A 57127-nucleotide genomic window follows, 5' to 3' on the forward strand; every position below is an offset into this window, starting at 1 on the left:
TGGCAGCTGAGCAAGGGGTGCGCTGCACAGGGTCACTACAATTGAATCAATCATCATTGGTTACTATGACACCTAGCGTGCTGGCTCGGCAACGTGCGGTGTTATCACAAAACACTACGATTGAATTTGATCTTAACGTAACCGATATCGTGGCAATGGGAGCTTATCCTTTTATGAATTTAGCTCCCTCGCGCTACAAAGTCCTTTTTGATGAGGCGATACAATTAGCCGGCATAGAGGCTTTTACGAAAAAAAACTATCGTCAGCTATCAGGAGGGGAACAGCAGCGGGTACAGTTTGCTCGGGTTATATTGCAGACCCTTGCCGCATTGCAGTATTCAGAGCAAACGGTGTATTTGTTTTTGGATGAGCCCACCTCTAGCTTAGATCCACATTACCAGCATCAGCTTTTAGCTAGAGTAAAGCAGCTAACCGATTCTTACCCAGTGGCAGCAGTTGCTGTATTGCACGATGTGAATTTGGCGGCTATGTGGGGGCATAAGCTACTTTTATTAGCCCCGAAAAAAGCAGTAAGTTATGGGGTCCCAACCGAGGTGCTGACGACTGAACATCTATTTGAAGCATTTGGGGTCCAGACTTTGGTGCAATCGCATCCTCAAAAAGCAGCGGTTCCTTTGATTGTTTACTTATAACTATATTTCCATAGGTAATTTAATTTAATGGCTCTACTGGTTAGAGCCATTTTGTTACTGTGCTAAATTAGTTGAGGTTTTAACTAATTTGCATGGGAATAGTAACAGGGCCATCGTTTACTAAATGTACAAGCATGTCAGCGCCAAATATACCTGTTGCAACGTTATGATACGTATTTTTCGCTTTGCTTACAAAGTGGTCGTATAGTTGTTTTGCCAACTCAGGAGCCGCAGATTTAGCGAAGCTTGGACGATTTCCACGTTGAGTATCGGCAGCTAAGGTGAATTGGCTGACAATTAAAAGACCCCCATTTTGTTGTTGAACATTTAAGTTCATTTTTCCGTCTTGATCAGCAAAAATTCGCAAGCCCAATATTTTTTTCAAGGCTTTTTCTACGGTTTCAGTAGTATCGGTGGGCTCGGCACAAACGAAGACCAGTAGACCTTTACCTATAGAGCCAACCGTTTTTTCATCAATTTCTACTTTAGCTTTTTTTACTCGTTGAATTAAAATTAACATCGTTATATACAAAGGTTAATATGGAAAGCAGCGTATTTTGAGTACAATGGAATTATGAGATAAGTCTCGTAACAACGCATGACATTTATGTCCCTGAAGCATAATTGATTATTCAAAATGGAGAGCGTCCATGAATAACATGAGTCGGCGCCAGTTTTTTAAGGTAACAGGGGGCACATTAGCGGGGTCAAGTATGGCTCTGTTAGGCGTAACGCCTACACCCGCGGTTGCTGCGGCAAGACAATACAAGCTTGAACGCATGACCGAAACCCGTAGCACCTGTCCTTATTGTTCTGTAGCCTGTGGAATTTTACTTTATAGCTTAGGCGATGGCGCAAAAAATGCCAAAGCTAGTGTCCTTCATATCGAAGGTGACCACGACCACCCGGTAAACCGCGGTACTCTTTGTCCCAAAGGGGCAGGTCTGGTTGACTTTATCCACAGCCCAAATCGTCTGAAATACCCCGAATACCGAGCCCCTGGGTCCGATAAATGGGAACGTATTTCTTGGGATGATGCTTACACACGCATTGCTAAACTCATGAAAGAGGATCGCGATGCTAACTTTATCCAAAGATCCGACGACGGAAAAATTGTAAACCGTTGGACAACAACCGGTATGCTAGCGGCCTCGGCCAGTAGTAACGAAGTGGGCTACATTACCCACAAGGTTGTTCGTACAATGGGTATGCTCGTATTCGATAACCAAGCGCGTGTTTGACACGGTCCGACGGTGGCAGGTCTTGCCCCGACGTTTGGCCGCGGCGCGATGACGAACCATTGGGTCGACATCAAAAACGCTGACGTGGTATTGATTATGGGCGGGAACGCAGCCGAAGCTCACCCCTGTGGTTTTAAATGGGTAACTGAAGCCAAGGCAAATCGTGGAGCAAAACTAATTGTTGTTGACCCACGCTTTAACCGTTCTGCATCCGTAGCCGATTTGTATGCACCTATCCGTACAGGCACAGATATTGTGTTCTTGGGTGGTGTCATCAAATATTTGCTCGACAACAACTTAATCCAGCACGAATATGTCAAAAATTACACTGACATGTCTTTTGTCGTGCGCGACGACTTTGACTTTGAAGACGGTCTTTTCTCTGGCTACAACCCAGAGACACGTACCTATGACAAAGCCAGTTGGGATTACGAGCTAGATGAAAACGGCGAGGTGGTCTCTGATCCCTCTTTGTCACACCCCCGTTGTGTTTACAATTTATTGCGTAAGCACTACGAGCGCTATACACCTGAAATGGTGAATCGCGTGTGTGGTACACCTGTAGATAAATTCCAGCAGGTATGCGAACTTTTAGCTACCACGCATACGCCAGATCGTGCTGGTACTATTTTGTACGCTCTAGGCTGGACTCAGCACTCAATTGGCTCTCAAATCATTCGCACAGGCGCAATGTTGCAGTTGCTCTTGGGTAATATCGGTATTGCAGGTGGTGGTATGAACGCATTGCGCGGTCACTCCAACATCCAAGGTCTAACCGATATTGGGCTTATGTCCAACTTGTTACCAGGGTATCTGACTCTACCTAACGAGGCCGAGCAAGATTTTGATGGCTATATTGCCGCGCGTGCACTGAAACCACTGCGTAACAATCAGCTTAGCTACTGGAGCAATTACAAAAAGTTCCATGTCAGTTTGGCTAAAGCATGGTGGGGCGATCAGGCTCATGAGTACAATAATTATGCTTTCGACTATCTACCAAAGCTAGACAAGCTTTACGATATGTTGCAAGCATACGAGCTCATGAATAAAGGCGAAATGAACGGTTATATCTGTCAAGGATTTAACCCGCTTGCTGCTGCGCCGAACAAAGCCAAGCTCATTAAAGGTTTCTCAAAGCTAAAATTCATGGTCATCATGGATCCATTAGCGACTGAGACTTCCGAGTTCTGGCGTAATGCAGGCGAGTCTAACGATGTAGACACAGCCTCCATTCAAACAGAAGTCTTCCGCTTACCTACCTCCTGTTTTGCCGAAGAGGACGGTGCATTGGTGAACTCCGGTCGCTGGTTGCAGTGGCACTGGAAAGCCGCCGAGCCGCCCGGAGAGGCTAAAACCGATATCGAAATCATGGGTACGTTGTATCACCATATTCGAGAGCTCTACAAAAAAGAGGGCGGTACGTTTGCTGAGCCTATTAATAATGTGTATTGGCCTTACAGCAATCCACTACACCCAACCGCTGAAGAGCTAGCTAAAGAACTAAACGGAAGCGCAATTACCGACTTGCGTGATGCGAATGGCAATATCATCCGCAAAGCAGGCGAGCAGTTATCAGGCTTTGGTGAAATGCGCGACGATGGTTCTACGCTAGGTGGGTGCTGGATTTATGCCGGCTCCTGGACCGAAGCAGGGAATATGATGGCACGTCGTGATAACAGCGACCCCACTGGTATTGGTCAAACCCTTAATTGGGCTTGGGCCTGGCCAGCAAACCGTCGTGTGTTATATAACCGTGCATCGTGTGACCTCCAAGGTAAACCTTTCGATCCAACACGCTCGCTCGTTCACTGGGATGGCACAAAGTGGACAGGGGCTGACGTACCTGACTTCAAGATCGACGAGCAACCTGGCAGTGGCATGGGGCCATTTATTATGAACCCCGAAGGCACAGCACGCTTCTTTGCACGCAAAGGTCTAGCCGAGGGGCCATTCCCAACTCACTACGAGCCGTTTGAAACACCACTGGGTTACAACCCCTTGTTTAAAGAAAACGACAAGGCCACCAGCAACCCTGCTGCACGTGTGTTTAAAGACGACTGGGCCGAGTTTGGAAAAGTGGATAAGTTCCCCTATGTCGGTACGACTTACCGTATTACCGAACACTTCCACTACTGGACTAAAAACGTGCGACTCAACGCCATTATTCAACCCGAGCAGTTTGTGGAAATCGGCGAAGAACTGGCAGAGAGCAAAGGCATTAAGCACGGCGACTTAGTCAAAGTGTCTTCAAATCGAGGCTACATTAAAGCTAAAGCAGTGGTTACTAAACGCATTGTGAGCTTAGATGTAGATGGCACACGAGTGCACCAAGTGGGTATTCCTATTCACTGGGGCTTTGTGGGGCTGACTAAACCCGGTTTCTTGGCGAACACTCTGACCCCCTTTGTGGGCGATGGAAACTCGCAAACCCCCGAGTTTAAGTCCTTCCTCGTAAACGTGGAAAAGGCATAAGGAGATCGTAATGGCATTAAAAGCAATGGACATTAAGCGTCGTTCAGCGACCACGACTCCTCCGCCTGGTGTACGTCATCCCATCGAGGGCACCGAGGGCGTAGCCAAACTTATCGATACCACCAAATGTATCGGTTGTAAGGCTTGTCAGGTGGCCTGTATGGAGTGGAACGATCTACGTGATGATATCGGTATTAACACAGGGGTGTATGACAACCCTGCAGATTTAACCGAAAATACGTGGACTCTGATGCGTTTTACAGAGTATGTAGACGACAAAGGAGACCTCGAATGGCTCATTCGTAAAGACGGATGTATGCACTGTGAAGACCCAGGCTGTTTAAAAGCCTGTCCATCTCCTGGTGCTATTGTTCAGCATACGAATGGTATCGTCGACTTTAACCAAGAGAACTGTATTGGTTGTGGGTACTGCATTACCGGATGTCCTTTTGACATTCCACGCATTTCCAAAACCGATCAAAAAGCCTACAAATGTACGCTTTGCTCTGACCGCGTAGCCGTAGGTCAAGAGCCTGCTTGTGTAAAAACATGTCCTACTGGCGCTATTGTATTTGGCACCAAAGAAGACATGAAGCTCCACGCAGAAGAGCGTATTGTGGACTTAAATTCTCGAGGTTACGAGCACGCCGGTTTGTACGATCCCCAAGGTGTGGGTGGCACACACGTTATGTATGTGCTGCATCATGCTGATAAGCCAGAGATTTACGCTGACTTACCCAAGGATCCACAGATCAGTCCTATGGTTTCATTCTGGAAAGGCATGGCCAAACCCTTTGGGGTTGCCGCTATGGCATTGACCGCATTTGCTGGATTTATCCATTACATGCGTCGTGGCCCAGTAGAAACCACCGAGGAAGACGAGCGTGCGGCCAAGGCGGAGGATGAAAACCATGTCTGACAAAAAGTACACCATCGTTAGGTATTCAGCGGGCGAGCGTATCAACCACTGGATTACCGCGATAAGCTTTATACTGTTGACAGCATCGGGTTTAGCTCTATTTCACCCAGCTTTCTTTTGGTTATCCAATTTACTAGGAAGCCCCACATGGACACGTATTCTGCACCCATTTATTGGTGTGGTTATGTTCCTTAGCTTCTTTATCTTGGCTTTCCGCTTGATGCGATTTAATCGTTTCACGAAAAAAGATAGCGAGTGGCTAGCAGCTATGCCCAAGGTACTCAGAAATGAAACAGAAGGTGTTCCGACCACAGGTCGTTACAATGCCGGTCAAAAGCTGCTGTTTTATGTATTGATTATCTTAATGCTTGGTTTGTTAGCATCGGGTATTGTCATTTGGCGCGAGTACTTCTCGTACTTGTTTGGCATTGACATGATCCGTCTAGCCTCTGTGGTGCATGCTCTCTTTGCCTTCTTACTAATTTGTGCCATTATTGTGCACATCTATGCAGCAATTTGGGTTAAAGGTTCAGTGCGTGCCATGACACGAGGTACCGTTAGCCGAGGCTGGGCTTGGAAAAATCACCGCGACTGGTTCCGTGAAGTAATTCGCAAACAAGACGCAAAGTAATTTTCCCCTAGCTTTATCGCTAAAAAGAGGCTGCTATCGTTACTACGGTAGCAGCCCTGTTTTTCTAGGAGTCCTGATGCAGCGCATCTTATCCCGTGGTGAAATCGAAGGTTTAGATCACACCCATATTCCTCGCTTAGCGCAGCCCCAAGAGCGCTCTGTGTTCCAAGAGCGTGCAAATCGCCTACGTCAATTGGCTGAAGACAGCCCTATTCGTGATTATTTGCTGGCTATGGCTCATGTGGCCCAAGCCCAGCAGGCGGCGCTATTGCATTACACTGCCATTCCTGGCCCATCTAAAGAACAAGTGGATCGTGCCCAAGCCCATGGCATGCCACCTTTGCAGGCAACAGGTTGGAAACGTGATGGGGTCTGGCTTGCCATTTTGGCAGATATCGTGCAGTACGTTCAAAGTCAGGCTGACATGCCTGATGCTGTTAAGACCATTTGCCAAAACTTGCTCGGTGAAATAGCAACTCAAACCGATAGCCTAGAGCATCTTGCTGATGCATTGCTCGCACGTTTCAACGAAGGCGTAGATGCCGCCCGTGCTCCTTTTGTTATGGCGGCTTTACAAGTCTATTGGACCCGTCTAGGCATTAATTTCTCTGAGGGCGATCTACCCATTATTACGCCGTTTGGTGTTTGTCCTTGTTGTGGTAGCTTGCCGGTATCCAGCATTGTTCGTATCGGTGGTTCACGAGATGGCATGCGTTATGCTATTTGTGGGTTGTGCTCTACCGAATGGCATGTGGTACGAGTCACGTGTACGCATTGCGAAGACACAGAAAAGATCACCTATCATTCCATCGAAGAGGGGTCCGAAGCCATCAAGGCCGAATCCTGCGGCAAGTGCAATACGTATCGAAAGATCTTTTACCAAACCAAAGACCAGATGGTCGAAGCCGTTGCTGATGACCTGGCTACAATTGAGCTAGATATGCTCATGGGCGAAGAGGGTTTTTATCGCGTTAATGATAATCCTTTTTTATGGCAACAGCATCAAACTGAAGACTAAGTTTAACCATGCCTCAACCTGATTTATTAGCTCAAGCAGCCCAGATACCTTCTATTGATCGTTTGCTGCAGTTACCTGCGATTCGAACTTTAACGCAGCAGCATGGGCATACCTTAGTGACTCAGCACTTGAGGCAGTTTCAAGCACAGCTGCGTCAGCGAGCTTTAGCGCAAAAGTTGTTGTGCTCAGACTTAAACCCTACGCAGTTAGCCCAGCAGTTTCAGCAGCAATTGCAGCGCGTTTTGCAGCCGAAACTGCGCCCAATGATCAACCTAACCGGAACGGTATTACATACTAACTTAGGGCGTGCCTTATTACCCGATGCTGCTATTGAAGCGGTGGTTACTGCTTTAAGCACCCCATCAAATTTAGAGTTTGATGTAGCAACAGGTAAACGTGGTGACCGAGACGATTTGGTTGAAGGCATATTATGCGAGTTAACTGGCGCAGAAGCCGCAACCATTGTAAATAATAACGCCGCAGCAGTTTTATTAATGCTTAGCACCTTTGCCCAAGACAAAGAGGTGGTGGTATCACGTGGCGAACTGGTAGAAATCGGCGGGGCCTTTCGTATTCCCGATATTATGAAGCGTGCCGGAGCACGTTTGGTCGAGGTCGGTACGACCAATCGCACCCATGCATTTGATTACGCAGATGCCATTACTGAACATACAGCAATGCTTATGAAAGTGCATTGCAGCAACTATGAAGTCATGGGGTTTACTAAAGAGGTCAGTCTCACCGAGCTGGTTCAAATAGGGCGTCAAAAAGGTGTACCTACTACGGTGGATTTAGGTAGCGGGACTTTAGTGGATTTAGCCCAGTGGGGTCTACCTTCCGAGCCCACTGTTAAACAAACGGTCGAGTCGGGAGCCGATCTTGTGACGTTTAGTGGTGACAAGCTTTTGGGGGGGCCTCAGGCAGGTATTATTGTTGGCAGCAAAGACTCCATTCACGCCTTAAAGAAAAACCCATTAAAACGCGCTTTACGGGTAGGGAAACTTACCCTAGCTGCTTTGGAGCCGGTATTAGCGCTATACCGTAGCCCAGAGTTCTTGGCAGAAAAATTGACCACTTTGGCTTTGTTTACACGGCCTCAAGCGGAAATGAAACAACAGGCTCAACTGTTACAGCCGCTACTACAAAAAGCCGTTGGTGCTGATTATCAAGTCACTATTGAGCCTATGTTTAGTCAAATAGGTAGTGGTGCAATGCCAGTAGACGTACTGCCTAGTTATGGGTTGGTCGTGCACTTTGTGGGGGCGGGTCGCGCTGGCAGCGCTATTATCAAAGTGGAAAACTGGTTACGCATGCAAAATCGGCCTGTAATTGGTCGAATCCAACGCGATACGCTATATTTAGACCTTCGTTGTTTGCGTGATGTAGACATCCCTTTATTGCAAGCTCAGTGGAGTCAGGCTCTAGCATGATTGTGGGTACAGCAGGTCATATTGACCATGGTAAAACAGCATTGATTCGTGCGCTTACGGGCGTCAATACCGATCGTCTTGAGGATGAAAAGCAAAGAGGCATAACTATTACTTTGGGTTATGCCTATACCCCTTTAGCCAATGGTGATGTGCTGGGCTTTGTAGATGTACCTGGTCATGAAAACCTAGTGCATACTATGGTGGCTGGTGCTACCGGTATTGATTATGCTTTGCTGGTGGTTGCTGCCGATGACGGCATCATGCCCCAGACCCACGAACACGTAGCCATTTTATCTTTGTTAGGCTTAAAGCGTGGTTGTGTGGTAATTAATAAAGCCGACCGGGTAGCGTCCGAAGCCATACAGCAGCTAAAACACGATTTACAGCAACTCTTGCAGGGCACATTTTTAGCGGATGCTTTGTTTTTTGAAACGGATAGCCTCTCTGGACAGGGTGTTGAAGCACTTAAAGGCCATTTGCAAACCGAAGCCATCGCAATGGCTCAACGTCAATCAGAGGGGTTTTTTCGTTTAGCGGTTGATCGTGTGTTTACGCTCGAAGGGCAGGGCACAGTACTAACTGGCACCGTTCATTCGGGGCAGTTGGCATTAAACGAAGATCAAACTCATCTGCGTTTAATGCCACAAAACAAAGCTGTGCGTATTCGCAGTATACATGCCCAAAATCAGCCCAGCTCAGAGGCTAAAGCAGGGCAGCGTTGTGCTTTAAACATCACTGGATTGGCTAAAGAGGACATTGAGCGTGGCAACTGGATTGCCGATAGCCGTTGTTTTAGTCCAAGCACACATATTGATGTGCGTCTACAGCTCTTGGCCCATGTAGATAGCTCAATTAAAACATGGACACCCGTGCATGTGCACGTGGGGGCGGCGCACTATGTGGCCCATGTGGTGCCACTTAGCCAAGATCTGGTCCATGCTAGCCAAACAGCATTTGCTCAATTAGTATTTGATGAGCCTGTTTGTGTCATGCCTGGCGATCGATTCATTATCCGTAATGCGCAGGCCAAATTAACCATCGGCGGCGGTCAGGTTCTGGATGCCAATGCGCCCGATCGTAAGCGTCGCTCTTTGGCCCGTTTGGCTTGGCTAGACGCGGTAGAAATGTATTTAGATAAAAAAGTCCTTGAGCCATTGTTGCGACAAGCACCTTATGGCTTAGAGCAGTCTTTTTTGCAAAAATTAATTGGAACCGAGCCTGATCTGCACGAATTGCCTGCTGAGTCGCTTTGGGTTCATTCTCCGCGTTCGGCTACGGTGCAAGTGTTAATCCATAACAATGCATGGGAGCAATTGCTGGCGCGTATTGAAACAGTACTAGCCGAAACGCATGAGCGGTATCCAGACGAACCCGGTGTTGAAGCGGCACGCTTACGTCGTATGGTTGCCCCACGAGCGCCTGACCCATTGTGGTTTGGTGCATTGCACGAGTTGATGCAGCGCCAGCGTTTAGCGTTGAATGGACCCTGGTATAGGCTTAGCGCTCATACGGTTAGCTTTACCCCCCAAGAAGAAGTCATCGCATTGCAACTTATTCGGCTATGTTATGAGGGGGGTTATAACCCTCCTTGGGTTCGTGATATTGCGCAGACTCTAGAGGTGCCCGAGGATCAATTACGAGCATTAGGGCGCAAGCTGGTACGCCAAGGTTTGGTGTACCAAGTCGTGCGAGATTTGTATTATCATCGCGAGCATGTTCTAGATTTAGCCACACGTTTTGCAAAACTAGCCGAGCCAAATGGGGTAAAAGCAGCTGAGTTTCGCGATGCTCTAAATTTAGGTCGTAAACGCACAATACAAATTTTAGAATTTTTCGAGAGAATTGGTTATACTCGTCGACTACGAGATAAACATCTAATCCGTCCGGATAACACGGTTTTTACTCAAACCGCCACCGAGCGCGGTCTGATCTCATAGGAAAGCATTCGTGTCTGGTGATGCGGCTGGGCTTCAAACCCAGTTGGGGGTGTTAGACACTCCTAGGTAGGTTCGACTCCTGCTGCTTTCCGCCATCTCATTATTTGACTTTACAAGTGCAACGTGTTTTGCCTTGCAATTCGAGTTTCGGAGTCTTTTATGTCAAATACGTCTTCTTCACAGGCCCCTCGTTTAACGTCGCTGGCCCATGGCGGTGGTTGTGGGTGCAAAATTGCGCCAGGGGTTTTGTCTGAATTACTGGCTTCCATGCCAGCCATGTCGGTTTATCCTAATTTACTTGTAGGCACTGATACGGCCGATGATGCCGCGGTATACCGGTTAAATGACGAGCAAGCCTTAATTGCAACCACTGATTTTTTCATGCCGGTAGTGGATGATCCCTATCAATTTGGGCGCATAGCGGCAACGAATGCTTTATCAGATGTCTATGCCATGGGTGGCACGCCTATTATGGCGCTTGCTATTGTGGGTATGCCCATTAATACCTTATCCAAAGAGGCTATTGCGCAAATTCTCAAAGGTGGCGCGGACGTATGTCAAGCTGCTGGCATTCCGGTGGCTGGTGGTCATACCATTGACTCGGTTGAGCCCATATATGGTTTGGCGGCTATGGGGCTAGTGCACCCGCAGCATGTGCGTAAAAATGCCGAGGCTCGCGCAGGCGATGTATTAATTCTGACCAAAGGTTTAGGGGTTGGGGTCATGTCGGCCGCATTTAAGAAAAATGCACTTCCAGAGACTGATTACAACGCCATGATACAAAGCACGACTCAGTTAAACACACCGGGCATTAAATTAGCTCAGTGGGACGGGGTGCACGCCATGACCGATGTCACTGGTTTTGGTTTATTAGGGCATGCATGGGAAATTGCACGTGGCTCTGCACTAACGATTGAATTAAACCTAGACCAACTTCCTTGGTTACCAAACGTACGTCACTTAGCGACTCAAGGCTATGTTACTGGTGCATCACAACGCAACTGGGAGGCCTATGGTTCACATATTGAGTTAGTTGATACGATTACCGATACAGATCGGGCATTGCTGACTGATCCGCAAACCTCAGGGGGACTGCTTATTTCTTGTGCCCCAGAGCAGGCTCCTCAGATTTTACGCTATCTGCATGACGAAGGTTTTGGTTATGCTGCTCAAATCGGCCAGGTGCTAGCAGGCACACCTAAAGTTAAAGTGAAATAACCGCTTTTTTTATTAAACCCCAGAGCTTTTTATCTCTGGGGTTTTTTTTGTATTAAATTCCGTAAAATGGCTTGGTAGCTAGACTAATGTTATGGTTGAATAGGTCATTTAAAAAAGTACAACAACGAGGATAAAGAATGCGTTTTCTGTCGGTGCTTTTGCTTTGCATCTTGGTCGCTGCCTGTGGCTCTAATCCCAAAAAAACAGCAGGGGAAGGCTATTATCGCGTTGCGCGCGGTGATACGCTGACTAAAATCGCTAGACAGCATGGTCAATCCGTAAATGAAATCATGCGTGCTAATAAGATTCGTAACCCCAATCAAATCAAAGTGGGGCAGCTTTTGCGGGTAAAAGGAGGGACAGCGTCTTCTAACTCGAGTATGACAGCAGATGCCGGTAGCTCGACTGTTCAACCTACGCGTCAAACCACGGCTAAATCCGTACCTGCGCCACGACGTATTAGTCTAGTGTGGCCTACAGCGGGTAGCCATCGAAAAGGTACTGGGTCTCATTCGCAAGGGGTGTTTATCCAGGGTAGCGAAGGCCAGCCCATTAAGGCTGCCGCAGCAGGCAAGGTCATGTATGCAGGCAATGGTTTGCGTGGTTATGGCAATATGGTAATTATTAGCCACGATGCTAATTTTATTAGTGTGTATGCACATAATAAATCGCTTAACGTCAAAGAGGGCCAGTCAGTTAAACAAGGGCAAACTATTGCAACGATGGGTAGTACGGATACCACTGCAACACAGTTGTACTTTGAATTGCGCTTCAATGGTAAAGCGGTCGATGTTATCCCGCATTTGCCCTCTAAATAATTAGGTACGTAAACGTAAATCACCGGGTCGGATCCAACCGCGTTTTTGCATCCACCAACTAATGCTTAAACACACTATGGCTGGAAGTATAAAGTGCATCAAGCCTATGGCAAACCATACCGAGGGAGTTTGACCCATCGCTGCTAAGGTTCCTACTTGCCCAACAAAACCGCTGGTGCCCATGCCTGCACCAGTGGGTATGTTTTTTAGTGCAAAGACCAGTGTGCCAATCGGCGCAAGCAAGGCGGCCGTTAAAATAGGCGGAATCCAAATGAAGGGATTGCGAATAATATTTGGAAGCTGCAACATGCTTGTACCTAAACCCACACCTAATGTACCAGACGGGCCATTGTCTTTATAGCTCATAGCGGCAAAGCCTATCATTTGTGCACAACAACCTATGGTGGCAGCGCCTGCTGCTAAGCCCCCTAAATCCAAGGAAATCGCTACAGCAGCGCTCGATGTAGGGCCCGTTAGCACCATACCCATAATAACGGCAATTACAATACTCATAAAAAAGGGCTGCAACGTCATCGCCCATTCTATGGTTTGTCCTGTAGCGCGCATTAACTCTCCCAAATAAGGAGCGACCATTTGTGCTACAAATATACCGCTGATTAAAGCAGTGGCCGGCGTTACAATAATGTCGAGTGGGGTGGTTTTATGTACCAGCTTACTAAGCTCGCTGCTGATAGCAACGGCCACAAATACACCCACTGGACCACCACCTACACTGATAGCCAATGAGCCTACCATTGCACTACTAAAGATCACCATAGGTGGGGCTTGCAGACCATACGCAACCCCTACACCTATGGCGGCACCCAAGCCCGCTTGAGCTAACGTTCCCACCTCAATTAACCACGGCCAGTCCAGCCAGCCGCCTACGGTTTTTAAAATTAACCCAATGATTAATGAACTAAATAGCCCTAGGGTCATGTAGTTCATGGTTTCTATGCCATAACGCTGCAAAGAAAAAGAGATGTTTTTACGAGCTAAGAATTCGCGCATGTCTTTAAACTCATTTTGAGCATAATTAATGGAAGTGTCTTATTGTAGAGTTATAAAGAATGTTTAGGCAGCTTTAGTCGAAAGTGTAGTGAACGCGATACAATAGACCTATCAATTACTAAGGTGTTTTCATGACTGCTATGACTTCTTTTTCCCAGCTGCTTTTACAGCCGGCATTACTACAAACTGTTGATCAGCTAGGGTTTAAGCAAATGACCCCTATTCAAGCTCAAAGTCTTCCTTTAATCCTCGAAGGGGTTGATGTCATTGCGCAGGCCAAAACAGGTAGTGGCAAAACAGCGGCGTTTGGGTTGGGGGTTTTGCAGCATCTTGATCCCGATTTGTTGCAGCCTCAGGCTCTGGTTTTATGTCCTACGCGCGAACTAGCTACTCAGGTAGCCGAGGAAATGCGACGTTTGGCGCGTGGTATTCCCAATATCAAAGTGATAGTCATCACAGGTGGCACGCCCATGCAACGTCAAGTGGATTCTTTGGCTCATGGTGTTCACGTCATTGTAGGCACGCCGGGCCGAATTTTGGATCATATTGATCACCAAAGCATCGATTTGGCCACCATTAAAACCTTGGTATTGGATGAGGCTGATCGTATGATTGATATGGGCTTTTATGATGAAATGTCGCATATTGTCAGCCAGTGCCCCAGACAGCGCCAAACGCTTTTGTTCTCAGCCACCTATCCAGATAGCATAGGTAAAGACGCTACGCTTTTTGTGCAGGATGCGGTGCACGTCAAGGTGGAAAGCCAAGTCAGCGCCAACCAAATTGCGTCACATTTTTATGAAGTTGCTGAAAGCGATCGGTTTGATGCGGTTGTGAACTTGCTCAATCATTTCCAGTCTTCATCGGCCTTAGTGTTTTGCAATACCAAAGCCAATAGCGATGCGTTAACGTATTATTTGCGCAGTTTAGGTTTTAGTGCATTGGTTTTGCACGGCGACTTAGATCAACGTGATCGAGACGAGGTGTTAATTCAGTTTGCTAATCACAGTTGTACGGTATTGGTGGCTACAGATGTGGCTGCCCGTGGGTTAGATATTGCTCAGCTTCCTCTGGTGCTCAACGTAGAGCTACCCCATCAAGTGGATGTGTATGTGCATCGCATTGGGCGTACTGGCCGTATCGATCAAACTGGCATAGCACTAACGCTTTTTGATGCAGATGATAATGCTTTTATGCAAGCCTTAACCCAACGCTTTGGGCCTATTACACCCGAACCTTTACCCCGTTCTAACCAAGCAGTAACGGTGCAGTCTGCTCCAATGCGTACGCTGGTTATTGTCGGGGGCAAGCGAGATAAGTTACGTCCAGGCGATATTTTGGGTGCATTAACAGGTGACGCAGGTCTTAGCAAAGAGCAAGTCGGTAAAATCAATGTGGGGATGGTGGTCACGCATGTGGCATTAGCACAGGATGTGGCTGATCGAGCCGTTCAACGCTTGAAGCAGTCTGGAATCAAAGCGAAACGATTCAAAATGCATTTTGTGCGTAACAGCTAGATTGGGATTAAGCACAGCGAGCAAAAGGGTTTAGCTTAGCTCAGCATGTGCGTGCTATCTAACAATACTAGGCCCATGATGTTGTTTAGTCATGGGCTTTTTGGTTAAGTGGACTACGTTGTGGTTTTTTACGCGCGTACCGCAAGCTCAATACCTGCCGTGGCAATAGCGCTAAGTTGATCAATGTGGTGTGGTTCGATGCTGTAGGGCGGCATGAAATAAATCACATTACCTAAAGGGCGCAACAGAGCTCCTTGGCTTAGGGCATAATTAAACACATGCAAACCACGGCGTTCTTTCCAGTGGTAGGGGGTTTTAGTGGCTTTATCCTTAACCATTTCTATCGCCAGTATCATACCCGTTTGTCGCACCTCACCCACGTGGGGATGCTCATGCAGATGTGCTGTCGCCTTATGCATGTGTTGGGCTAGGGTTCGGTTATGAGCCAATACGTCTTGTTGTTCAAATAGGTCTAGTGTGGCAAGGGCAGCAGCGCAAGCCAAGGGGTTTCCGGTATAGGTATGTGAATGCAAAAATGCGTTCATTTTTTCGTAATCATCATAAAATGCTTGGTAGATTGTATTGGTGGTTAGCACGGCCGCTAAAGGTAAATAACCACCGGTTAAACCTTTAGACAGCACCATAAAATCAGGGCTGATATCAGCCTGCTCACAGGCAAACAGTGTTCCTGTGCGCCCCATTCCAACAGCAATTTCATCCACAATTAAATGCACGTCGTAGTGATTGCAAGCCTCGCGCAGCAACTTTAGGTAAATGGGGTCATACATACGCATGCCGGCTGCCCCCTGAACTAGCGGCTCCAGAATGACGGCGGCAATTTCATGGTGATGTTCTGCTAAAAGTGCTTCCATGGGTTGAAACATCTGCTGACTATAACTGGCCCAGTCTTGATCATCTTCTCTATGGTAGCAATCTGGGCTGGGCACTTTAAAACAATCAAAAAGCAAGGCCTTATAGGTATCTGTATATAAAGCAATATCGCCCACAGACATAGTGCCAATAGTTTCGCCATGATAGCCGTTGCTAATAGTCGCAAATCGGTTTTTTTGATGCTGACCTTTATTGCGCCAATAGTGCAAACTCATTTTAAGAGCCACTTCTATGCTAGAAGAACCATTGTCAGCATAAAAGACTCGTTCCAACCCAGAAGGGCTAAGTTGAACTAAGCGTTCTGATAGCTCAATCACAGGTTGATGGCTAAACCCTGCCAGCATAACGTGCTCAAGCGTATCCACTTGTTGTTTAATGCGTTCATTAATATACGGGTGACAGTGCCCAAACAAAGTGGTCCACCAAGAGCTAATGGCATCTAAATAGCGGTTCCCTTCAAAATCCTCCAAATAAAGCCCTTGGGCACGCCGAATAGGGATCACGGGTAAAGACTCATGGTCTTTCATTTGGGTGCAAGGGTGCCAAAGCACATTCAAATCTCTTTGCATCCATTGCGCATTGACTGACAGATAAGACATGGTAATTAGGTATTAAAAAGTAAGGAGGTATCTAAATAACTGATGACGGCAGCAGGATTGAGCTGTTCTAAATGCGGCACAATCCCTAAACACGGTGCAGTTAAACGCTGTTTTAAATAAGTGATGGTGTCATGCGCTATGGCGTCTTGATCTGGTACTAGATTAGCTACCCAGCTATGCAGAGTTAAGCCTTGCTGTTGAATAGCTTGGGCTGTAAGCAAGGCATGGTTAATGCAACCCAAGCGTATCCCCACCACTAAAATAACCGGTAGCTGTAGTGTTAGTGCTAAATCTGAAAGGCAGTGCTGGTCATTAATAGGCACATGCCAACCCCCAGCACCCTCAACCACTGTGAGTCCAGCGTGATGACTTAAAACGCGTTGCGTAGCAGTGGTAAGTGAAGACAGCTCAATTAACTGGCCGGCATATGCAGCCGCCAAATGAGGCGCAATTGCGGGCTCAAAAGTAAAAGGGTTTAGTACGTGGTAGTTAATGTTTAATGAGCACTGCTCCATTAGCTGCAACGCGTCGCTATTACGTAATCCCTCCAAGGTGGGAGCGCTTCCTGAGGCCACAGGTTTGCAGGCTAAGGTGCTTAGGCCGTGTTGTTTGGCACCATACAACAAGGCTGCCGCAATGGTGGTCTTTCCTATTTCTGTATCGGTACCGGTAATAAAATACGCTTTGGGTGTCATCATGGCTTTTGTAAGGTGATATAAAGAATGTCCCACGTTGCAGGCAGGCCATTAGGGGTGCGGTAAGACTCATAGGTTTCCAGCAGTTGTTGCCAGCGCTGACGCGCATTATGGTGATTTTTTCTACCACCATGCAGATGGTTAGCGCCTAGCTCACGTAATTCCTGACGTAGGTGCTTAACGTGCTCATAAAAGTAACGGTAGCGGTGCTGCTCTGCGGAGATAAGCTGCCAAGGGCTTTTTTGACAGAGTGAAATATAGTCGGCGTGGGTACGGAAGCGGTTGACATGTGGGTAGTCATCCACCGCCGCCCAGCTTTGTTTAAGCTCTTTTAAACTGCCTTCCAGAACGGTGCTAAAACGCATAATGCCGCCCGTACGTACACTGGCAAAACATTGCTCAAGACTCCGTGCAAAATCCAAAGACCATTGCACAGCAAGATTACTAACAATCAAATCAAAGTGATCCGAACCAAAGGGTAGTTGCTCCATATCGGCACAGATATAGGCATCGGTAGAAGTGTTTTGACGCATGAAACGCAGCATGCCTTCCGCTAAATCCACCGCCCAGTACTGGCTTTGCGGGAAGCGTTGCTGCAGTAGGGTTGTGCCATAACCCGTTCCTGCGCCTAAATCCATAATATGTGTAGCGTTTAAAAAAGAGGGCAGATTCGTAATTAAGTGCTTGCCCACTTGGCGCTGCAAGTGAGCAACGCGATCGTAGCTGGTGGCTGCAGCTGAAAAACGTTGGGCTACCGCATATTTGTATTGGCTAGACATGCTGTTCACCCAAAAAAGACTGAATGGCTAGGGCTACTTTTTCAGGGTATTGAACTGGAAAGGCATGGCTGCCAGGGATTAGCTCAGAGCGGACTTGAGGCCAACGCAGCTGAAGCTGGTGTTGAGCTTGACTCGGTACGAGCGCATCGTGCGCTGCAAATAGATGCAACTGGGGGATGCGTACTTGATCCATCGCACAATGGTTATTAAGTTGGGCTAAGGCGTCTAAGCCCCACATCAGGTGTTGGGATGTGTAGGTTGGGTCCACAAGAGAATGGGGCTGAACATCCGTACCATTAGCGCCTTGCCAGCACAGTTGTGCAAATCGTTGAAGATTGCGATCAGGTTGCGTAAATTGGCGCTTATAAAACCGCTCAAAATCTGCTTGGCTCATGCCCCAAGGCCATAAGGGGGTGGCAATAAAACTTAAATTGGCACCTAAGCATGTTACCGAGCCGTAATTGCTTTGCGCAGCTAATTGTAAAGCCAGCATGCCACCTAAAGACCAACCAATTAAATGAGTTTGTGGTGGAATGCTTTGCTCTAGGTGTGCAAGCGTATTTTCCACTGAGTCCTGTATATAGGCGGGAAGCGAAAGTACTGTGACAGTACCCAAAGGAGCTAACGCGTTGACTAGGGGTTGTACAGCAGCAGAGCTCATGGCCCAACCATTTAATAAATAAAAAGAACGCATTATTGGCTTTGTAACCGAGATAAGGTGTGTAGAAGAGCAGTAATGTGCTCTGGTTGATGCTCTGCGCATAAGCTAATTCGTAGTCTAGCGGTGTGCTCAGGAACAGTAGGGGGGCGAATTGCGCCTACTAAAAAACCTTGCGTACGCAATACGTGGGCAATACGCACTGTGGCTGCGTTATCACCTATTACAATAGGTTGAATGGGGGTTTGACTGGCTTGAGTCCTTAGGCCTAACTCAGCGGCTGTGGTTTGAAAGTGCTTGATTAAGTCTTTGAGACGAGTCCGACGCCACGCTTCTTTTTCCAGGAGCTCTACTGCAGTTAGGGTGGCGTAGGCCAAAGCGGGTGAGCTTGCTGTAGTATAAATATAGGGCCGAGCAAATTGAATTAAGTACTCAATAAGCTCTTCGGATCCAGCCACAAAGGCTCCCGCTGTACCAAGAGCTTTACCTAGTGTGCCCACCAAAATAGGCACATCGTCAACGTCAAGCTGCTCCTGTTCAATTAAACCGGCACCTTGTGCGCCTAGCACCCCTAAGCCATGCGCATCATCCACCATTAATACGGCATGATGAGCACGACTAATTTGTACTAACTCTGGAAGAGGGGCCGTGTCGCCATCCATGCTGAACACGCCATCGGTTACGATTAGGCGATGACCGTGGGCACGGCTTAAACCTTGTTTTAGATGTGTCATATCAAGGTGGTGGTAGCGCATGAAGCGACAACCCGCTAACCGTGTGCCATCTAAGAGCGATGCATGGTTTAAACGGTCGTGCAGTACGGTGTCGTTCTTTTCCATTAAGGTGCTGATAATAGCCAGATTGGCCATATAGCCATTACTGAATAGCAGTGCTTTAGGACGTTGGGTAAGCTTTGCTAAAGCCTGTTCAAGTTCTTCATGTATTTGGCTATGCCCCGAGACCAAATGTGAAGCTCCTGAGCCAGCCCCCCAACGTTTTGCTCCGATAGCCAGCGCTTGTGTGACGGCAGGGTGATGGGCAAAACCTAAATAGTCGTTTGAGCTGAAGTTAATTAGTTCTTGATGCGCGACGCGCGTTGTAATGGCTTGGGGCGAATTCAGTATAAGGCGCTGTCTACTACGTTGTTTTTGAGTTTGGGTTTGGAGTCGTTTCTGAATACGATCAAACATAATTTACATATAGAAAATAATGACACACGAGAAAAAATGGCCTGAGATCGTCCATAAATTGCTCACACAGCAACGCGTGGCTAGTCTGGCAACCGTAAACGCAAAGCATAGTCCTTTTTTATCTTTGGTTCCGTATGCAATCGATACAGAGCAAAAGTGCTTTTTGATGCATATAAGCGATTTAGCTGCACATAGCGCGAATTTAAGGCTAAATGACGAAGATGTGTCACTAATGGTAACTGAGGCTGAGCCTGAATTTGGCTCAGTTCATGACCTGGTGCGTTTAAGCATGCATGTTCATGCCCAGTTTATTGATAAAAAAACGACGCAGCAAACTTCGATCGTGCTAAAACTAGATATTGCGAGCGCTTTCCCGAGGCAGCTTTTATGTTTGATTTTGCTGATTTCCATCTGGTGCGCTTGCGTCCTCTTGAGTTGCGTTTAGTGGCTGGGTTTGGTGCAGCACGCTATTTAAATGTGACGCAGTTTGAGGAGTTGTTTGACTTGTTTTAGGGAATATTATGGCTAGTAAAGAAAAGTGCGTCGTGGGGGCGTGGTCAGATTTAAAGCAGGATGCGACAGCAGTTCGTTTTGAGGTGTTTGTCCAAGAGCAGAATGTGCCAGCAGAAATAGAGCTTGATGAGTTCGACCCGTTTTGTATTCATGCCGTAGTGTATGGGTCATTAGGCGAGCCCGTTGCTACCGGCCGTTTGTTACCTAATGCTCATATAGGGCGCATGGCTGTTAAAGCTAGCTATCGTGGTCAAGGACTAGGTGGTCAGGTGTTAATGACCTTAATGCAGGAGGCCAAAAAAAGAGGCGATAGTACGGTGTTTTTATCGGCACAGCTGCAGGCATTGGGCTTTTACAAAACCTTTGGTTTTCAGCCATTTGGTGAGATCTACCAAGACGCTAATATCGACCATCGCATGATGCGTTGTGATGTATAAGACCTTATGAAAAAACGGAGCGTTGGCTCCGTTTTTTGGTTGGGATGCTTAGTTTTGTTGATGGGTTTTCTCGTTTTCAAGGGCGAGAGTTGTCGCGCTCTGGATCAAAAATCAAATCAAAATCCACGGGTACAGTGTGTGAAATAAAAGCCAAACCAGCAATTTCTCTTAAACTAACTAGGCCTTCACTTAAATTGAACTCGTTGCCGTTGATGATAATCGGGTTAAGTGTACTGACCATAAAACGATCGTTATCGAGTGCGGTATAACGCAATGTGGTTTTTATGGGGTGAGTTTGATCTAAAATAGTCAGCTCTGCCTCTACCTCGATATCTTTAAATTGGCCTGCCTTGTGTGCGCTCAACTGTGAGGCATCTACGGCACCTTTAATGGCAATGGCTGCATACGTGGATTCCTTAAAAAGCATTTCCATCATCCGTTCATCACGTATTTCAATACCAGTAGCTAGGCCTTTAATGGGGATGGAGAGCTCAAAGGAACCGTCTTTTTTTAAGTTGCCTTGAATATGTTTAAAGCGATGAACCTCTGTAGCCGCATCGGGGCCGACCTTGGCTGCTTTAACAGAAAGAAAACTAAAATGAGATTGCTCATCATTTACTTTCCAGTCGGCCCAAGCAAATGGGCTAGTCAGTAGGCCACCTAGTAAGGCGAGTGTAGTTAGCTTTTTTTTCATGTGCTTGTCCTAGTTAGGCTATTACAACTACGTCTAAAGGGAATCAGTAGTATAAGGCATTTGCAAAAAGCGTTTGCTAGGGTCTACTTGCTGATACATTTTTCCATACTAAGTAAAAACCAATACCTTAGCAAACAGCCTCTTTAAAGCATGGAAGAGATCCTGCTTTAAAGAGGCTGTACATTTGAAGATCAGAAATTAAGACTTTTAGTCAGAAGAGCGATCTTTTTTAGGTCGTTGCAATGACTGAGTTAGTCGATCCAGAATCATAGCTAAGATCACCACGGCAATACCTGCAACAAAGCCTTCCCCAGGACGTAGGCGTTGAATAGCGCGCCATACTTCACTGCCTAGACCGTCTGCCCCAATCATGGCTGCAATAACCACCATAGACAAAGCCAACATAATCGTTTGATTAACCCCTGCCATAATAGTGGGCAAAGAGAGAGGGAGTTGGACTTTTATTAGTTTTTGCATTGGTGTGGCACCATATGCATCAGCTGCCTCGATTAAGTCTGTGGGCACCTGACGAATGCCTAATATGGTAAGACGAATAGCAGGTGGCATAGAGAAAATCACCGTGGCAAAAATTGCGGAAACGGAGCCAATGCCAAAAAACGGTATAGCAGGGATGAGATAAACAAAAGCAGGCATGGTCTGCATAAAATCCAACAAAGGCATCACTAGCCGATAAAGCCGGTTGGATAAGGCCGCAACTATACCTATAGGTAGGGCAATACAGACCGCCACCAACGTGGCAAATACAACTAAGGTTAAGGTTTGTATGGTGGGCATCCATAACCCTAAATTCCAGATCAACCCTAAACCTAATACCGAGCCTAAAGCTAAGCGCCAACCAGAGGCGCGCCAGCACAGTAGTGCTACCAATGCAATCAGCAACCACTCTGGCACAAAAAGTAAGCCATCATTTAAATGATCTAAGGCATTTTCTGTGAAGCGGGCAATGCTGCGTGTCACGCCAGCGAAGTGGGAAGTAAGAAAATTTAGTGCGGAATCAATCCATGCACTTAAAGGAAGCGATGGGATAGTAGACATCATAACGGCTCTCCGGCTTTAGCAAGTTCATCTAAGACGGCACCTTTGACAATAACGCCCAAGAGTTGGCGTTGATCATTGAGTACAGCCAGAGGAATGCTGCGGTCACCAAATAAACCAAAAATAGAACTTAAAGGCTCATCGGGGCTAACCGTAAGCACATCAGTAGAAATGTAGTTTTCAATGCTGCTAGCTCCATCGCGTAGAGCTGTTTTTAATGCCGCGCTATCAATTAGACCTACTAAGCGACGATCTCGTTGCAGTACAAAGAGCATTTCCACGTCGTTATCACGCATTTTGCGCGCCGTGGTATGGGGGCCATCCGATGGGCGTGCCGTGGCGCGCACTGGACGCATAGCACAACTGGCACTTAGGATGCGGGTTTTATCCACCCCTTCAATAAAGCGGGCTACGTATTCATCAGCCGGTTGCGTTAGAATTTCTTCCGGTGTGCCTTGCTGCACAATCTCACCGTCTTTTAGCAAAATAATACGGTCGCCTATATTTAGCGCTTCATCTAAATCGTGGGTAATAAAAATAGTGGTTTTTTTCGTTCGGTACTGAAGCTCTTGCAGCTCTTGCTGCATGTCTTTACGAATTAAGGGGTCCAAAGCGGAAAAAGCTTCATCCATCAGTAGTACGCCGCCATCGTTGGCGATAGCGCGTGCAATACCTACGCGCTGTTGCATGCCACCTGAAAGTTGATTGGGATAAGCGTTAGCCCAATTTTCTAAGCCCACTTGTTGGAGGGTGTTTTGCGCAATTGCTGTGCGCTCGCTTTTGGCGATGCCACGGATTTCTAAACCGAACTCTACATTCTCTAAAACGGTACGGTGCGGAAATAAGGCAAAATTTTGGAACACCATAGAAAAAAAACGTCTACGCATTTCAAGTAGTTTTTTCTCTGGGGCTTGCGTGATTTCTTCTTCATCGATAAAGATTTGGCCTGTAGATGGCTCAATTAATCGATTTAAGCAGCGAATTAAGGTGGATTTGCCCGAGCCAGAGAGGCCCATAATGACAAGTAGTTCACCTTCGTACACATCAAAGTTGATGTTATACAGACCTAAGGTTTGGCCTGTTTTTTCGAGAATTTCAGGTCGCTTTAGACCTTGTTGGCGTAATTCCAGTGCTCGTTTTGGGTGTGAGCCAAAAACTTTACTGAGGTTACGCACTTTAATTTTAATTTTTTGATCGTTCATCAGACACAAATAGGGTGCGTAAGTCTGAGGTTACGATACAGCCTATCTATACCGTAACCTCAGTCATAGAGGGACAGATTATTCAGAAGCCAACCATTTTTCTAGCTTCTCGGGGTGATCTTCAACCCATTTTTTGGCATTGGCATAAGGATCGCTATTAGGCTCTTCGTTCATGAGCATAATTTCACCCATATCGTCGGGAGTCCATTCGAACTGATCCAAAATAGCGTAAGCAGCCGGCTGATCTTCTTTTAGGCCTTTGCGTGCAATGGTATGAATTTGCTCAGCACCGCCGTAAACATTTTTTGGGTCTTCTAGGTATTTGAGATCCCAGCGAGCAAACATCCAGTGTGGAGTCCAACCTGTTACTACGATGTCCTCATTGTTTTTAATGGCATTCGCTAACGCCGCAGTCATGGTGGCGTCGCTACCATCACGTAGTCGTAGTTTGAGCTTGTAGTCTTTGACGACTTGTTCAGTGAGACTTTGCAGGCCTGCACCTGGGTCAATGCCGATAATTTCACGATTAAAGTCACTGGCTTTGGTGTTTAGGTCTTCGATAGTTGTGGCTTCCGTATAGGCAGGAACCACTAAGCCTAGCTTGGTGCCGTCTAAATTGGGCCCTAAGTCGTCAATTTGGTCTTTAAGCTGTTCATAATAGTCCGCATGCGTTGTGGGCAGCCAAGCGGCCAAGGTAGCATCAGCATCGCCGGTAGCAATAGCTTGCCAAACGGCAGCGGCAGATAATGAGCTCATCTTTACATCAAAGCCGGCTTTTTCTAAGAGCACACGCATGACATTCGTAGAAGCAACCTCGGAAGACCACTCGACATAAGCCAGATGGACACTGCCCTTGGCATCAGCCCCATGGGCTATACCAGAGCTTATTAGTCCAAGACCAAATAGGGTGGCAGCACTAACTTGACGTAAGCGTTGCGTAAAAATAGTTATGGGATACATGATTATTCCTGTAATAATTCGTGATCGAATGATTAGCGTTGTTAAACCTTAACATGCTGACCTAGATAAAAAAAGCCCTTTGCTCCTGAGAGCAAAGGGCTTCTGTCAGTCAGTTTTATGCTTTAGAGCGCTTTCTGAATGCTTTCTAGGGTAGCTTTGGCATCCCCAAAACACATGAAACTGTTCTCGTTAAAAAATAATGGGTTTTGTACGCCGGCGTAGCCAGAACTCATTGAGCGTTTAAATACAATCACGTTTTGAGCTTCCCAAACATGCAATACAGGCATGCCCGCAATGGGGCTGTTTGGGTCTGTGGCAGCCGCTGGGTTAACGGTATCATTGGCTCCAATAACTAAAACCAAATCGGTTTCGGCAAAATCATCATTGATTTCATCCATTTCAAGCACAATGTCATAGGGAACTTTGGCCTCAGCCAATAAAACGTTCATGTGCCCAGGCAAACGCCCCGCAACAGGATGAATTCCAAAACGAACCTGAATACCTTGGCGACGTAAACTGTCTGTGATTTCTGCCACGGTATTTTGCGCATGAGCTACTGCCATGCCGTAACCAGGAGTGATGATGACTGATTTGGCATTTTTAAGCATATCAGCGACATCTGCAGGCTGGATCTCACGGTGTTCGCCCTCGATGTCCGCGCTGGCGCTAGAACTACCATCGGAACCAAAACCGCCGGCAATCACAGAAATGAATGAGCGGTTCATGGCCTGACACATAATGTACGACAAAATGGCCCCGGATGAACCTACCAAAGCACCGGTTACGATCAGCAAGTCGTTTTCCAGCATAAAACCTGCCGCCGCAGCCGCCCAACCTGAATATGAGTTCAGCATGGACACCACGACGGGCATGTCAGCGCCACCGATTGCTGCGACCAAATGCCAGCCAAATGCAAAAGCAATCAGTGTCATCAGGAATAAAGCAACCACAGAGCCATCGGCTTTCATAAACCAACTAAGCAGTAGGGCGGCTAAAATCAACGCAGCCAAGTTCAAACCGTGTTTAAAAGGCAGCTGTAAAGGTTTGCTTGAGATTTTGCCATTGAGTTTGCCAAAAGCCACTAAGGAGCCAGTAAAAGTAATGGCACCAATAAACACACCCACAAATACTTCTACTAAATGGATGGTATGCATTTCCGGCAGGACGGTATGGGCATTAAAGTAGCTGTTGTAACCCACCAGTACGGCAGCCATACCGACAAAACTATGCAGTAAGGCAATCAGCTCTGGCATTTCGGTCATCTCGACACGTTTGGCTTTATAAATACCAATGACAGCACCGATCAGCATAGCAATAATGATCCAAGAGAAGCCGGATGCATTGTCACTAAAAATAGTAGCTATTAAAGCAATAGCCATTCCGGCAATACCAAATAAATTGCCGTTTTTAGCAGATTCTTGGCGTGATAAGCCTGCCAAGCTAAGAATAAATAACACCGCAGCAATAATATAAGCCGCTGTGACTAAACCATGAGACATAATAGGTAAACTCCAGTGCTTATTAGCTGTCTTTGCGGAACATTTTCAGCATACGTCGTGTAACATAGAAGCCGCCAAAAATATTAATACTAGCGATCAAAATAGCAATAAAAGCCAATACAGAGACAAAACCGTTGCCTTGGCCGATTTGCAAAAGGGCTCCCACGATAATAATGCCAGAGATAGCGTTTGTGACAGACATCAAAGGAGTGTGTAAAGAGTGCGTGACATTCCACACCACGTAATAACCAACCACACACGATAAAACAAACACAATCATGTGGTTTAAAAATGCGGCAGGCGCATTGGCTCCTAACCATAAGAACAGCAAAACCAGTATCCCAATAGGAATGCACTTTTTCCAAAGCGGCATGGGTTTGGCTGGTATTTTTTCTATTTTAGGTTGGGGAGTGGCTTTAGGTGCAGCGGAAACCTGTATGGCAGGAGGCGGGTACATAAGGTTGCCATCATGTGTCACCATCATGTTGCGTACAATGGTATCGTCTTGGTTAAGTTCTAAAACCCCATCCTTATTAGGAGTTAGCAACTTAGCTAGGTTCACTAAGTTAGTTGAATACAGCTGCGACGATTGCCCAGGTAAACGGTTTACCAAATCGGTATAACCAATGACTTTTACACCATTAGAAGTAGTGATCATTTGACCGGGTACGGTGTACTCACAGTTACCCCCCGTAGGAGCTGCCAAATCCACAATGACAGAACCGGGCTTCATGCTGTCGACCATTTCTTTAGTGATCAGCACAGGGGCTTTTTTGCCTGGAATGGCAGCAGTCGTAATGATGATATCGACTTGTTTGGCCTGCTGCGCAAACAGTTTCATCTCTGCCGCAATAAACTCATCGCTCATGGTCGTGGCATAGCCATCGCCAGCGCCTGTGGTTTGTACAGGAAAGTCTAGCTTTAGAAACTCACCGCCCATAGACTGGATTTGTTCAGCGACTTCTAAGCGAGTATCGAATGCTTTAACAATAGCACCCAGCTGCATTGCCGCGCCAATAGCAGATAAACCTGCTACACCCGCACCAATGACCAATACCTCAGCGGCAGGAACGCGACCGGCGGCCGTAATTTGTCCTGTGAAAAAACGACCAAACTCGCTAGCCGCTTCGACCACTGCTCGGTATCCACTGATATTAGCCATAGACGACAACGCATCCATCGCTTGGGCACGCGATAAGCGTGGCACCATATCCATGGCTAGTGTAGTCACATTTTTAGCTTGCAACGCAGTGATGAGTTCAGTTTGAGCCGCTGGCCATATAAAACTCACTAAGACAGTATTTGCTTGCAGTTGAGTCACTTCATCTAGTTGAGGTGGGTTAACTTTAAACACCATCTCACAAGACCACGCCGTAGCCGTGTCAACTACCGTTGCACCTGCATTGATATACGTCTGATCATCAAAATAAGCCAATTGACCTGCATGATGCTCAATGTAGACCTCATAACCTAGTTTAATGAGTTGTTCGACGGTTTTTGGGGTAGCCGCTACCCGTGTTTCACCGGGTAGTGTCTCCTTGGGAATACCAATCCTCATTTTTTGCCCTTTAATTTTAAAATAAACAAATGTAAAAAATTATTTTCGATGTATTGTGCGTTGCAGCAAGTTGTTCTTGTTGTCTTGTAGACTAAATCATATAAGTCTATAGATGTAATGTGGGTCTGATTTACGTATAAATACGAGCGTTTTCCCGCGCCAATTGGTGGCAAAGCACAACAAACAGACCATTGTGTCTGCATTAAGATAACAATTTATGGCCTGACGCTCTGTAAAGGGGGTAAACAGAAGTGACACGGTTAGCGCTGCTGGCTAAGTGTGTCAGCATGGAATGATGCGGCACAGAATTCAGGGTAAAAACTCTGTGAATCATTCTCAATGAACACACAGTACAGCAAAATAAAACCTGATAAGGGCTCAATTACGTTTGCCATACTGCAAAAAGCTAATAATTCTACCCATGAAAAAATGCTTTTGCAAAAACACGCGTTAAAGGCACTCATTTATCTTTGCAACTATAGCTCGACTTGTCGGCTTGCATTTAAGCCTAGCAGCAATGAAGCCGGCCTAAGACCTAGCCTAAGTAAAAGAAAAGAGGGTGGCGCGCTCCGGTCGTCTGGTGTCTTATTAAGGGCGTTGTTACCATAAGAACGATAAAACCTGACTGGAGCTCTAGATTGACATATAGTAAGCTTGAATTAGATGCAAAGTGGGTAATGTGTACCGTGTGCCGATTAAGTCAAATGGGTTGGCTGCTCGGTGCGTTTCTAGGAATGATTCTTCGCCTTGAGGCAAACCCTAGCCTAAACAACAGCGACCAGACTTTTGGTTTTGCTTTTGTTTATTTAGATGTAAAAGCTAAAACCAAGAAACCGGTGTTCCGTTAGGTTTTTTGTTTTACGAGGAAGATAAGAGAAAGATGGTGCCCAGAAAAGGATTTGAACCTTCACACCTTGCGGTACACGGACCTGAACCGTGCGCGTCTACCAATTCCGCCACCTGGGCATATCGTTGTATGCTATGTGTTAGGCAGTAAAAAACTGTCGTAGTATTTACTGCTAGCTAAGTAAATAGCGTTAAAATAAGCAGTAAAGAAAAAATTATAAACTTACCTTTTTCAAAATGGAAGTCCCCTTTGACCAAAAAAAACACTACTCCTAATCATGATCTGGACGAGGGTTTGGACCGCTATGATTTACCCCCCGACTTTGACCCTTACGTCCCAAGTCGTGAAGACATATTAAGCTGCTTACGCGACCAATCTAAAGCGGTTTCTCTAGAGCAATTAGCTCAGCAATTACATATTGCTTATCCATTATCATTAGGGGCAGAGAAACGCATAATGGCGATGGTGCGTGACGAGCAACTTTTGCTGGACGCGAAACAGCGCGTCAAACTCAACCAGACCACGCGCTTTATCTCCGGGCGCGTTCAAGGCCATCGTGACGGTTTTGGCTTTTTAATCCGCGACGATAAACAAGGGCCGGATTTATTTCTGTCACCCAATGAAATGACGCGTGTCCTGCATGGGGATCGCGTATTGGTTCGTCACAATGGTGAATACCGTGGCAAGCCCGAGGCGTCTATTGTCGAGGTACTAGAGCGTTCTACCAATCGTCTAGTGGGGCGTTTGCACCAAGAACACGGTATTTTTACGGTCGCTCCCGAAGACCAGCGTATTAAGCACGATATCTTTATTGCGCCTGCAGACATAGCGCAAGCCCGTCCCGGGCAAGTCGTTACCGTTGAAATTACCAGACAACCTGCCCGTCATTTGCAGCCCCAAGGCCGTATTATCGAGGTGTTGGGGGAAATAGATGACCCAGGTATGGAAATTGAAATTGCGGTGCGTAAATTTGATGTGCCGCTCGACTTCTCTCAAGCCACTTTAAAGCAAGCCGCGAAAATCCCTCAGCAAGTCAAACCCGCTGATTTCCAAGGGCGTATGGACTTACGTGACTTGGCTTTTATTACTATTGATGGCGAGGATGCACGAGATTTCGATGACGCAGTGTATTGCGAAGAAATAAATATTGGGCGTGGTAAAACCTATCGCAAGGGTTGGCGCTTGTTGGTAGCTATTGCTGATGTCAGTCACTATGTGAAACCCAAAGATCCTCTTGACGAAGACGCCTTCGAGCGTGGGACCAGTGTGTATTTTCCACGTCGCGTCATTCCCATGCTGCCCGAAGCGCTTTCCAATGGTATTTGTTCGCTTAACCCCGGAGAGGACCGTTTAGCTTTGGTCTGCGATATGGTTGTTGCGGGTGAGGGCGCACGCGCAGGCAAAGTGACGGCTTACCAGTTTTATCCTGCTGTGATTCATTCACATGCACGCACCACTTATACGCAAATTTGGGATGCCCTACAACAACCGTCGGGTCCAGCTGCCCACCATTTGGCTGATCTTTACCCTATGGTTCAGAGCAGCTATGAGCTCTTCACCTTGCTACATGCCCAACGTAAAGAGCGGGGGGCGATTGATTTTGATACCGTTGAAACCAAAATTGTATGCAATGATCTAGGTCGTATTGAGCGTATCGAGCCGTTGGTGCGTAATGATGCCCATAAGCTTATCGAGGAGTTCATGCTAGCGGCAAACACCTGCGCTGCTGACTTCATGACACGCCATAAACGCTTTGGTTTATACCGTGTGCACGAAGGGCCCACGGTAGAAAAACTTCACACTTTCAAAGAGTATTTACGTACTCTTGGTTTGCAGCTTGAAGGCGGGGATGAGCCGACTACTGCTGATTTTGCGCGTGTGATCGAGCAAGCTAAAGGGCGTACCGACTTTGAAATTATCCAGACCATGTGTTTGCGCTCTTTACAGCAGGCTATTTACAGTCCGGATAATAGTGGGCACTTTGGTTTGGCTTACCCACTTTATACCCACTTCACTTCACCCATTCGACGCTACCCGGATTTGCTTACCCATCGTGTTATCAAGAGCATTTTAAAAGCAAAGCGTTATGTGCCAGACCTGCCTCCCGAGGAAGGGGATGAGCTTCTAACACGCAATCAACGTGAGCACTCTTTATGGGAGCGCCTAGGCATTGTGCTCTCAGCGCGTGAGCGGCGTGCAGATGAAGCCTCTTACGATGTGCAGGCCTGGTTGAAGTGTTATTTCATGAAAGACCATGTGGGCGAGGTGTATGGTGGCAAAATTACTGGGGTTGCTCCGTTTGGTATTTTTATCACGCTGGACTCGCTTTACGTCGAGGGTATGGTGCATATCTCAGAGCTAGGGTCTGATTATTTTCATTTCAATGAAGCCACACATGATTTGCGTGGTGAGCGTACTGGCATACGTTACAAATTAACGGATGCGGTACAGGTCCAAGTCGCTCGGGTTAACCTAGAAACGCGTAAAATAGATTTTCGTTTAATTGAAGGCACAAGCTTTAAAAAACTGACTAAACCCAAAGAGGATGAAAGATCCGGTCGTAGTCATAAAAAAGCAGCCTCAACTAAACCTAAAGAGCTAAAAGGAACCGCCAGCGAGCGTCGTGCTGCGGCGCGCAAAGCAGCGCGTAAAGCCGCTATCGAAGAACAGGCGGCCACACGTAAAGCGAAATTAAAAAAACGTTCGCGTCGTTAAGATTATTTAAATAGGAAAGTTATATGTCATTGCAAATGCTAGCGGGCTTTCATGCGGTACAGGCTCGTATTCGTCATGCGGCAGATACCATCAAAGAACTCTATGTAGAAAATGCCAGACGTGACAAGCGAATGCAAAACTTTATTGCTCAAGCCGAACAGGCCGGCTTGCGTTTGCTCTTTGTAGAAAAACAGCGCTTAGACGCAATGGCTAAAGGCGTCAAACACCAAGGCCTGATTGCGATGGCTACTGAAGTTACACTGGCTTTAGATATTGATGATTTGCTTGACGAGCTAGAAGACGCAGGGGTTAAGCCTTTGTTGCTTATTTTAGATAGTGTGACAGACCCCCATAATTTAGGCGCGTGTTTGCGTACTGCCGATGCGGCCGGAGCCCATGCCGTCATCGCACCCAAGGACCGTGCGGTTGGATTAAACGCTACCGTGCGCCGCGTGGCATGCGGGGCAGCCGAGACATTACCGTATATAACGGTTACCAACTTAGCGCGCACCATGCGTCAATTGCGTGAACGCGATATTTGGTTAGTGGGCACGGATGACCAAGCGCAGGAATCAATTCATCAGGTCGATGGACACCGCGGCATGGCATGGGTCATGGGGGCCGAAGGCGAGGGCATGCGTCGCCTGACTAGGGAAACTTGTGATGAGCTGGTTAGTATTCCCATGCTTGGCTCGGTCGAGAGTTTGAATGTGAGCGTAGCCAGTGCCGTTTGTTTATACGAGACATTACGCCAACGTCAAACCGTCTAATATAACTAAATTATCTAGATCTGGCATTTAAGTCCAGGTCGAATCACAGCATAATCACTAAGGCGACGTCAGTCGCTTCTTGTGTTGTCAGTATCCTCTTAGGTTCATTATGAAAAAAAATGGTTTTACTACTGCCTTAGTGCATGCGGATCGTCGAGCGGGTGTGGAATACGGTGCAGTCCATCAGCCTTTGCACCCCTCTTCAGAGTATGCTTACACTGATGCAAGAGAATTGGCTGCTGTTTTTCAAGGCAAGCCAGGGTTTAGCTATGCGCGTCAGGGCACACCCACTACTGCGGCCTTAGAAAGAAAAATTACCCAAATGGAACAAGGCACTGGCAGTGTAAGCTTTGCCTCAGGAATGGCGGCTATTCATGCCACTTTTTTTACCTTGTTGCGTCAAGGCGATCACCTAATATGCAGCAAATATATTTTTGGCAACACCAACAGTATGTTGGGTACATTGCAGCAGCTAGGTGTAGAGGTAACTCTGGTTGACGCCACAGATGTTCAGTATGTAAAGGCCGCTTTGCAGCCGAATACACGGATGGTGTTTAGTGAAACCATTGCTAACCCAAGCACGCTGTTGGCAGACTTACAAGGTATAGGCGAATGGTGTGCAGAGCAAAATCTACTGTTCGTGATTGATAATACTTTAAGTACGCCTTGGTTAGCGCCTGCTAAAAAATTTAAAGCAGGCTTAGCCATCAATTCGCTCTCTAAAGCCATTGGGGGTCACGGCCATGCCTTAGGGGGTACGGTCACAGATACAGGGTTATTCGACTGGGCTAGCTACCCTAATATTTTTGATTCGTACCGAACGGGCAACCCTCAAGGGTGGGGGTTAACCCAGATCAAGAAAAAAGGTCTACGTGATATGGGTGCTGCTATGTCGTCAGACACCGCGCACCGATTAGCTATTGGGGCCGAGACGCTATCTTTAAGGCTGAAGCAGTCCTGTCATAATGCATTAAGCTTGGCGCGTTTTCTTGAAACCCAAGCTGCTGTGGTGCAGGTGCATTACCCAGGTTTAGCGCATCATCCTCAACACCAACGCGCTACAGACTATTTTGGTGATTGCTATGGGGGCTTGCTTAGCGTAGAGCTGCATGCAGATATTGATGTATTTGATTTTCTGAATCAACTACAGGTTTTTGTTTTATCTACGCATCTAGGGGATAATCGTAGTTTGGTGTTACCAGTGGCGCACACCATTTATTATGAAATGGGGCCAGAGCAACGTGCCCTAATGGGGATTGCTGATAACTTATTACGTATCTCCATTGGTATCGAAGACACTCAAGACTTGATCCAAGACTTTGATCAGGCGCTAAAGCAATTCAAGCTTAATTCATAATTGACAGTTTTTTTGCTCTGTCAAGAGTTCACAAGAGCCTGTTTAAATGTTAAAAACACTGTATTAATGCGGCTTTCAGCGTGTTTTTGCTTGACATGAACAGCAAATCTAGGCTTAATACCGCATGATTGTGTAATTGCTCTGTTATGCTTAATAGCTGGATCATTGCCAACCATTTTTTCAACGCAGCGTTTAGGACCCTCTAAACGCTGTTACACATCATTCAGGGGTAATTCTTAAATGAATAAAACTGAGCTAATCGACTTCATTTCCAACAAAGCTGATTTGTCCAAAGCTGATGCGGGTCGTGCACTAGACGCTTTTATTGACGCAGTGACAACTACTCTTAAAGAAAAAGAATCCGTCACACTTGTTGGTTTCGGTACTTTTGCTGTTTCTGAGCGTGCTGCACGTACAGGCCGTAACCCACGTACTGGCGAAACGATTGAAATCAAAGAAGCCATCGTACCTAAGTTCCGTCCAGGTAAAGCGCTGCGCGACGCAGTCAATTAATAAAAGTAGGGCGCTGAAATTAAATGTTAAATAAAGCTTGCATTTATTTTCTAGGCGTCCTATACTTCTTTTTGTCGTCACAGCAGAACGACATGCAGCAGGACCAAATGGGTGTTTAGCTCAGCTGGTAGAGCGGCGCCCTTACAAGGCGTAGGTCGGCGGTTCGATCCCGTCAACACCCACCATCTTGTTGTATGACAAGAGCTTTTTTAAAGCTCTTTTTAATTTGCTGAACGATCTAAGTAGTACTAGATGGGTGTTTAGCTCAGCTGGTAGAGCGGCGCCCTTACAAGGCGTAGGTCGGCGGTTCGATCCCGTCAACACCCACCACCTAGTCTAAAAATTGAACTAATGCGAAAGCTTAGTTCTTTTTTTTTGCCTATTTCTTTTACCTCTACTCAAAATTAATAATCAACTAAAGTCAGAGGCTTTAGGCTTTATTTCCTCTTTATACCCACCGACCCAAATGACTAACGCTGTCTTCCTAGGGAAAGTCAGGTGGATACTATGTATTACATTTGTTATACATAGTGCTCACGCCAGCAGCACACTATAACTCTAGTCATTTTGGCTAGGTGATTAATAAGGGGAAGATTATGAGTGCAATTGTACTTGTGGTCTTAGGCTTGGGTGGTATGGCCTTAGGCTACATCTTTTATTCACGGTTTATAGCGGAAAAAATCTATCAGCTGGATGACTCCATCCCAACGCCTGCGCACGAGTTCGAGGATGGCGTCGATTTTGTACCTACGAATAAGTACGTACTATGGGGCCACCACTTTACTTCTGTAGCTGGGGCTGCTCCCATTGTGGGGCCAGCGATTGCGGTTATTTGGGGCTGGTTACCCGCTTTCTTGTGGGTTACCTTGGGTACCATTTTTTTTGCTGGTGTTCACGATTTTGGTGCGGTGTGGGCCAGTGTTCGCAATAAAGCTAAATCCGTAGGTGCTTTAACGGGCGATGTGGTAGGAAAACGTGCCCGCTCTGTGTTTATGATCGTGATTTTCCTTGTGCTGTTAATGGTAAACGCGGTGTTTGGTGTGGTGATTGCTGGTTTGCTCATTAATAACCCAGGTTCTGTTGTTCCCGTTTGGGGGGCAATTGCCGTCGCTTTGGTCATTGGTCAAATGATTTATCGTGTTAAGGCGAATTTATTTTGGGTTTCCGTTATTGGTGTGGCTGTGCTGTACTGGCTTATCTATATAGGCCCAGATGTGCCCGTTGTATTGCCCGAGACCGTAATGGGCTTATCAGCTAGTGCGACTTGGATTTTGCTTTTGTTCTTTTACGCTGCAGTGGCTTCGCTATTACCTGTATGGATGCTATTGCAGCCACGTGACTACATTAATGGTTTGCAGCTTTTTGTGGGGTTGGGCTTGTTGTATGTGGCTGTGTTCATTGCCAATCCGACTGTGGTTGCTCCGGCTATTAATGCAAATGTTCCTGCGGGTACGCCATCCATGATTCCGCTGTTATTTGTGACCATTGCGTGTGGCGCTATTTCAGGTTTTCATGGCTTGGTGGCTTCTGGCACGACCTCTAAACAGCTCAATAAGGAATCCGATGCCCGTTTTGTTGGGTATTTTGGTGCGATTGGCGAGGGAGCCCTAGCTTTGGCAGCCATCATCGCTGCGAGCGCTGGTTTTGCCACCTTGGCCGATTGGCAAGCAGTGTATGACTCGTTTGGAAAAGGTGGGGTTGCCGCTTTTGTAAATGGTGGTGCCACTATCTTGCATGCGGGCTTAGGTTTTAACTCTGAAATCGCTGCCACCATGTTAACGGTTATGGCGGCTTTATTTGCAGGTACCACCATGGACACGGGTTTGCGTTTGCAGCGCTATATCTTCCAAGAGTGGGGTGAAATCTACAATATCGGTTGGCTAGGCAAGCCATTCCCAGCCACGCTATTGGCTGTGGCAAGCTGCTTGGTCTTGGCCTTTGGCGCGGGTGGCGCTGATGGCTCAGGTGGTTTAATTATCTGGCCTTTATTCGGTACCACAAACCAATTGCTGGCTGGCTTAACTTTATTGGTTATTGCCGTTATGTTGGTGCGCAAGCGTATTACGGCTACCTATGTGATTTGGCCATTAGCGTTTCTGTTGGTCATGACTTTAGCCGCTTTACTGCTTCAACTGCATGATTTCTACCTGAAAAAAGATTGGTTTTTATTGGGGCTAGATGTGGTGGTGCTAGTGGCTGCCATATTAGTTACTCTAGAGTGTGTCAGTGCTTTGCGTACAGAAAAACGTAAAGCCATTCAGGCTACAACCTAAGGAGTTTGTGTTATGAAAGGCGCATGGTCATCGATTCGAGAGTGGTGTCATCAAGCTAACGAATTAGGAACTGAGTTCTACAATGCGCCTTATCGAGCGGCTATAGCTCGAGCCAAGCGCGAAGAGGACGATTTATTTATGTTGCTTGTGTTTGCCGAAATGATGGGTATACCCAATCCCGCTTCATGGTACACACTAGAGTTGCAACCTATTCTTTTAGAGCGTTTTCACGATTGGCATACGCGCATGGGCATGGAGCGTTCGCCGCTTGATCATTTTAGGTGCTGCTAAATGAGTATTCCTTTTTCACAGCTTATGCAGCAGCAAGTCATACTTGTGGGTGGCAAGGGCGGGGTAGGTAAAACAACGGTATCAGCAGCCATGGCCGTCAAGGCTGCGACTACCTTTAATAAACACGTGTTGTTAGTGTCTACTGATCCCGCTCATAGCCTAAGCGACGTATTTGGTCGCTCTGTTGGCAGTACACCGGTGCACTTACTACAACGCTTACATGCTCTAGAACTGGACCCAGAAAAAGAGGTCGATTTATATCTAGATCGGGTTTTAGCGCAAATGCGACGCTATGCTGGGCCCGACCAAATCCACGAGCTGCAACGTCATTTGCGTTTATCCCGTTTATCGCCTGGGGCCCAAGAGGCCGCCTTGCTTGAGCGTATGGCGCAGTTATTGCACGATGGATTAAATGAGTACGATCTAATTATTTTTGATACAGCTCCTACAGGCCATACATTACGTTTACTAAGTCTGCCCGAGGTTATGGCGGCATGGACAGATGGCTTGCTTAGGCATAACAAACGTTCCGAGCAACTAGGCAAAGTGCTGGCACATCTTAGTCCTGGTAAAGATGTAAACAATATTTTTAAAAGCCCACACCAAACCAAACATGCAGACTTAGATGAGAAAAGCCAAGAGCTGGTGCAAACACTAGAGGCTCGTCAAAGCTTATTTCACCATGCAAGGCGTGTGTTGCATGATCCCAAGTTAGCCAGTTTTATTTTTGTTTTAACAGCCGAGCGCTTGCCAATATTAGAAACAGAGCGCGCAGTTCAATCCTTAAATGATATTGGTGTGAACGTCGCAGGTTTAGTGATTAACCGCTTGTTGCCGCCCCAGCTTGAGGGCGGTTTTTGGCAGGCGCACTTAACGCGTCAAAATAACTATTTACAACAAATTGAGCAGCGACTAGGCAAGCTACCGCAACATCATTTATGGTTACAAGAGCAAGAAATACAAGGTGCAGAGGCTTTAGAGCAATTTGCAGAAGGCTTGGCTGACCATTGATTACTTAAATGCTATTGATAACTATTATCATTACTGCTAAGATGGCGCTTTAGTTAGGCACGGTTATGTCGTGCCTTTACCATTTTAATAGTAAATGTAGGTATGCCTCATCCATCCCATCACCCGTTGGAACGTTCGCGCCTCTGGCTCAAGCTCACAGGTATTGCTGCAGCCGTAGGTTTACATGCTAGTGTACTGGCCTTTTTATTGCATAGCTCACAGCCAAAATTAGCGGGCGAGCCGGCACAAGAAGAAGTCATCGGTGTCAGCTTGTTTGACCTTAGTGAGCTAGAGGAAAATAGCGTAGCAGATGAGATAGCAGATGAGGTCACCGAGGAAACAGTAGAGGCCGAACCCGAACCTGAAATTGAGCCGGAACCAGAACCTGAGCCCGAGCCTGAAATCGAACCGGAACCGGAACCGGAACCGGAGCCCGAGCCTGAAATCGAACCGGAGCCAGAGCCAGAGCCAGAGCCAGAACCAGAGCCCGAGCCTATAGTCGAGGATCCGGTGATTCCTGAGCCTGTAGTGGAAAAACCCAAACCCAAACCACAACCCAAGCCTCAGCCTAAACCCAAGCCAAAACCTGAGCCTAAACCCGAGCCCAAAAAAGTGGCTGAGGTGGCTAAGCCTGCCACAGCACCCAAGCCAGCAGACTCCCAGAAACCGGCTGGGGGCCAGCAAGCCAAAGCCATTGATCCCAACCAACCTCGTGTTATTGGTCAAGTTAACTATTTAGGCGCACCACCACGGCCTGTGTATCCACGCGCCTCACAACGACGCAACGAGCAAGGTACAGTCATTGTCCGTGTGCTTATCTCTACACAAGGAACAGTGCTTGAGGTCTGGGTGAAAAATACCTCAGGCCACGCACGTTTGGACGAGGCCGCGCTTAGTGCTGTAAGAAAAGTGAAGTTTAAACCGTATACCGAAAATGGCGTTGCCTATAGAGCAATGGCCGATATCCCTTTTGATTTTGTTTTATAGGACTCAGGCATGATGCAGGAGCTATTTGATGCGCTCATTGTCAGCGTAGCGCAACTCAGCAGTGCGAGCACTGATTTACAAGAACCTGTTCAGCAGGCCACACAAGCATTAGCAAATACCACTAATGCGTTAGCGCCTGCTCCCTTAACCCAGGCAGAGGCCCAAGAGGGCGGTATGCTGCATTTTATTGCTCAAAGCGACTGGGTGGGAAAAAGCTTATTTGTGGTTCTTTTATTAATGTCAATTGCCAGTTGGTACTTAATCATTGTCAAAAGTATTACCAATATACGCTTAAAAAAACGGTCTAAACGTTTTTTACGAGAGTTCTGGGCAGCTAGCTCGCTAGAGCAGGTGAAAAATGAAATTGCCACTCATGGCGCATCCGAACCTTTTGCTCATCTAGCAAGTCATGCTATACATGCCGAAAGCCATCACACCAAATATGGGGCTATGCGTCTTGAGGAAAAAGGTTCTACCCAAGCTTTTGTGACCCGAATTATGCGTAAAGTCATTGATGAGGAAACCGCTCGCTTAGAAAACGGTTTAACCTTATTGGCATCAGTTGGTTCAACCTCACCTTTTGTGGGCTTGTTTGGTACGGTTTGGGGCGTTTACCATGCGTTGATCAATATTGGCTTGTCTAGCGAAGTGGCTCTTAACAGCATTGCTGGCCCAGTGGGCGAGGCGCTGATTATGACGGGTCTAGGTTTGGCTGTGGCTATTCCTGCTGTTTTGGCTTATAACGCTTTTGTGCGTGCTAATCGCGTTTACTTGGCGCAATTGGATGCGTTTGCGCATGATCTATTTACTTTCTTGACCACTGGGCAACAGGTTACAGAGCGTAACGGCAGATCCCATTCTGGAAAATAAGGACTAATCATGTCATTTGGAAGCTTTGATCGCAGTAGCTCACATAATGCCACGAATGCTGAAATCAACATGGTACCTTTGATTGATGTGATGTTGGTGTTGTTGGTTATTTTTCTTATTACAGCGCCACTACTGACTCATTCTATTTCTGTGCAGTTACCTCAGGCTTCTGCTCAAGCAGTGGAAAACGAAACAAAGTATTTGGATTTGGCTATTACGCTAGATGGTGAGTTGTACTTAGATAATGACAAGGTCGAATTAGACGACTTGACTGCCACCTTGCAGCCTTATTCATTAGAAACACCACAACCAGAAATTCGCATACGTGCCGATCAAGATACCCGCTACGAGCTACTGGCTCAGGTGATGAGTAATGCTAAAGCCTCTGGCTTAGCGCGCTTGGGTTTTGTCACACGACCAAATAGCACTGCGACCACATCTGAGGCTCCCTAAATGCCGCCAATCAGTATAAAATCGTGGTATGCGATTATTAATTATTGAAGACGATCATGTATTAGGTCCTGCTTTGCAGGACTTTTTACAGGCTCAGGGATATCAAACACAGCTGATTACCCGCGGTGATCAGCTGCTGTCACAGTTAGAGCATTATCCAGCCGATTTGCTGGTACTTGACTTAAACCTACCGGGCAAAAGTGGGTTAGAAGTATTACGTGAGTTACGTCAACACGGTCACGAGGTGCCTGTTTTGATTTTAACTGCACGAGATGCCCTCGAGGATCGGGTGGCTGGCTTAGATGCGGGGGCCGATGATTATGTCACCAAACCCTTTGAGCTAGCGGAACTTGCTGCCCGGGTTCGTGTACTAGCCAGACGTTACCCTGGTCATAATCAACAGTTACTTCAGGTAGGCAACTTGCAGCTCGACATGGAGTACAAGGAATTACTGTACGCGGGTCAACGCTTGGCTGTTTCTGTACGCGAGTTCTCTTTATTGCAATTGCTAATGCAGCGCGCGGGCAAGGTCGTTACCAAGCAGCAAATTATTCAGTTTCTCTCCGACGGCGAGGCCGATTTCAGTGACAATGCTGTTGAGGTCTATGTGTACAGACTTCGGAAACGCCTCGAGCCAACTGGTTTAAGCATTCAAACCCTACGTGGTTTTGGTTATGTCCTAGAGGCTAACCATGAAGCAACCCATTAAGCAATTATGCCAATCCTTGCATAAAGGTAGCCTTGCTCGGCACCTAATGCTGCGCCTATTTCCACCCATAGCGTTACTGGTTATTTTGGATTTGGCTGTAACGTGGGTATTAACCAGCCGCATGCACTTGGAAGACTGGTTATTGCGCGATATCTTTTGGACTATGCTCCTTAGCCAATTGCTTTGGGTTGCCTTGTTTGGCTGGGTGCTTATTGCCGGGCTACGTTCGGGCTTACAGGCTGTTGAGCGTTTAGGTGCGGATATTGCAGCTCAAGATGCCGATGAGTTACAGCCTTTGGTGGCAGAGGATTTGCCAGCTGAACTCCGTCCCTTAGTGGACCATTTCAATCAGTTATTAGTACGCTTAGATGAAAGTGTAGTGGCACAAAAACGCTTTATTGCACATGCGGCTCATCAGTTGCGTACACCGCTAAGTACATTACGTTTAGAATCAGAGCTAATGCTGGCTAAAGACTTGGCAGCAGATATGCGTGCTCCTGTAGAGCGAATCAAGCTAAGCACTGAGCGCATGATTCGCCTAGGGCAGCAGTTATTGGTTTTAGCGCGTGTGGATGCGGCAGCTAGTCCCAAAGATCGATTTGTGCGTTTGGATTTATGTGAATGGGCACGTACCAGTGGCGCTGAATGGATTCAACCTACCCATAAAAAAAACCTAGCACTGCGATTAATTGCGCCGGATAAATCAATTTGGGTAGACGCAGATCCGCTGCTATTGGATGAGCTTTTAGGAAACTTAATAGATAACGCACTACGTTATTCTCAGGCTCAACATCAAATCACTTTACGTATTACTGCCAATCCGCCTACATTAAGTGTGGAAGACGATGGTATAGGCATTAGCTTTAACGATAGCCATCAGCTTTTTGAGGCGTTTTATCGAGGTTCTGATAATCAGCAAAGCGATGGGTCGGGCTTAGGTCTAGCCATCGTGCGAGAAATTGCATTAGCGCATGGGGCGGGCTGGAACCTATTAAGCCGTCCTCATTACAAAGGGACGCGCATTAGTATCGTTTTCCCAGGCCCGCGCATGGGTATTGGCCTAAGGCGTCAGCTGCGTACTAGCGAATAGGAGCTGGCTGCGTTGGAATGCTACGCACCGGGTTAGTTGGTTGAACCTGAGTGGGTTCACCTTGAATTGTAATAGTGGATTCGCGCAAAATACCCCCGCCTTCGACTGAGCCAAACTCTTTAGAAGGGATTTGTCCTGTCATTTGTGCTACACAATCTTCTTGAGCAGACTGGGATTGCAAAGCACGGCAACGTGCAGTACGGTTTTCCGTTAAGGTGGACTCGCTAAGCTGTGCGGGCGGAGTGCGTTTTGCTTGCTGCAGGGCAGCGCCGGCATCACGCTTGCAGTTTTGTTTAGCAGCTGCGTCACTCAATTGATTGCATGTTTGCATTGCCTCGTTATACGCTTGTTGCGGAGTAGGGTTTTGAGCGTGAGCACTATGAAAACCTAAAGACATAACAAGGCTAGATGCGACTAAAAAAGATTTTTTCATCATTGACTCCTTGGGTTAATGCCGAGATTTAAGTGTAACAACAATAACCGCAACTAAAAGTAAAGGAGTGCTGCTGATTACTTAGAGGGCGGCTTAATTTCTGTTTTCATGGGCACATCCATCAGACCGAGCTCGTCAGGCGCATACTCAGCCAAACGCTGCTTGGTTTCCCGTTTGATGGCTGCACGCATTAATAAAATAGCGGTTACAGGCGAAGTGATTACTAAAAGCACAGTAATAACCAACGGATAGACTAAAAGTTTTTTTGCGCCAAAACTAGCTACTAATGCACAGGCCACCAAAAGACAAAATACGCCCAAGGTATTACCCAAAGTGGGTGCATGCATACGAGAGTAAAAGTGACGTAAGCGAACTAAGCCCAGTGTGCCCACCAATGTAATAATGCCGCTTAATACAATTAAGACACTAATTAAAACAGTAAGCCAAAGCGGAAACTCATTCATGGTTCGATGACCTCGCCACGTAATAAAAATTTAGCCATTGCTGCCGAGCCCACAAAACCAAAGAGGGCAATGAGTAATCCAATGTCAAAATACAAGGTGGAGTTAAAACGTAAGCCCAAGGCCAGAAGAGCCATCAGCCCATTGCTATATATGGTGTCTAAAGCTAGGACCCGATCAGCAGCTGTAGGGCCAGTCATTAAGCGGTATACAGCAACAACCATGCCGATGGTGTAACAGGTCAAAGCAAAGAGGCTGGCCCAGTGTATTAGTGCACTCATTCAAAAATCTCTATTAAGGGTTCCTGATACCTTTTTTGGATGGTATCTAACCAGTGTTGCTCATCTTTAAGGTCAAGTATATGCAATGTTAATACTTGTGTTTCATAGTTGAAACCAGCCCAAACAGTACCCGGAGTGTAGGTAATAATGCAGGCTAAGGCGGCTAATCCGTGCGGGTCTTTAAGGCGAATAGGGATGTTTAAAAAACCCGGAGCTGGCTGCGCTTTTTCTCTAAATAAAACGATATAACCCACATCGTAATTAGATTTAACAATATCCACTGCTACATGCCAACATAAACGTATAGCAATAAATGGGTGGTGCATCGTGGCACGGATGGGTCTAAAGGGTAAGGCGGCTAGGCTTAAAGCGATGCCTAGGCCCACAGCCAATACAAGATTTCCCTTTGAAAAACCATTTAATAATAACCAAAGAAAAGCAAGTAGGGCAGGCAAAAATATAAACTGCGCGTATTTTTTAATCATTGACGCTACCCTCATGCACAGGACGTATAGAATCACGAGCCAAGACAGCAGAAATGTAGCTACTTGGTGTATCGAGGTACGCGGCGGTTTGTTCTAAGTATTGAATAATAGGCCCTGCGCGCATTGTTAGTACCACACAAACGCCGATTAAGCTGGCTACGGGCAGCGCTTCATTTAGGCGTAAGCGGGGCACTTTAATATCGCTAAAGCTCCAAAACAAACGAATCCCCGTGCGTGAGAAAGCCATTAAACCAATAAAGCCAGAGACTAGAACCGTAGTGGTTAAGATCCAGGCGTTCCCCGTGGCACCGGATGCTTTCAGTGCGGCAGATAATAATGATAGTTTTGCTACAAAGCCTGATAGAGGAGGCAAACCAATAATTAATAAGGCGCAGGCAATAAACGACATACCTAAAAACACCATTGCCGCGGGAATAGCAATCCCAATGACATCGTCTGAGCTGTCTTCGCTCTCTGGGTCGGTAAGCTCAAAGGCTTCTTGGCTGACAGCGAGTAGATCGGAGCCAAAGGTTTGCGCACGCCCTACCATTTCAAGCAGCATAAAAAATGCGGCTGTAGCAGGCACCGAGCTGAGTAGATAATACAAAGCAGGCCCTGTTAACGTGACTCCAGGCATGCCTAAGGCGGCCAATAGCGTGCCAGAGGAAATAACAATGCAATAGCTGGCCATGCGTTCGGGTTGATGCGTAGCAAGTAAACCAAATGAGCCAAAAGCTAACGTTGCTATACCCACTGGAAACATCCATTCGCCCCCAAAGGCAGCTGGAGCGCCGGTGGGTACCAACAGCGAGCCGATACGCAACAATGAATAAACTCCGACCTTGGTCATGATGGCAAACATAGCTGCTACCGGAGGGCTGGCATTCGCATAGGTGTCAATTAGCCAATAGTTCAAGGGCCAAGCGGCGGCTTTAATTAAAAAAGCAATGCCTAATATGGCTGCTGCTGCTTCAAAAAGACGTCTGTCGCCCCCAGATAAAAGCCCTACCTTAGCTGCTAGGTCGGCCATGTTGAGTGTGCCTGTAACACCATAGATTAAGGCTATGGCAATTAGAAGCAGGAAGGAGGCCAATAAATTCACAGCAATATAATGCAAACCCGCCCGGACACGATCGCGGCCTGAGCCATGTAACATCAAGCCATACGAAGCAGCTAAAAAGACCTCGAAAAATACAAAAAGATTAAAAAGGTCGCCAGTTAGAAATGCACCATTCAAGCCCATGATTAAGAGCTGAAATAAGGGATGAAAATGAACCCCAGCACGATCCCAGCGGGCAGTGGCATACCACCACGTAGTGCTAGCTAAAATACATGTAATAACAAGCATCAAAGCGGCTAAGCGGTCAACCACAACGACAATACCAAAAGGCGCAGGCCAGTCGCCTAATAAGTAAACGCCGACCCCATGCAGCCAGTTTGTGTCAATTGAGCCATCCGCCATACCCAAAAGGGTAAGTGCGACTAAAAATTGAAGTGCTAAAGAAAGGCCGCCTAGTGCAATTTTAATTTGTCGGTTTTTATCCCTAAGCAGCAGCATGAGCGCTGCGGTTAAGAGGGGAATAGCAATAGGGAAAATGGGTAAATGCTGCTGCCACATTAGGGTTGTTCCTCGCGTCCATCAACATGGTCTGTACCGGTAAAGCCGCGGTTTGCGAGTAATACAACCAAAAATAAAGCCGTTGTAGCAAAACCAATAACAATAGCCGTTAGTACTAAGGCCTGCGGCAGAGGGTCTGCATATAAACTGGGATCCGCTCCAAGTTCATTAGAAATAACTGGAGGAGCGCCCACACGAATACGTCCCATGGCAAAAATAAAAAGGTTCACCGCGTAGGACAACAAAGACAAGCCCATAATGAACTGAAAAGTTCGAGGACGCAGTACTAACCAAATTCCAGATCCGGCAAGCACACCAATGGCCAAGGAGAGAATGACTTCCACTAGGTATCCTTTTTATTTTGTAAAACACTTTGAATGGCTGGGAGCATACGATAAAAACGCAATGACTGGTGAGCCAAAGCAACCAGAATGAGCACGGTTGAACCCACCACCAACATAAACACGCCTATGTCAAACAATAGGGCGCTAGAAGTATGAATAGTGCCTAGCCAAGGTAAATCAATATCCCAATTTTGTGCTGCTAAAAAAGGCTTGGAATACCACCATACCATCATGGCAGCAAAGCCGGCAGTAAGCATACCGCCAGCAATCCATGTTTGTGGCTGGATAAGAGGTCTGGACTCAATCCATACGATGCCGCTTACCATATACTGCAAAATAATCGCTGTGGCCATGATTAAGCCCGCAACAAAGCCGCCCCCTGGTAAGTTATGACCACGCAATAAAAAGTACACCGAAATAAGAGCCGCAATGGGCATGAGCAGACGCACAAGCACGGCTGGGATGCGCATAATGCCATCGGGTAATAGAGCATGGGGGTCTGGCTCGTCGAAAGTGGTGCTTAGCATACTGTGTTGATTTTGACGGCGTGCTAAAGGTTCGGCTACGGTTTCCACTGGAGGTCTAAAACGACGTAACAAAGCAAAAACACTGAGCGCCACCACACCTAGAACGGTAATTTCACCAAACGTATCAAAGCCGCGGAAGTCGACTAAAATAACGTTGACAACGTTAGCACCGCCACCCAGGGGTAGGGCTTTTTCAACCAAGAAAGAGGAAATGCCGTCGGTGGTTGGGCGCGTCAAAATAGCAAAGCTTAGGGCAGCAATCCCAGCACCACCTAAAACCGCTACGCTTAGGTCGCGGATGCGTCTAAAACGCGCTTGTGATCGTGTTAGACCCAGACCATCGGGTATAGGAATACGTTTTGGCAACCAGCGTAAACCCAATAAAATTAGCACTACTGTTACCACCTCTACGGCAAGCTGGGTGAGGGCTAAATCTGGAGCAGAGAGCCACGCATAGCTAAGGCTAGTAACTAACCCAGCGCCACCAGATAGTAGTAGGGCAGCAGGACGATGAAACTTTGCATAATAGGCTGCGCTTAGTGCGCAAGCAGCACCGGCAAACCACATAATGGCAAAAAGAGGGTCTACGGGACTAAGATGACCCAAGGTAAACCAGCCGTTTTTATGCAAAGGCAAGGCTGCCACTACAAAGGTAGCTACTAAAATAAGCAGCACCTGCCGTTGGAGGCGATCGGAATAAGTATGACGAATAACAAAATCTGCTCCGGCCTCAATCCAACCCATAAGCCATTCAAAAATACTGCCTGCATTAATGGTATAGAGCAATGGAGCGCGATCGGAGCGGCCTTTACGGTAACGATTTAATATGCCAATCAGAACCAACCCACCCAAGGTGGCAATGACGCTCATTAAAAGGGGAATAGTAAAACCGTGCCAAATGTGTAAGTTGTACTGTGGGGTGGCTGCGCCAAGAATAGAATGCACGGCCACATGCAAAATAGGCCCTACGGTATAAGTTGGAAACACGCCCACAATTAAACAAATAAACACCAAGATCGCGCTAGGGATTAGCATTAAGCGAGGTGGCTCATGAGGGGTTCGAGGTAGATTATGAGCGGGTGGCCCAAAAAATACTTGGCTAATAAAACGGTACGAGTACGCCACGCTAAACACACTAGCTGCAACGGCTACGAAAGGCAAAATACGGTTAAACCAGCTGCCATTTGCACTAAATACGGCCTCGGTAAAGAACATTTCTTTAGATAAGAAGCCGTTTAATAACGGTACGCCCGCCATAGACGCAGCGGCCACAGTTGCCAACGTGGCCGTCACAGGCATGAAATGGCGTAAGCCAGAGAGTCGGTTTAAATTGCGTGTGCCTGATTCATGATCCACAATGCCTGCAGCCATAAACAATGAGGCCTTAAACGTGGCGTGATTAATGATATGAAAAATAGCGGCTACTAGGGCCATAGGTGTGCTTAAACCAAGCAGCACGGTGATTAAGCCTAAATGGCTGATGGTTGAATAAGCCAATACACCTTTCATATCCCGTTGAAAGGTGGCTAGGTAGGCACCTAGACTGAGCGAAATTAAGCCTGCACTGCCCACTACCCATAGCCAGGCCTCGGTGCCCGCCATGACAATCCAAAAGCGTGCAAGTAAAAACACGCCCATTTTAACCATGGTGGCGGAGTGCAAATATGCTGAAACGGGGGTTGGGGCTGCCATGGCACGCGGCAACCACAAGTGAAATGGAAATTGAGCGCTTTTAGTAAAAGCGCCAAGCAGCAATAAGGTCAGTAAAATGGGATACCAATGATGAGATTGAATTTGCTCACGTGCCTGAAGAACCGTATGTAAATCATAGCTGCCTGCTACATGCCCCAGCATCAATACACCCGCCAGCAAGCACAAACCGCCTCCGCCTGTGATAACTAAAGACATACGAGCCCCACGCCGCGCGTCACGCCTGTGGTACCAGTAAGCAATCAACATAAAAGAAGACAGGCTGGTTAATTCCCAAAAAACCACGAGTTGAATTAGGTTGCCGGAAATCACAACACCAAGCATGGACCCCATAAAGGCCTGTAAAAAAGCAAAAAAGCGGCGTGCAGGGTCTTTGGGGGAAAGGTAGTAATGGGCGTAAAGAGCTATCAACGCACCCATTACGCTTACTATTAAACTAAATAGCCAAGCAAACCCATCCATGCGTAAAGTGAAGTCTATGCCATGGGTGGGTATCCAGTGCGTGCTGTAAAACAGTACATCCCCATTGAAAATAGCCGGTGTGCACAAAAGAGTGAACAGCGCACAGCTTGCCGCAACCACGCCTGCAAGTAATGCATGGAGTGTGCGTTGAGAGGCGGGAAGCAATGAGGAAAGTAGGCTGCCTATAAAAGGCAAGACTAAAATTATGAGCAAATACATCAGGCTCTCTGCAGCAAAGTGGTTTATTTAGCCCTTAATAATACGACATTTGTTGCTATTTTTCGCAGAAGAAATACAAAGCACCGTTAAGGGGAGAAAGAAGTACTTGACCTATATCAATTAGTTTTTCTCATAAAAACGCCATACTATTTGACAACAATACAGCATACGCACGCGTTTAGGGAGTAAAAATGCACGATATAGAGGAACCTATCGACACGGTCCACATTTCAGAAAGTCTGATCAGACGCTTCGATCGGTCGGGGCCGCGTTACACCTCGTATCCCACCGCTGATCGCTTTGTCGATAATTTTAGTAGCGAACATTATATAACGGCTTTAGCTAAGCGTCAGCAAAATGTCAGCTTACCGGATTACTCGGTGTATGTGCATTTACCGTATTGCCAGTCTCTGTGCTATTTTTGTGCCTGTAATAAAATTATTACCCAAGACACCTCGCGTTCAGCGACCTATGTACAAACCGTATTAAAAGAGCTGCAGTTATTAGCACCACACTTGGGGCAAAAACGCACCACAGGGCAGTTACATTTAGGGGGCGGTACACCTACGTTTTTGCAGCACAGTGAACTAAAGCAGCTCCTGCAGGGGATACGGTCACATTTTGACTTTACGGCAGATGCAGAGCTGGGCATAGAGATAGATCCGCGTACTGTGGCTGAAAACAGCTTAGATCAACTGGCCGAGCTTGGTTTTAACCGTACCAGTTTTGGGGTACAAGATTTTGACCCAGCTGTGCAGGCCGCTGTGAATAGAGTTCAGCCTTTGGAAATGGTGGCGCGCGCGATGGAAGCGAGCCGAACGGCAGGGTTTCAGTCAATTAATACTGACTTGATTTATGGTTTGCCTAAACAAAATCTAGAGAGCTTTGCAAAAACCATTGCAGCGCTGGTGGCATTGCGCCCCGATCGCATTGCGCTATACAACTATGCGCATTTACCACAACGTTTCAAAGCACAGCGTTTAATTAATGAAAGCGATTTGCCTTCAGCCGAAGAGCGTCTACAGATTTTTTTAATGGCGGCCCAACGGTTGTTAGACGAAGGCTATGAATACATTGGTTTAGATCATTTTGCTTTGCCCAGTGATGAGTTAAATGTGGCGCGTTTGGATAAAAGCTTACATAGAAATTTTCAGGGCTATACCACACGAGCTCATAGTGATCTGATTGGTTTAGGTGTTTCTGCTATTGGAAAAGTAGGCCACACTCACGTCCAAAACCAACGCTCATTAAATGCATACCGTGCGCAAATTAACGCGGGTCAGTTGGCTACATTTCGAGGCCATGTTATGAGTAGTGAGGATGTGTTGCGTGAAGAGCTCATAATGACCTTGATGTGCAGCATGCCTATTGATTTTTATGATTACCAACAGCGCTATGGCCTGAATCTAAAGCAACACCTTGCTAACGAGCTCTTGGCGCTACGGCCTTATGTAGACGCAGGGTTACTTGATTTCGATGCTGAACATATGCAAATAACGGCGAAGGGGCGTTTATTTGTACGAGCTATTAGCATGGAGTTTGATCAATACTTGCGCCAGGCCACCACCGCTACCTATTCAAAACTAATATAGAGACCATCATGGCCCAAACCAAAAGCACCTATTCTGCTGCGCCTAGTTATTTACAAAAACATCCCTTGTTCGAAGGGTGGAGCGATGTAGAGTTGGGTCTGTTTTACGAACAGTGTGATCGGATAGAGTTTGCTGAGCAGGAGTATTTGTTCCAACGCGATCAAGGTTGCGTGGCATTTTATATTGTGGAGACCGGTGCAGTGCAGATGCAATGGCAAACCGATACTGCTCAAGTGAGGCCATTGCATTATAGAACCACCGGAGGAGCAGTAGGGGATGCGTGTGTATTAATGGGCGACACTTATCGCGTTGATGCGATTGCTTTAGAGCCAACTATTGCTATACGAATCACTAAGCAGCATTTTTATGCCCAATTAGCTAAACACCCTTGGCTAATGATGCGTTTGGTGTCGAGCCTGAGCCAAAATTTGTGTTATTTGTTTGGCGATGTCATGACCATGCAATCGGTTTCAGGAACACAACGGGTTATTCATTATTTATTAGATCGCATAGCATTAAAAAACCAGCAGCGCATTGAGCTTGACCGCTCCAAGGCCCATATTGCTGCCGCCTTAAACTTAACGCCTGAGCATTTTTCGCGTATTTTGAATGATTTAATTAAAAAGGAATTTATCGAGGTAGCTGGCCGCCAAGTCGTAATAAAAGATGTGGACGGCCTGCTGTGCTATAGGCGTTAAACGGGGCTTTTCTTTTCGCCGCCTAGCGCCTCTAGGAGCTCGTGAATCAACCCATTGAGCTCTGAACTCATTAATAAGAAATCGGCATCAAATACATGTGCCTCGTCATGACTATCAGCCTCGTTTTGCTCGGTTAATAAATCGGTGGGTGTAATGCGTTTTAACTCAAACCCTTCGGTTAAAACAAAAGAGATTTTATCAGCCCAAGTTAAGGCTAAACGGGTGCATTGTTTGCCTTCGGTAATGTGGTTGCGCACCTCGTCGCTGTCTAGATTGTGACGCGCATAACGCACTACGGAGCGGCTTTCCCCACTGCCTTTAAGCTCGGCGTCTTGGTCAATAGTAAATGGATACGGCAGGCTGAAATCGGCTAACCAACTGGTCATAGCAGCGGCAGGGGACTGCTCGGTATAAACCGGCAAAGCAGGGAAAAGCTCGAAGGTTTTAGCAATAAGCCCCATGACTTCGTCGGCAGTGGCTGCAGCGGCGGCATCAATGGCTAACCACCGGTTTTCAGGGTCGATCCATACCGATACGAGACGTTCTATACTAAATGCACGGGGCAAGAGCTCGGTGATTAGGTCTTCTTTGAGCTCTTTCATTTGCTTGCGGCCTACTTTGTAGCCTTGCTCTTCTTCTTTGTCTTTGGCGCGAGCCCTAGCAATTTGATTAATAACCGTGCTGGGTAACAGTTTTTTTTCAGACTTAGCGGTTAATAGGAGCTGACCTTGAACGCGATGGACTAAATCGGCTTGGTCATGGGCAGGAGCCCAGCCAATGCTAACGGGGTCTTGGCTGGAGCCTGGGGTAAAGGCTTTGTTAGCAACTAGCTCGTCAATAGAGTCTGTTGTCCATTCAGGGTGAAGGCGGAAAAGTCGTAAGTTTTTAAACCACATGAGAATTTAGTCATTAGTGAAAAGAAGCATTCTATTCTATGCCACAAGTATAAAACGTGCTGTAGGTTAATTTGAGCCATTAGCACTAAACATTACAGTTAGACGCAAGATCATAGGCTAAGCTAACATATCAGCTAAACAACAGTTTACATGGACGCATGTATTTTACTGGTTATCTGTATATTTATACAGTATAATAGTTTTATATTGATAATGATGGGTTACCCATTACTACATAGGACATATACATGGACGATAAGCGCAACAAAGCTGTAGCTGCAGAGCGTGAAAAAGCCTTAGCTGCCGCACTGTCTCAAATTGAAAAGCAGTTTGGTAAAGGCTCCGTAATGCGTTACGGAGACAACCAGGTCGAACACGACATTCAGGTTTGTTCCACCGGTTCTTTAGGTTTAGATATTGCTCTAGGTGTAGGCGGGTTGCCTCGTGGCCGTGTGATAGAAATCTACGGTCCAGAATCTTCCGGCAAAACTACACTCACCCTCGAAGTCATTGCTGAAATGCAAAAAATCGGCGGTACATGTGCCTTTGTGGATGCCGAACACGCTTTAGACGTTCAATACGCTTCTAAACTAGGCGTAAACTTAAATGATCTATTGATTTCTCAACCCGATACAGGGGAACAGGCTCTTGAAATCACAGACGCGCTGGTTCGTTCTGGCTCCGTAGATTTAATCGTGGTTGACTCGGTTGCTGCCCTAACACCTAAAGCCGAAATTGAAGGCGATATGGGCGACTCCTTACCTGGTCTTCAGGCCCGTCTCATGAGCCAAGCCCTGCGTAAACTGACTGCTACCATTAAACGTGCGAACTGTATGGTTATTTTTATTAACCAAATTCGCATGAAAATTGGCGTGATGTTCGGCAGTCCTGAAACCACTACTGGTGGTAACGCTTTAAAATTTTACTCCTCAGTACGTCTTGATATTCGCCGTATCGGTTCTATCAAGCGTGGTGACGAAGTCGTAGGTAACGAGACCCGCGTTAAAGTAGTAAAAAATAAAGTGGCACCCCCTTTCAAGCAGGCCGAATTCGATATTATGTATGGGGGCGGTATTTCGCGCGAAGGTGAAATCATTGATCTTGGTGTACAGGCTGGCATCGTAGACAAAGCCGGCGCATGGTACAGCTATGAAAGCACACGTATTGGTCAGGGCAAAGACAATGCACGCGAATACCTACGTGAAAATCCTGTCTTAGCACGTGAAATCGAAAATAAAGTGCGGGCACACCATGGTATTACCGTGCTCGAGGAAATCAAAGACACCCCAGCTTCTGCCGAAAAAAAAGCAACCCCTGAGGCTGCAGAGGACAAAAAATAACCGTTATGCAAAACTTTGATGACGAGGGCGGTTTTGAGCAGCTCGGCTTTGAAGATTTCGAACAGTTAGATTCGACTAAAGAACCCTCTTCCAAACGGAAGGGGGTTTCTTTAAAAGCACGTGCTATTGACTTCTTATCCAGACGCGAACACTCTAGACTTGAGCTCCAGCGTAAATTACAGCGTCATTCTGACGACCTAGATGCTATTAACCAGTTATTAGACGAACTTCAAGCGCAAAACTGGTTATGTGATGAACGCTTCACGCAAAGCCTCATTAACCGTCGTGCTCATAAATTCGGTACGCGACGTTTACTCCAAGAACTACGTCAACAGGGCGTCGATACCGAGCACATTGATTTGGCCCGAGAGCAACTTCAAGACTCCGAGTTCGACCGAGCCTTAGAAGTCTGGGAGCGCAAGTTTGGCAGGGCACCCACTGATCAAAAAAGCTATGCAAAACAGCATCGCTTTATGGCTAGTCGGGGCTTTAGTCCTGACTTACTACGAAAAATTCTCGATCGCCTCAAAGATACCATCTAAAAGACCAAAACCATTGCTCTAGCGTGTTGTCAAAACACGTTAATATAAAATCGCTATCCTCATTCTACGTACCTACCCACTTTTATGCTCTGCAGTCTATGCTGCTGCCACGGCTTTGCTAGGGTGACCGCTACGTGTACATTTTGCAAAGAGGGGTTTTATGCGTTTTGTAGATGTGTGTAAAAAGTCATTGAGTTAGCACCTAGGCATAACCTTGGTTTTTTGGTTAGTGTTAGCTTTGGGTTTAGCTATTTTTTTATTAGCATCAATAAAATCACCCATTGAAGTCTTTGTGGTTTATTCCGATTCAGCGCTATTTTTATTTTTCATAGAGAAAATAGCTGTATAGCGTAAGAGGTGCGCTATACTTAATGTGTTTTGTTGTTCGCTTTCCAGTAGGTATTTGTATGGTTTTACCCGAAATCACGGTTGCACGTACTCCTTTACACAAACGTTCTGTTGTCGTAGAGGTGTTCGAGCGTGCTGATGGTTTATGGGATTTAGACGCTGAACTGGTTGATACCAAATCCTACTCTTTCCCCTTGTCCAATGGTGGTGAACATCCCGCTGGTCAACCTGTACACCATATGTTGCTACGCATAACTATTAATAGCGACTACACCATCGTTGATGCAGGTGTACAGTATGATGCAGCACCCTATGCCGTGTGCGACACGATTGTTCAAAGTTATCAGAAGCTGATAGGACTGAACTTAATTCGTGGGTTTAGACACGAGGTGCGTGCACGCTTAGCCGGGAAACACGGCTGTACGCACATGACAGAGCTAACCAACGTTTTACCTACTGCCGCCATCCAAGGTGTAGCAGCACGATTAAACCGTTTTAATTCTGGCCAAAAACAACAAACAAGGCCTTTTCATATAGATGGTTGTCATGCTTTACGAGCCGATGGTGAAGTAGTTAGGGAGTTTTACCCAAAGTGGTATGAAAAGCCCGAAACGGCGCAGTAATTTGAGTTTTGTCCACTTGTTTCTTGCAGACAAGTGGATGATTTTTTAATGTGTTCTTAGACTGACAGGTACTAAATGAAAATTCATGAATATCAGGGCAAAGCACTGTTAAGAAAGTACGGGGTAGCGGTGCCAGAGGGCATCCCTGCTTTCTCCGTCGACGAGGCAGTAGCAGCAGCTGAAAAGCTCGGGGGACCGGTGTGGGTAGTTAAAGCACAAATTCATGCCGGCGGTCGCGGCATGGGTGGTGGGGTAAAACTAGCTCGCTCCATGGATGAAGTTAAACAGTTGGCAACAGAAATTTTGGGTATGCAGTTGATCACGCATCAAACTAGCCCCCAAGGCCAAAAAGTGCGTCGTTTATTAATCGAAGACGGCGCAGACATCAAAAAAGAATACTACGTTGGTATTGTGACAGACCGAGAGTCTCAGCGTATTTGCGTGATGGCCTCTGCCGAAGGTGGTATGGAAATCGAAGAGGTTGCGGAAACCAACCCCGAGAAAATCCTAAAAGTCTTCGTAGACCCTAAAACAGGGCTTACCACTGAAGAAGCCACCGGTTTAGCTGCTGGCATTGGTATTCCCGAGGCTTCACAAGCCCAAGCCGCAGAACAGTTCCAAAAGCTTTACCAAGCCTACTGGGATACCGACGCATCATTGGCAGAAATTAACCCGCTAATTTTAACGGGTTCTGGCGATATTATGGCTCTAGATGCCAAGTTCAACTTTGATACCAATGCTCTTTTCCGTCAACCCGAACTTGTAGAGTATCGCGATTTAGACGAAGAAGATCCAGCCGAAGTTGAAGCCAGCAAATACGACCTTGCTTACATCCAGCTCGAGGGCAATATTGGATGTTTGGTTAATGGCGCTGGTTTAGCTATGGCGACTATGGATACCATCAAGCTGTTTGGTGGCGAGCCAGCAAACTTCTTGGATGTGGGTGGCGGTGCTACCGCAGAAAAGGTCACTGAAGCCTTTAAAATCATGTTGAAAAACGACGATGTTAAAGCCATTTTGGTGAATATTTTCGGCGGTATTATGCGTTGTGACGTTATCGCTGAAGGTGTTATTGCAGCATGTAAAGCAGTGAACTTGGATGTTCCTCTTGTTGTACGCATGAAAGGCACTAACGAAGAACTAGGCAAAAAAATGCTAGCCGAGTCTGGCTTGCCTATCATCAGTGCAGACACCATGGCCGAAGCCGCAACCAAAGTGGTTGCCGCCGCTAAGTAACCGGAAAGGATTGTTTACATGTCAATTTTGATCAACAAAGATACCAAGGTCATTACACAAGGTATTACGGGTAAAACCGGTCAGTTCCACACACGCATGTGCCGCGAGTACGGCAATGGTATGGAAGCCTTTGTCGCTGGCGTAAACCCACGCCGTGCAGGTGAGGATTTCGAGGGTGTACCTATTTACGCTACAGTAAAAGATGCGCGTGATGCGACTGGTGCGACGGTTTCTGTTATTTATGTACCGCCAGCAGGTGCTGCCGATGCCATTTGGGAAGCCGTGGATGCAGATCTAGATCTCGTCATTTGTATTACCGAAGGCATTCCTGTGCGTGATATGCTCGAGTTACGTAATCGCATGCGCGATGAAAACAAGAAAACCTTGCTGCTCGGCCCTAACTGCCCCGGTTTAATTGTTCCTGATGAAATTAAAATCGGTATTATGCCAGGCCATATCCATCGCAAAGGTCGTATTGGTGTGGTAAGCCGCTCTGGTACGCTTACGTATGAAGCGGTTGCTCAATTAACCGAGCTCGGTCTAGGCCAATCCGCTGCCGTAGGTATTGGTGGCGACCCAATCAATGGATTAAAACACATTGATGTGTTGAAAATGTTCAACGACGACCCCGATACCGACGCCGTTATCATGATTGGCGAAATCGGTGGTCCAGATGAAGTTAACGCAGCACGTTGGGCTAAAGACAACATGACCAAACCTATTGTTGGCTTTATCGCAGGTGTTACTGCGCCTCCCGGAAAACGTATGGGTCATGCAGGTGCTTTAATTTCTGGTGGTGATGACACCGCCGATGCGAAATTAGCTGTAATGGAAGAGTGCGGTATCAAAACCACACGCGATCCATCCGAAATGGGCAAGCTTTTGAAATCTATTTTGTAATCAATAGATGATAAAGCCTGTCTAAACAAACCCCGCTCTGGCGGGGTTTGTTGTATGTTGTTATGTTTACTTATCTAATAATTAAAGCCATGACACAACAACGACAAGGTTTAACTCCCCAAGCAACCAGTCTTATGGTCTTGTTGTGCTTTGCTTGGGCTTTGGCGCAAGTAGGTTTGAAATACACCGCGTATGATATGGCGGCAACTTTACAAATTGCATTGCGTTCACTTGGCGGAGCAGTGCTGACATGGTGTTTTGTTCGTTGGCGCGGGCAGCGTTTATTTACCTTGGCCGGAGCTTGGAAACCAGGGCTATTAGTTGGGGTGCTTTTTGCAGGGGAATTCTTTTTTGTTGGTGAGGCTCTACGCTATACCACTGCTTCGCATGTATCCATTTTTCTTTATACCGCTCCGATTTTTGCTGCCTTAGGTTTACATTTTTTCTCACCTGATGAACGTTTGCAGCCTTTACAGTGGCTAGGGGTTTTGTTGGCGTTTGTGGGTGTAGCAGTTAGCTTTCTTGGTCGCGAAACCACCACGACTACGCTTACTAGCCCTAATATGTTGTTAGGCGATGGCTTGGCCCTGCTAGGCGGCTTATTTTGGGGGGCTACTACTGTAGTGGTACGCGGCACCTGCTTAAAAAATGCGCCCGCCACAGAAACTTTGTTTTATCAATTAATAGGGGCTTTTGTTATTTTATTGAGTGGGGCCTTTTTAACTGGGCAAACGGCCATCCACTGGAGCTGGGCACTGGTTGCTAATTTAGCTTTTCAAACTGTAGTGGTGTCTTTTGCTAGCTTATTGGTTTGGTTTTGGTTATTACGCAAATACTTGGCTTCTCGTTTAGGGGTTTTGTCATTTATGACCCCTTTATTTGGGGTGATGTTGGGCGTAATATTACTAAATGAACACATAGAGCGCAGCT

The 57127-nt window shown here is 46.7% G+C and carries 55 protein-coding genes and 4 tRNA genes (2 of these 59 cut by a window edge); 37 read left to right on the forward strand and 22 right to left on the reverse strand.

Going from position 1 to position 57127, the window contains the following annotated elements:
• Positions 1-653: the 3' portion of an ATP-binding cassette domain-containing protein gene (locus ACBP46_RS04945; RefSeq protein ID WP_371015635.1), read on the forward strand. It extends 139 nt beyond the left edge of the window; 653 of the gene's 792 nt are visible here — the last part of the coding sequence; the start codon falls outside the window, past its left edge; its stop codon occupies positions 651-653.
• A 79-nt stretch (positions 654-732) separates the two neighbouring features.
• Here the strand turns inward: ACBP46_RS04945 and dtd are convergent, their stop codons facing one another.
• Entirely contained in the window at positions 733-1173 is a 441-nt protein-coding gene (gene dtd, locus ACBP46_RS04950) for a D-aminoacyl-tRNA deacylase (RefSeq protein WP_371015636.1), read from the reverse strand.
• 130 nt (positions 1174-1303) lie between these two features.
• Here dtd and fdnG point away from each other — a divergent pair, with 130 nt between their 5' ends.
• From fdnG to ACBP46_RS04995, 9 genes are all read left to right on the forward strand, one after another.
• Positions 1304-4366 carry a formate dehydrogenase-N subunit alpha gene (gene fdnG, locus ACBP46_RS04955; protein WP_371015637.1) on the forward strand — a complete coding sequence of 1021 codons (3063 nt, stop codon included), beginning with the start codon at positions 1304-1306 and terminating at the stop codon, positions 4364-4366.
• A gap of 10 nt (positions 4367-4376) precedes the next feature.
• The gene (fdxH, locus tag ACBP46_RS04960; RefSeq protein WP_371015638.1) at positions 4377-5285 is read left to right on the forward strand and encodes a formate dehydrogenase subunit beta; all 909 of its coding nucleotides are present in this window, start codon (positions 4377-4379) and stop codon (positions 5283-5285) included.
• On the forward strand, positions 5278-5916 hold the full coding sequence (locus tag ACBP46_RS04965) for a formate dehydrogenase subunit gamma (protein WP_371015639.1): 639 nt from the start codon (positions 5278-5280) through the stop codon (positions 5914-5916). Before fdxH ends, ACBP46_RS04965 begins: the two co-directional genes overlap by 8 nt.
• A gap of 76 nt (positions 5917-5992) precedes the next feature.
• Positions 5993-6934, forward strand: a complete 942-nt coding sequence (gene fdhE / locus ACBP46_RS04970; RefSeq protein WP_371015640.1) for a formate dehydrogenase accessory protein FdhE — start codon at positions 5993-5995, stop codon at positions 6932-6934.
• Between the two features lie 8 nt (positions 6935-6942).
• Positions 6943-8364, forward strand: coding sequence for an L-seryl-tRNA(Sec) selenium transferase (selA, locus tag ACBP46_RS04975; RefSeq protein ID WP_371015641.1), 1422 nt, complete (start codon positions 6943-6945; stop codon positions 8362-8364).
• The gene (gene selB / locus ACBP46_RS04980) at positions 8361-10301 is read left to right on the forward strand and encodes a selenocysteine-specific translation elongation factor (protein ID WP_371015642.1); all 1941 of its coding nucleotides are present in this window, start codon (positions 8361-8363) and stop codon (positions 10299-10301) included. Before selA ends, selB begins: the two co-directional genes overlap by 4 nt.
• Positions 10301-10396, forward strand: a tRNA-Sec gene (locus tag ACBP46_RS04985). The genes selB and ACBP46_RS04985 overlap by 1 nt, the downstream gene beginning before the upstream one ends.
• Before the next feature lie 64 nt (positions 10397-10460).
• Positions 10461-11519 (forward strand): selenide, water dikinase SelD, encoded by a 1059-nt coding sequence (selD, locus tag ACBP46_RS04990; protein ID WP_371015643.1) that lies wholly within the window; start codon positions 10461-10463, stop codon positions 11517-11519.
• Positions 11520-11656: 137 nt separating this feature from the next.
• Positions 11657-12337, forward strand: a complete 681-nt coding sequence (locus ACBP46_RS04995) for a peptidoglycan DD-metalloendopeptidase family protein (RefSeq protein WP_371015644.1) — start codon at positions 11657-11659, stop codon at positions 12335-12337.
• Here ACBP46_RS04995 and ACBP46_RS05000 read toward each other — a convergent pair whose 3' ends face one another.
• Complete coding sequence (locus ACBP46_RS05000) at positions 12338-13348, reverse strand: PTS transporter subunit IIC (protein WP_371015645.1); 1011 nt, start codon at positions 13346-13348, stop codon at positions 12338-12340.
• A 131-nt stretch (positions 13349-13479) separates the two neighbouring features.
• On the opposite strand from ACBP46_RS05000, the gene dbpA reads away from it, so the two are divergent.
• Positions 13480-14865: an ATP-dependent RNA helicase DbpA gene (dbpA, locus tag ACBP46_RS05005; RefSeq protein ID WP_371015646.1), complete on the forward strand. Its 1386-nt coding sequence runs from the start codon at positions 13480-13482 to the stop codon at positions 14863-14865.
• A 128-nt stretch (positions 14866-14993) separates the two neighbouring features.
• Here dbpA and ACBP46_RS05010 read toward each other — a convergent pair whose 3' ends face one another.
• From ACBP46_RS05010 to bioF, 5 genes are read right to left on the reverse strand one after another with little or no spacing between them, the layout of a single operon-like run.
• Positions 14994-16346 (reverse strand): adenosylmethionine--8-amino-7-oxononanoate transaminase, encoded by a 1353-nt coding sequence (locus ACBP46_RS05010; RefSeq protein WP_371016051.1) that lies wholly within the window; start codon positions 16344-16346, stop codon positions 14994-14996.
• Between the two features lie 14 nt (positions 16347-16360).
• Positions 16361-17053 carry a dethiobiotin synthase gene (bioD, locus tag ACBP46_RS05015; protein ID WP_371015647.1) on the reverse strand — a complete coding sequence of 231 codons (693 nt, stop codon included), beginning with the start codon at positions 17051-17053 and terminating at the stop codon, positions 16361-16363.
• On the reverse strand, positions 17050-17829 hold the full coding sequence (gene bioC, locus ACBP46_RS05020) for a malonyl-ACP O-methyltransferase BioC (protein WP_371015648.1): 780 nt from the start codon (positions 17827-17829) through the stop codon (positions 17050-17052). The genes bioD and bioC overlap by 4 nt, the downstream gene beginning before the upstream one ends.
• Positions 17822-18523 (reverse strand): alpha/beta fold hydrolase, encoded by a 702-nt coding sequence (locus ACBP46_RS05025; protein WP_371015649.1) that lies wholly within the window; start codon positions 18521-18523, stop codon positions 17822-17824. The genes bioC and ACBP46_RS05025 overlap by 8 nt, the downstream gene beginning before the upstream one ends.
• Entirely contained in the window at positions 18523-19677 is a 1155-nt protein-coding gene (gene bioF, locus ACBP46_RS05030) for an 8-amino-7-oxononanoate synthase (RefSeq protein ID WP_371015650.1), read from the reverse strand. The genes ACBP46_RS05025 and bioF overlap by 1 nt, the downstream gene beginning before the upstream one ends.
• Before the next feature lie 19 nt (positions 19678-19696).
• Here bioF and ACBP46_RS05035 point away from each other — a divergent pair, with 19 nt between their 5' ends.
• From ACBP46_RS05035 to ACBP46_RS05045, 3 genes are read left to right on the forward strand one after another with little or no spacing between them, the layout of a single operon-like run.
• The gene (locus ACBP46_RS05035) at positions 19697-20122 is read left to right on the forward strand and encodes a pyridoxamine 5'-phosphate oxidase family protein (protein ID WP_371015651.1); all 426 of its coding nucleotides are present in this window, start codon (positions 19697-19699) and stop codon (positions 20120-20122) included.
• Positions 20065-20190 (forward strand): hypothetical protein, encoded by a 126-nt coding sequence (locus tag ACBP46_RS05040; protein WP_371016065.1) that lies wholly within the window; start codon positions 20065-20067, stop codon positions 20188-20190. Before ACBP46_RS05035 ends, ACBP46_RS05040 begins: the two co-directional genes overlap by 58 nt.
• 8 nt (positions 20191-20198) lie before the next feature.
• The gene (locus ACBP46_RS05045; RefSeq protein WP_371015652.1) at positions 20199-20627 is read left to right on the forward strand and encodes a GNAT family N-acetyltransferase; all 429 of its coding nucleotides are present in this window, start codon (positions 20199-20201) and stop codon (positions 20625-20627) included.
• Positions 20628-20703: 76 nt separating this feature from the next.
• Here the strand turns inward: ACBP46_RS05045 and ACBP46_RS05050 are convergent, their stop codons facing one another.
• The 6 genes from ACBP46_RS05050 to ACBP46_RS05075 all read right to left on the reverse strand — a co-directional run bounded on the left by ACBP46_RS05050 (position 20704) and on the right by ACBP46_RS05075 (position 27596).
• Entirely contained in the window at positions 20704-21321 is a 618-nt protein-coding gene (locus tag ACBP46_RS05050) for a YceI family protein (RefSeq protein ID WP_371015653.1), read from the reverse strand.
• 207 nt (positions 21322-21528) lie between these two features.
• Positions 21529-22380 carry an ABC transporter permease gene (locus tag ACBP46_RS05055; protein WP_371015654.1) on the reverse strand — a complete coding sequence of 284 codons (852 nt, stop codon included), beginning with the start codon at positions 22378-22380 and terminating at the stop codon, positions 21529-21531.
• Positions 22377-23579, reverse strand: coding sequence for a quaternary amine ABC transporter ATP-binding protein (locus ACBP46_RS05060; RefSeq protein ID WP_371015655.1), 1203 nt, complete (start codon positions 23577-23579; stop codon positions 22377-22379). The genes ACBP46_RS05055 and ACBP46_RS05060 overlap by 4 nt, the downstream gene beginning before the upstream one ends.
• A gap of 78 nt (positions 23580-23657) precedes the next feature.
• Positions 23658-24539 carry a glycine betaine ABC transporter substrate-binding protein gene (locus tag ACBP46_RS05065; protein ID WP_371015656.1) on the reverse strand — a complete coding sequence of 294 codons (882 nt, stop codon included), beginning with the start codon at positions 24537-24539 and terminating at the stop codon, positions 23658-23660.
• A 122-nt stretch (positions 24540-24661) separates the two neighbouring features.
• A complete protein-coding gene (gene pntB / locus ACBP46_RS05070) occupies positions 24662-26038 on the reverse strand; it encodes a Re/Si-specific NAD(P)(+) transhydrogenase subunit beta (protein WP_371015657.1) in 1377 nt (458 codons plus the stop codon).
• Positions 26039-26060: 22 nt separating this feature from the next.
• Positions 26061-27596: a Re/Si-specific NAD(P)(+) transhydrogenase subunit alpha gene (locus ACBP46_RS05075; RefSeq protein ID WP_371015658.1), complete on the reverse strand. Its 1536-nt coding sequence runs from the start codon at positions 27594-27596 to the stop codon at positions 26061-26063.
• A gap of 638 nt (positions 27597-28234) precedes the next feature.
• Between ACBP46_RS05075 and ACBP46_RS05080 the strand changes: the two genes are divergently transcribed.
• On the forward strand, positions 28235-28444 hold the full coding sequence (locus tag ACBP46_RS05080; protein ID WP_371015659.1) for a hypothetical protein: 210 nt from the start codon (positions 28235-28237) through the stop codon (positions 28442-28444).
• A 33-nt stretch (positions 28445-28477) separates the two neighbouring features.
• On the opposite strand, the gene ACBP46_RS05085 is transcribed toward ACBP46_RS05080, so the two are convergent.
• Positions 28478-28562, reverse strand: a tRNA-Leu gene (locus ACBP46_RS05085).
• Between the two features lie 130 nt (positions 28563-28692).
• Between ACBP46_RS05085 and rnr the strand changes: the two genes are divergently transcribed.
• From rnr to ACBP46_RS05155, 14 genes are all read left to right on the forward strand, one after another.
• Positions 28693-31158, forward strand: coding sequence for a ribonuclease R (gene rnr / locus ACBP46_RS05090; protein WP_371015660.1), 2466 nt, complete (start codon positions 28693-28695; stop codon positions 31156-31158).
• A gap of 23 nt (positions 31159-31181) precedes the next feature.
• Positions 31182-31928: a 23S rRNA (guanosine(2251)-2'-O)-methyltransferase RlmB gene (rlmB, locus tag ACBP46_RS05095; RefSeq protein ID WP_371015661.1), complete on the forward strand. Its 747-nt coding sequence runs from the start codon at positions 31182-31184 to the stop codon at positions 31926-31928.
• A 109-nt stretch (positions 31929-32037) separates the two neighbouring features.
• A complete protein-coding gene (locus ACBP46_RS05100) occupies positions 32038-33285 on the forward strand; it encodes a cystathionine gamma-synthase family protein (protein WP_371015662.1) in 1248 nt (415 codons plus the stop codon).
• A gap of 240 nt (positions 33286-33525) precedes the next feature.
• Positions 33526-33798, forward strand: a complete 273-nt coding sequence (locus ACBP46_RS05105) for an HU family DNA-binding protein (RefSeq protein WP_371015663.1) — start codon at positions 33526-33528, stop codon at positions 33796-33798.
• 109 nt (positions 33799-33907) lie between these two features.
• Positions 33908-33983, forward strand: a tRNA-Val gene (locus tag ACBP46_RS05110).
• A 69-nt stretch (positions 33984-34052) separates the two neighbouring features.
• A tRNA-Val gene (locus tag ACBP46_RS05115) sits at positions 34053-34128 on the forward strand.
• 266 nt (positions 34129-34394) lie between these two features.
• Positions 34395-36071, forward strand: a complete 1677-nt coding sequence (locus ACBP46_RS05120) for a carbon starvation CstA family protein (RefSeq protein ID WP_371015664.1) — start codon at positions 34395-34397, stop codon at positions 36069-36071.
• A 12-nt stretch (positions 36072-36083) separates the two neighbouring features.
• Positions 36084-36362 carry a cory-CC-star protein gene (locus ACBP46_RS05125; RefSeq protein ID WP_371015665.1) on the forward strand — a complete coding sequence of 93 codons (279 nt, stop codon included), beginning with the start codon at positions 36084-36086 and terminating at the stop codon, positions 36360-36362.
• Positions 36363-37373: an ArsA family ATPase gene (locus ACBP46_RS05130; RefSeq protein WP_371015666.1), complete on the forward strand. Its 1011-nt coding sequence runs from the start codon at positions 36363-36365 to the stop codon at positions 37371-37373.
• 102 nt (positions 37374-37475) lie between these two features.
• The gene (locus ACBP46_RS05135) at positions 37476-38360 is read left to right on the forward strand and encodes an energy transducer TonB (protein WP_371015667.1); all 885 of its coding nucleotides are present in this window, start codon (positions 37476-37478) and stop codon (positions 38358-38360) included.
• 9 nt (positions 38361-38369) lie between these two features.
• On the forward strand, positions 38370-39230 hold the full coding sequence (locus ACBP46_RS05140; protein ID WP_371015668.1) for a MotA/TolQ/ExbB proton channel family protein: 861 nt from the start codon (positions 38370-38372) through the stop codon (positions 39228-39230).
• A 9-nt stretch (positions 39231-39239) separates the two neighbouring features.
• Positions 39240-39683 (forward strand): ExbD/TolR family protein, encoded by a 444-nt coding sequence (locus ACBP46_RS05145; RefSeq protein WP_371015669.1) that lies wholly within the window; start codon positions 39240-39242, stop codon positions 39681-39683.
• A 28-nt stretch (positions 39684-39711) separates the two neighbouring features.
• Positions 39712-40392, forward strand: a complete 681-nt coding sequence (locus tag ACBP46_RS05150) for a response regulator transcription factor (RefSeq protein ID WP_371015670.1) — start codon at positions 39712-39714, stop codon at positions 40390-40392.
• Positions 40376-41482: a sensor histidine kinase gene (locus tag ACBP46_RS05155; protein ID WP_371015671.1), complete on the forward strand. Its 1107-nt coding sequence runs from the start codon at positions 40376-40378 to the stop codon at positions 41480-41482. The genes ACBP46_RS05150 and ACBP46_RS05155 overlap by 17 nt, the downstream gene beginning before the upstream one ends.
• On the opposite strand, the gene ACBP46_RS05160 is transcribed toward ACBP46_RS05155, so the two are convergent.
• The 7 genes from ACBP46_RS05160 to ACBP46_RS05190 form a co-directional block, all read right to left on the reverse strand.
• Entirely contained in the window at positions 41472-41918 is a 447-nt protein-coding gene (locus ACBP46_RS05160) for a hypothetical protein (protein WP_371015672.1), read from the reverse strand. The two genes, ACBP46_RS05155 and ACBP46_RS05160, sit on opposite strands and share 11 nt — an antisense overlap.
• A 74-nt stretch (positions 41919-41992) precedes the next feature.
• On the reverse strand, positions 41993-42379 hold the full coding sequence (mnhG, locus tag ACBP46_RS05165) for a monovalent cation/H(+) antiporter subunit G (RefSeq protein ID WP_371015673.1): 387 nt from the start codon (positions 42377-42379) through the stop codon (positions 41993-41995).
• Positions 42376-42657: a K+/H+ antiporter subunit F gene (locus tag ACBP46_RS05170; RefSeq protein WP_371015674.1), complete on the reverse strand. Its 282-nt coding sequence runs from the start codon at positions 42655-42657 to the stop codon at positions 42376-42378. The genes mnhG and ACBP46_RS05170 overlap by 4 nt, the downstream gene beginning before the upstream one ends.
• A complete protein-coding gene (locus ACBP46_RS05175) occupies positions 42654-43142 on the reverse strand; it encodes a Na+/H+ antiporter subunit E (protein ID WP_371015675.1) in 489 nt (162 codons plus the stop codon). The genes ACBP46_RS05170 and ACBP46_RS05175 overlap by 4 nt, the downstream gene beginning before the upstream one ends.
• Positions 43135-44760: a monovalent cation/H+ antiporter subunit D gene (locus ACBP46_RS05180; RefSeq protein WP_371015676.1), complete on the reverse strand. Its 1626-nt coding sequence runs from the start codon at positions 44758-44760 to the stop codon at positions 43135-43137. Before ACBP46_RS05180 ends, ACBP46_RS05175 begins: the two co-directional genes overlap by 8 nt.
• Positions 44760-45104: a Na+/H+ antiporter subunit C gene (locus tag ACBP46_RS05185; protein WP_371015677.1), complete on the reverse strand. Its 345-nt coding sequence runs from the start codon at positions 45102-45104 to the stop codon at positions 44760-44762. Before ACBP46_RS05185 ends, ACBP46_RS05180 begins: the two co-directional genes overlap by 1 nt.
• Complete coding sequence (locus ACBP46_RS05190) at positions 45104-48022, reverse strand: monovalent cation/H+ antiporter subunit A (RefSeq protein WP_371015678.1); 2919 nt, start codon at positions 48020-48022, stop codon at positions 45104-45106. The genes ACBP46_RS05185 and ACBP46_RS05190 overlap by 1 nt, the downstream gene beginning before the upstream one ends.
• 191 nt (positions 48023-48213) lie before the next feature.
• Between ACBP46_RS05190 and hemN the strand changes: the two genes are divergently transcribed.
• Together hemN and ACBP46_RS05200 are read left to right on the forward strand one after the other, a co-directional pair.
• Positions 48214-49614 carry an oxygen-independent coproporphyrinogen III oxidase gene (gene hemN, locus ACBP46_RS05195; RefSeq protein WP_371015679.1) on the forward strand — a complete coding sequence of 467 codons (1401 nt, stop codon included), beginning with the start codon at positions 48214-48216 and terminating at the stop codon, positions 49612-49614.
• 8 nt (positions 49615-49622) lie between these two features.
• Complete coding sequence (locus ACBP46_RS05200) at positions 49623-50312, forward strand: Crp/Fnr family transcriptional regulator (protein ID WP_371015680.1); 690 nt, start codon at positions 49623-49625, stop codon at positions 50310-50312.
• Here the strand turns inward: ACBP46_RS05200 and ACBP46_RS05205 are convergent.
• Positions 50309-51208, reverse strand: a complete 900-nt coding sequence (locus tag ACBP46_RS05205) for a recombination-associated protein RdgC (RefSeq protein ID WP_371015681.1) — start codon at positions 51206-51208, stop codon at positions 50309-50311. The genes ACBP46_RS05200 and ACBP46_RS05205 overlap by 4 nt on opposite strands.
• Before the next feature lie 248 nt (positions 51209-51456).
• On the opposite strand from ACBP46_RS05205, the gene recA reads away from it, so the two are divergent.
• The 6 genes from recA to ACBP46_RS05235 form a co-directional block, all read left to right on the forward strand.
• Positions 51457-52548, forward strand: coding sequence for a recombinase RecA (gene recA / locus ACBP46_RS05210; protein ID WP_371015682.1), 1092 nt, complete (start codon positions 51457-51459; stop codon positions 52546-52548).
• A 5-nt stretch (positions 52549-52553) separates the two neighbouring features.
• The gene (recX, locus tag ACBP46_RS05215) at positions 52554-53090 is read left to right on the forward strand and encodes a recombination regulator RecX (protein ID WP_371015683.1); all 537 of its coding nucleotides are present in this window, start codon (positions 52554-52556) and stop codon (positions 53088-53090) included.
• Between the two features lie 407 nt (positions 53091-53497).
• A complete protein-coding gene (locus tag ACBP46_RS05220; RefSeq protein WP_371015684.1) occupies positions 53498-54061 on the forward strand; it encodes a DUF2889 domain-containing protein in 564 nt (187 codons plus the stop codon).
• A gap of 75 nt (positions 54062-54136) precedes the next feature.
• Entirely contained in the window at positions 54137-55297 is a 1161-nt protein-coding gene (gene sucC / locus ACBP46_RS05225) for an ADP-forming succinate--CoA ligase subunit beta (protein WP_371015685.1), read from the forward strand.
• Between the two features lie 18 nt (positions 55298-55315).
• Positions 55316-56197: a succinate--CoA ligase subunit alpha gene (sucD, locus tag ACBP46_RS05230; RefSeq protein WP_077732997.1), complete on the forward strand. Its 882-nt coding sequence runs from the start codon at positions 55316-55318 to the stop codon at positions 56195-56197.
• 62 nt (positions 56198-56259) lie between these two features.
• Positions 56260-57127, forward strand: the 5' portion of a protein-coding gene (locus ACBP46_RS05235) for a DMT family transporter (protein WP_371015686.1). 92 nt of this gene lie beyond the right edge of the window; 868 of the gene's 960 nt are visible here — the first part of the coding sequence; the start codon lies at positions 56260-56262; its stop codon lies off the right edge, out of view.

This window comes from Paenalcaligenes hominis, from assembly GCF_041359055.1.
Lineage (GTDB): Bacteria > Pseudomonadota > Gammaproteobacteria > Burkholderiales > Burkholderiaceae_B > Paenalcaligenes > Paenalcaligenes hominis_A.

Excerpts from the sequence above, each read along its gene's own strand:
- dtd (WP_371015636.1), bottom strand. The coding sequence starts at position 1,173 with ATGTTAATTTTAATTCAACGAGTAAAAAAAGCTAAAGTAGAAATTGAT.
- fdxH (WP_371015638.1), top strand. The coding sequence starts at position 4,377 with ATGGCATTAAAAGCAATGGACATTAAGCGTCGTTCAGCGACCACGACT.
- ACBP46_RS04965 (WP_371015639.1), top strand. The coding sequence starts at position 5,278 with ATGTCTGACAAAAAGTACACCATCGTTAGGTATTCAGCGGGCGAGCGT.
- fdhE (WP_371015640.1), top strand. The coding sequence starts at position 5,993 with ATGCAGCGCATCTTATCCCGTGGTGAAATCGAAGGTTTAGATCACACC.
- selA (WP_371015641.1), top strand. The coding sequence starts at position 6,943 with ATGCCTCAACCTGATTTATTAGCTCAAGCAGCCCAGATACCTTCTATT.
- selB (WP_371015642.1), top strand. The coding sequence starts at position 8,361 with ATGATTGTGGGTACAGCAGGTCATATTGACCATGGTAAAACAGCATTG.
- selD (WP_371015643.1), top strand. The coding sequence starts at position 10,461 with ATGTCAAATACGTCTTCTTCACAGGCCCCTCGTTTAACGTCGCTGGCC.
- ACBP46_RS04995 (WP_371015644.1), top strand. The coding sequence starts at position 11,657 with ATGCGTTTTCTGTCGGTGCTTTTGCTTTGCATCTTGGTCGCTGCCTGT.
- ACBP46_RS05000 (WP_371015645.1), bottom strand. The coding sequence starts at position 13,348 with ATGCGCGAATTCTTAGCTCGTAAAAACATCTCTTTTTCTTTGCAGCGT.
- dbpA (WP_371015646.1), top strand. The coding sequence starts at position 13,480 with ATGACTGCTATGACTTCTTTTTCCCAGCTGCTTTTACAGCCGGCATTA.
- bioD (WP_371015647.1), bottom strand. The coding sequence starts at position 17,053 with ATGATGACACCCAAAGCGTATTTTATTACCGGTACCGATACAGAAATA.
- bioC (WP_371015648.1), bottom strand. The coding sequence starts at position 17,829 with ATGTCTAGCCAATACAAATATGCGGTAGCCCAACGTTTTTCAGCTGCA.
- ACBP46_RS05025 (WP_371015649.1), bottom strand. The coding sequence starts at position 18,523 with ATGCGTTCTTTTTATTTATTAAATGGTTGGGCCATGAGCTCTGCTGCT.
- bioF (WP_371015650.1), bottom strand. The coding sequence starts at position 19,677 with ATGTTTGATCGTATTCAGAAACGACTCCAAACCCAAACTCAAAAACAA.
- ACBP46_RS05035 (WP_371015651.1), top strand. The coding sequence starts at position 19,697 with ATGACACACGAGAAAAAATGGCCTGAGATCGTCCATAAATTGCTCACA.
- ACBP46_RS05040 (WP_371016065.1), top strand. The coding sequence starts at position 20,065 with ATGTTTGATTTTGCTGATTTCCATCTGGTGCGCTTGCGTCCTCTTGAG.
- ACBP46_RS05045 (WP_371015652.1), top strand. The coding sequence starts at position 20,199 with ATGGCTAGTAAAGAAAAGTGCGTCGTGGGGGCGTGGTCAGATTTAAAG.
- ACBP46_RS05050 (WP_371015653.1), bottom strand. The coding sequence starts at position 21,321 with ATGAAAAAAAAGCTAACTACACTCGCCTTACTAGGTGGCCTACTGACT.
- ACBP46_RS05055 (WP_371015654.1), bottom strand. The coding sequence starts at position 22,380 with ATGATGTCTACTATCCCATCGCTTCCTTTAAGTGCATGGATTGATTCC.
- ACBP46_RS05060 (WP_371015655.1), bottom strand. The coding sequence starts at position 23,579 with ATGAACGATCAAAAAATTAAAATTAAAGTGCGTAACCTCAGTAAAGTT.
- ACBP46_RS05065 (WP_371015656.1), bottom strand. The coding sequence starts at position 24,539 with ATGTATCCCATAACTATTTTTACGCAACGCTTACGTCAAGTTAGTGCT.
- pntB (WP_371015657.1), bottom strand. The coding sequence starts at position 26,038 with ATGTCTCATGGTTTAGTCACAGCGGCTTATATTATTGCTGCGGTGTTA.
- ACBP46_RS05075 (WP_371015658.1), bottom strand. The coding sequence starts at position 27,596 with ATGAGGATTGGTATTCCCAAGGAGACACTACCCGGTGAAACACGGGTA.
- rlmB (WP_371015661.1), top strand. The coding sequence starts at position 31,182 with ATGTCATTGCAAATGCTAGCGGGCTTTCATGCGGTACAGGCTCGTATT.
- ACBP46_RS05100 (WP_371015662.1), top strand. The coding sequence starts at position 32,038 with ATGAAAAAAAATGGTTTTACTACTGCCTTAGTGCATGCGGATCGTCGA.
- ACBP46_RS05105 (WP_371015663.1), top strand. The coding sequence starts at position 33,526 with ATGAATAAAACTGAGCTAATCGACTTCATTTCCAACAAAGCTGATTTG.
- ACBP46_RS05120 (WP_371015664.1), top strand. The coding sequence starts at position 34,395 with ATGAGTGCAATTGTACTTGTGGTCTTAGGCTTGGGTGGTATGGCCTTA.
- ACBP46_RS05125 (WP_371015665.1), top strand. The coding sequence starts at position 36,084 with ATGAAAGGCGCATGGTCATCGATTCGAGAGTGGTGTCATCAAGCTAAC.
- ACBP46_RS05130 (WP_371015666.1), top strand. The coding sequence starts at position 36,363 with ATGAGTATTCCTTTTTCACAGCTTATGCAGCAGCAAGTCATACTTGTG.
- ACBP46_RS05135 (WP_371015667.1), top strand. The coding sequence starts at position 37,476 with ATGCCTCATCCATCCCATCACCCGTTGGAACGTTCGCGCCTCTGGCTC.
- ACBP46_RS05140 (WP_371015668.1), top strand. The coding sequence starts at position 38,370 with ATGATGCAGGAGCTATTTGATGCGCTCATTGTCAGCGTAGCGCAACTC.
- ACBP46_RS05145 (WP_371015669.1), top strand. The coding sequence starts at position 39,240 with ATGTCATTTGGAAGCTTTGATCGCAGTAGCTCACATAATGCCACGAAT.
- ACBP46_RS05150 (WP_371015670.1), top strand. The coding sequence starts at position 39,712 with ATGCGATTATTAATTATTGAAGACGATCATGTATTAGGTCCTGCTTTG.
- ACBP46_RS05155 (WP_371015671.1), top strand. The coding sequence starts at position 40,376 with ATGAAGCAACCCATTAAGCAATTATGCCAATCCTTGCATAAAGGTAGC.
- ACBP46_RS05160 (WP_371015672.1), bottom strand. The coding sequence starts at position 41,918 with ATGATGAAAAAATCTTTTTTAGTCGCATCTAGCCTTGTTATGTCTTTA.
- mnhG (WP_371015673.1), bottom strand. The coding sequence starts at position 42,379 with ATGAATGAGTTTCCGCTTTGGCTTACTGTTTTAATTAGTGTCTTAATT.
- ACBP46_RS05170 (WP_371015674.1), bottom strand. The coding sequence starts at position 42,657 with ATGAGTGCACTAATACACTGGGCCAGCCTCTTTGCTTTGACCTGTTAC.
- ACBP46_RS05175 (WP_371015675.1), bottom strand. The coding sequence starts at position 43,142 with ATGATTAAAAAATACGCGCAGTTTATATTTTTGCCTGCCCTACTTGCT.
- ACBP46_RS05180 (WP_371015676.1), bottom strand. The coding sequence starts at position 44,760 with ATGTGGCAGCAGCATTTACCCATTTTCCCTATTGCTATTCCCCTCTTA.
- ACBP46_RS05190 (WP_371015678.1), bottom strand. The coding sequence starts at position 48,022 with ATGTATTTGCTCATAATTTTAGTCTTGCCTTTTATAGGCAGCCTACTT.
- hemN (WP_371015679.1), top strand. The coding sequence starts at position 48,214 with ATGCACGATATAGAGGAACCTATCGACACGGTCCACATTTCAGAAAGT.
- ACBP46_RS05200 (WP_371015680.1), top strand. The coding sequence starts at position 49,623 with ATGGCCCAAACCAAAAGCACCTATTCTGCTGCGCCTAGTTATTTACAA.
- ACBP46_RS05205 (WP_371015681.1), bottom strand. The coding sequence starts at position 51,208 with ATGTGGTTTAAAAACTTACGACTTTTCCGCCTTCACCCTGAATGGACA.
- recA (WP_371015682.1), top strand. The coding sequence starts at position 51,457 with ATGGACGATAAGCGCAACAAAGCTGTAGCTGCAGAGCGTGAAAAAGCC.
- recX (WP_371015683.1), top strand. The coding sequence starts at position 52,554 with ATGCAAAACTTTGATGACGAGGGCGGTTTTGAGCAGCTCGGCTTTGAA.
- ACBP46_RS05220 (WP_371015684.1), top strand. The coding sequence starts at position 53,498 with ATGGTTTTACCCGAAATCACGGTTGCACGTACTCCTTTACACAAACGT.
- sucC (WP_371015685.1), top strand. The coding sequence starts at position 54,137 with ATGAAAATTCATGAATATCAGGGCAAAGCACTGTTAAGAAAGTACGGG.
- sucD (WP_077732997.1), top strand. The coding sequence starts at position 55,316 with ATGTCAATTTTGATCAACAAAGATACCAAGGTCATTACACAAGGTATT.